The organism is Streptomyces sp. A1136, assembly GCF_004795055.1.
Lineage (GTDB): Bacteria > Actinomycetota > Actinomycetes > Streptomycetales > Streptomycetaceae > Streptomyces.
This window is the reverse complement of the sequence record NZ_SSBJ01000018.1, coordinates 1-57,671: the sequence shown is the minus strand read 5'-3', so window position 1 is coordinate 57,671 and position 57,671 is coordinate 1. Positions and strand designations below refer to the sequence as shown.

Genomic DNA, 57,671 nt, shown 5'->3' with positions numbered 1-57,671 from the left:
CCAACAAGGCGACCGGCCTTGCGCAGGAGGCTGCCCGGGCGGCCGGCCAGCAGCTCAACGTCCCGGCCGCCGTCCAGGGCACCGAGATCACCGTGGACCCGGATGCCGCCGTCGCCGCCGCCCAGGACTACCTGGCCACGCAGAACGTCTCGGGCACTGTGACCGTCACAGACGGCGGCCAGGTCGAAGTCACCGTCCACTCCACCTACAACACCTACTTCGCCCAGTTCGTGGGTAGGTCGACGATCAGCGTGTCCGGCACGGCACACGCCCGACTGCACACCCAAGCCGGAGGCTGAACCAGCCCATGAGCACCTTCGTACGCCTGCTCCGCGCCCTGCTCGGCCTCGCCGTCCTGGCCGCACTCATTGCCGGGATCCCCCTCGTCCTGCTGGCCGTCGGCCACCAGCCCACCGACCTCGTCGGCGGATGGGATCTGCTGACCGGGCAGGACGACGGCTCGCTGTTCTTCACGGTGCTCACGACCATCGGCTGGATCGGCTGGGCCGCCTTCACCTTCTCCGCCCTCGTCGAAATCGTCGCGCTGTTCCGAGGGCGGAAGGCGAAGCGGATCAAGGGCCTCGGTGGGCTGCAGGGCTTCGCCGGCCTCCTCATCGGCGGCCTCGTCCTGATCTCCCCCACAGCCGCCTCCGCCGCGACCACCGGTCCGGCCGTCGCGGCGACCGCCGTGCAGACCGCAGGCGCGAGCGCGGCTGCTGCCCCCACAGCGGCGGCCGCGTCGGAGCAGGACGCCTGGCCCACCCACACCGTCACCGGGGACTCCGAGCTCCCCTGGGACCTGGCGGAGCAGTACCTCGGCAGCGGGCCGCGATGGAAGGACATCGCAGCCCTCAACCCGAGCGTTCCCCAACTCGCGGCCGGTGACCAGTTCCTACCCAAGGGCGCAGTCGTCCGTCTCCCCGCCGACGCCAACATCGCCAAACCGGCCACGCAGACACCGGCACCCGCCCAGGCCACGCCCGAGACAGCGCCGCCCGCGCAGCAAACTCGCCCCGCGGACACCAAGCCCGCCCCCGCCCAGGCCGAGCACGTCACCGTCAAGGCGGGCGAGAGCCTGTGGACCATCGCCGACGACCACGGAGATCCCGAGGACTGGCCGGCCATCTTCGAAGCGAACAAGGGCAACCCACTGCCCGGCGGCGGGACCTTCGACGACCCCGATCTGATCGTTCCCGGCCAGGAACTCACCATCCCCGCCGCAGCCGCCCCGGCCCCCGCCCCGGACAGCCGGCCCGCCCCGGATACCAAGACGCCCCCGAAGCCAGACACCGCGAAGGACACCCCCACACCCGCGGCTCCCACACCCGCGAAGCCCGCCACCCCCGCCCCCGCCGCCTCAACCCCCAGCACCGCGCCCACTACTGCCGCTCCCGCCCCCTCGCAGGACGGCCAGAAAACGGACACCGCCCAGCAGGCACAGGACCCTGACGAGACCCTGGCCCCTGCTGCCGTCTGGATGGGCGCAGGGGCCCTGGCCGCCGCCCTCATCGGCACCCTCGCCACCCGCCGCATCCTCCAGCAGCGCCGACGCCGGCCCGGCCGCCGCATCCCCATGCCCACCGGCAGCGCCGCCGCCACCGAACAAGGCCTGCGCTCTGCCCAGCACCCCACCGGCTTCGACCTCCTCGACGCCGCCCTGCGCACCCTCGCACTCAACCTCGCCGCGGCCGAGCGTGACCTGCCGGTCGTCACCGCCGTCGTCCTGCACGAGCAGAAGGTCGAGCTCCACCTCGACCAGGACACCGCGCCGATGAAGCCCTTCTCCGGCACCGCGGGCCGCACGGACCTGTGGACGTGCCCGGCCTCCAGCCCCGACCTCGCCGACCGCGACGCCCTCCAGGGCGCCGACGCGCCCTACCCGGCTCTTGTGTCCCTGGGCTGGGACGGCGCAGGCCGCCTCGTCCTCGTCGACCTGGAGCACGTCGGCGTGCTCCACCTGGACGGTGACGCCGACCACGCCCGCCACGTCCTGCAAGCCATCGCGGTCGAACTCGCCAGCACCCCGCTGCCCGGACACCTGGAGATCACCGCCCTGGCCGATACGGCCTTCGGCCTCGACGAGGCAGCACCCGAACGCGTCGCACGCACCGACGACCTCGCCGACGCGGTCGCCGAACTGACCAGCCACACCGCCGACCAGCGCCGCGCCCTGGCGGCGCTCGGCGCACCCACCCTCCGCGCAGCTCGCCTCCAGGAAGACGCCGGCGGCTCCTGGACACCCCACATCCTCCTCGCCGCCGAACTCCCCGACGGAGACCAGACCGAGGCGCTGCTCGACCTGATTACCGCCCAGCCACGGGTCGCCGGCGCGGTCGTCGCGGCTGGCGAGAACGCCGACCTGGACCCGGAGGAAGGCTGGACACTGACCTGCGCGGGACCGGACGAGACCATCGTCCTGCCCGGCTCCGGTCTGCCAATCAAACTCCAGGGCCTGACGGACCAGCACTTCGCCGACGCGATCGAACTGCTCACCCTCTCGGCGGCTGACACCGACGTACCCGCCCGCGACGAGTGGCTCGACGGGCTCCTCGACAGCGACGAGCAGCCGGACGCGAAGGAGAACCAGGACCAGGAGGAGGCGGACGAGGAAGATCCGACGGACGAGACCGGCGAGGTCGAAGCACCCCGACCGGAGGCCGGTGCAGACGAGGACGGGATGCCGGACGAGTACGCCGACATCGAGCGCGAGGAGCTGGAGACCGAGCACCAGGCCGACACCGACACCGAAGCTGGCGAGACGGACGGGGGGCCCGCCGTCTTCCCGGTTGAGGCATCCGAGGACCAGACCGAGCACGGCACCAGCGGCCCGACCCTCGCTCACCTCTTCGACCCGCCTGCGGTTCCCGCCGCCGCCCCGGCAACTGCTGAGCAGGAACCGGCGCCTGAACCCGCACTCCTGCTGACGAAGCAAGGGGACCCGACCGAGATCCGCCCCGAGGTGGAGAAGCCGGTCCCGGGCCCTCTCCCGTCCGCGGACCCTGTCCCGGCCCACGTACCGGTGCCCGCCCCGACTCGCGCCGCGGACGATGCAGACGGCCCCGAGGGCGGGGCGCCGATGGTGCTCCTGCTCGGCCGGGTGGTCATCGAAGGCGCGGCCGGCCGGATCGATTCCAACCGCCAGAGCGCGGCCGTCGAGCTCATCTCCTACCTCGCGCTCAACCCCGGCGCCGACCACCACGCGATCGACGACGCCCTCTGGCCGGGACGCCTGGTCAACAAGCAGATGCGCAACGCCGTCATCTCCCGCACCCGCTCTTGGCTAGGCAAGGACGCTGAGGGCGAGGCGTACTTCCCGCGGGTCCAGGACACTGGCGACAGCCGCTACCGACTTGCCCAGGCCGTCACGTGTGACTGGAAGGCCTTCCAGAACTTCGCGCGTACCGGCCTGGCCCGCCACGACGAGGACGGCGAGCTCGCCCTGCGCCGGGCCCTGGCTCTTGTTCGCGGCCGTCCGTTCGCCGCAATTGACCCACAGCGCTACGCCTGGGCCGAGCCGGCCGTCCAGGAGATGGTCTCGGCCATCGCCGATGTCGCCTACGAGCTCTCCACCCGCCGCCGGGAAGCCGCCGACTATGCGGGCGCGCTCTGGGCTGCGCATCAGGGCCTCCTCGCGGCCGAGGAGAACGAGATGCTGCACCGGCAAGTCTTCCTGGCCCACCACGCCGCCGGAGACGTCGAAGCCCTCCGCGAAGCCGCCGCCCGACTCGCACGCATCAACGAGGGCCTCGGCGGGGGAGTCGATATGGAAGCGGAGACCGCCCAGCTGCTGCGCACACTGCTACCGCGAACGACGGCGGCCCGGTAAAGGACGCTCGGCGGGAGCTCGTTACGAGCGCCGAACGGCAGGACAGGAGAGTCGGGCCCAGCCCGGCTCTCCCAAGAGGGAGGGTTCACGATGAGGCAGGTCTACCGTGCAGAGCAGCTCCTGCCGGGCGATTACGTGCGAACCGGATTCGCGCGATTCGGCGCCGACGGCCCACGGAAGGGCGAGTACTACGCCCGCATCGAGCACGTCGAGCACATCGAGCGCCCCGGCTTCGTCAACTCCGGTGACGGCTTCGGCCTCGACCGCGCCGTGAAGCGGCTGGTGGGGCTCCGCATCCAGGGCATGCCCGGCCCAGTTCTCCTACGCGCGGGAGACCACCACGCTGCCGATGCCATCGACGAGGAACGGCAGAGGTGGGATCGGCTCAATCCGACATGGCCGAAGGCGCCCACCACCATGTTCGTCGGAGGAAAGGCGGCGACGGCGCCCGCGTGGGGCCGGGACGGATCTCCGGGACCGAAAGCGATCAGAGCGGACCGTGGCAGCGAGATCGGACGCAGGCCGATGTCCTTCGAGAAGCCAGCCAGTGCCCTGTGTGTCGGGGACTACCTGCAGACACAGGCCTGCAGGTTCCCCGCCGACGATATGGGCTTCGACGAGGGTTTCTGGCGGGTGGAGTGGATCGCCCACATCGAGGGCAACGCCCTGCATGCCCTTCTCGCTGACCCCCAGTGGGCTGGAGGCAGGGTCACGCTTGCCAACGTCTACGGGCTCTCCGGCGTACTGGTCATCCCGGAGACCACCGTCACGGTGCTGCTCGTTCCGAACCCCGAACGCCTGCGCAACGACCTCGACGGGCCCTGGCGCGAGAAGCCCTACTTCCAGTTCGACGGCGCTACCGTGCCCGACGAAGTGGACCAACTCCGCAAGGACGCCGCCCTGCGCCCCCCTGCTCCGGCGGACGAAGCCGACCTGTACCCGAGCAGCTTCTCCAGCACCTCGGACCGTGCCCTCTTCCTGGACGGTGTGACGGGGATACGCCCCGTGCCGGTCTCGCTCCTGCCGTGGCCCCACCGCCTGTCCAAGTGCCGCCACTTCCGGCGCGTGGAAGCGATCGAGAAGACCTACCCGGACGACTGGTACGCCGGACAAGTGGCCCATGCGGAACTCTTCGCCCGCCTCACGCCGCAGGACTTCGCCGCCTGCCCCTACCACCAAGCGAACTGGACCGCGATCGCCGAGGCCGCAACCGAACTCGCGGCTGCCGAGCTGGACGAAGACGCCGAGCGCGGCCGAGCGGCCTACGCCATGGAGCACCTCGAAGAAGCCGACCGCGAATGGGCTCGGGCTCTGGTACACGATCCCATCTGCTGGGACGACAACCACGACAGCCTCACGAACGGCCAACACCGAACCTGCGCCCTCCGAGCGGCCGGCGTTGCCTACCTGCCGGTCGAAGGAAGACACCTGCCCGACACCTCCCCGGCCGAAACCATGGACGTGGACGCGCGTACCCACGCACAGCAGACCGTCAGGGCGTTCTGGCGCGACATCCTCGCTGCCGTCCTCGGGCCCGCGCATCCGCTGGTAAACGCAGCGCCTCTACTCGTGCGATTTCCAGTCCTGAGGCGACTGCTGTCCTCGGCGAGAAGGTAGGTCAGGACGACTGCTCGGGTCCCCGGCTTGCGGGACGGGACGTCTGGATCTCGAACGTGAACGGATCGGGGAAGGGCTGTTTCCCCGGCGGCCGGAGCTGACGAGGCATCGGCACAGGCCGGGTCTTCGACGTTAGGTTGATCCCCGGGCGCTGGGGAGGGACGATGCGCTTCACCATCGTGGTGTGGAGTCGGGAGAGCGGATCCCCGGGCGCGCGGGGCAGACCTGTACAGAAGCGCCCTTACGGGCGTCGTAGGCGGGCCGATCCCCGGACGCGCGGGCAGACATGGCGGCTGGCGACCTCCTCGCCGACGGCAAGGGCTGATCCCCGGACGCGCGTGGCAGACTTGAAAATGTAGTAGCCGAGCACGTCACGGTCGGGCTGATCCCCGGGCGTGCGGGGCCGATGCGAGGGTTTCCATGTAAGCGTCACGGAGCCGGGGCTGATCCCCGGACGCGCGGTCATGCTTCATGAGCAGGTCGGCCACACTACTACCGGTAGATGAAAAACCAACTAGGGCTGATCCCCGAACGGGTGGGGCAGACTTCTGCGGGGGTTTGTGTACGCGCTCGATGACGGGCTGATCCCCGGACCCTCAGGGCAGACCACTACGTCCCGGAAGACCCGTTCGCCGTGCGGGGCTGATCCCTGACGGGCGGGGCAGACCTGTTGGGACTTCTCGGCCAGGGCCGCGCCGGTGGGCTGATCCCCGGCGCGCGCGGGGCGGACACATCGTCGTGCCGTGCAGCGCGCGTACGAGGAGGGCTGATCCCCGGCGTGCGAGGCAGACTGACCGGCACGCCGGCACCACGATGGTGGGGTGATCCCCGGACGCGCGGGGCAGCCTTCCACCAGTCCTGGGATGCGTCGCCGAATTCGGGCTGACCCCGGACGCGCGGGCGTACGCCGGTACCGGTGTCACCACCGATGTCCTGGTCGGCTGGCCCCGGGGGCCTGCGGGCAGGCGACGGCTCTCCCAGTGACGCGATGTGGAAGCTGGGCTGACCCCCGGGCGCGCGGGGCAGACGGAGCGGCGAGCATTACCTCAGGCAGCGTCCAGGGCTGATCCCCGGGCGCGCGGGGAAGAGGCGCGGGTCGCCTGCATCGGGGTGCCGGTGACAGGCTGATCCCCGGCGCGCGGGGGGACGTCGGATATCCGACCGGATCGACCCCCGGCGTCGGCTGATCCCCGGGGCGCGCGGGGCAGACGACATCCTGCGCGATATCTGCACGGCCGAGGCGGGCTGATTCCCGGGCGCGCGGGCCACACATCTTGCGCACGGTGACATTCCGCATAACGACGGGCTGATCCCCGGGCGCGCGGGGCAGACGCGGGTTCGACGCGGTGCCAGCAGTGGTGGGCGGGCTGATCCCCGGGCGCGCGGGGCAGACGTCGGCCGGGGCGGCGGGTCCCACGCGGTCCAGGGCTGATCCCCGGGCGCGCGGGGCAGACGCGGGTTCGACGCGGTGCCAGCAGTGGTGGGCGGCTGATCCCCGGGCGCGCGGGGCAGACAAGGGAGTGCAGCACATGTCCGACCCCATCGAGGGCTGATCCCCGGGCGCGCGGGGCAGACTTCTTCGGCGGAGCCTCGGGGATCGGCGGACGGGGCTGATCCCCGGGCGCGCGGGGCAGACCCTGGGCGACCTGCGATGTTGCACGGCGGCTACCTGCTTTTTGGACACTTGTGGGAGGGCCGGGACATTGCTATCCAGTGGTGCTCAGCTGGTTCAGCTTGTGAATGAGGGCTTCGCATTTTGATCTTGCTTCGTGGGGTCCGTCGAGGCGTTGGTTGCGGTAGGTGCCGTGTCGGGCTGACCAGAGGCCGGTCCAGTGGGCGACGACCGGCATGGCGTCTGCCCATTCGGCGGCGAACTGTCGGTGGCGGCTTAGGCGGGTGAGCTCATGGTGGAGCACGTGTCGGGTGAAGGGCAGGTTGTAGGTGACGCAGCGGCGTCCTTGGAGGGTGTCGGCGAGGAGGGGGCAAACGTCGCCGAAGACGGGGGCGTTGCGCAGGGTGTAACGGGTGTGGCGGTGAAGACGCGTTGCTGCCGGCTCGATCTGCTGGCGGGGGTTGATCAGGGTGTTGAGGAGGACGCTGTCTGGGGTGCAGACGGCGATGTGGATGGCTCGGGGGTGGTGCAGGCCGGTGGTCTGGATGTTGATGACGCACATGTCTGGGGTGTTGAGGGTGTCGTGTGCCCATTGGGCTGCTCGGGCACGAGCTTCTGGCCAGCTGGTGGGGCGGCGTAGGGCGCGGATGGCGTCGTCGAGGTTGTGGTGGTGTTCACGGGCGTGCTGGAGGTACCAGCCGGGGCCACGATGGTGGTGAAGGGTGCCGAGGTAGCGCCGCTGCTGGTAGATGGCCCAGGTGGGGCGAGAGGTGTCGGCGGGGCGGACGCAGTGGACGGGGACGGTGTCGACGGTGTGGGTGAAGTGGTGCGGGAGGTTTTCTGGGTGCTCTGCTCCGGGAGGGCGGAGTGCTGGGTGTGGCATGGCTCCTGTTCCGCGGGAGAGGCGTGCCGGGGGGCGGGTAGGGGCTGGACGAGGACGAGGCCGCAGCCGTAAGCGCGTTGGCGTCCGAGACCCTGGGTGAGGATGCGTGCGAACGCTGCTGGGTCGGTGACGGTGAGGCGGCCCTGGATCTCGGAGCGGGCGACGATGACGTGCTGGCCTGGCTTGTGTCCGGTGAGGGCGGGCAGCTGGCGCGCCTTGAGGTCTTCGGGGTGGGCGTCGGCGCCGATGAGGGGATGGCGGTCGTAATCGACGGCGGGGTTGGGCTGGAGCCGCTGGGTGAACCAGGTGAGGGCTGCTGTGCGAGAGGTGTCGGTGGGCCGGTCGCGGGTGCGGCGGCCGTTGTGGTGGCCGTAGACGGCAGGGGTGATGGTGGTACGGAACAGGTACTGCTGGCCGGCTCTGACCGTGAGGGTGACGATACGGCTCTGCGCGGGTGCGGCGAGCATGTGTCCGGGGATGGCGGTGGTGTCCGGGGGGACTTGGGACTGCACGATGAGGGTGAGGGTGCGCTGCGCCAGGTCGACGGCGCTGGTGTGGAGGACGCCCATGAGGGCGCGGGCGTTGGGCGTCCCGTCAGTGACCCAGTGGCGGAACATGCTCATGACCAGGCGGTGGAGCTCGTGGGCGTCGGCCAGGACGCGGGCGGTGCGGGGGTGGTTGAGGTCGAGCTCGACGAGGGTGTGGTGGACGACGACGCGGGCGGTGGCGGTCACCGGGGCTCCTGGGGAGGGATGAGGGAAAGGCGCTTCTCCCAGCGCAGTGCGCGGGTCCGGCTGTGGGTGGCGAAGCTGATGGGCTGGTCGTTGGTGGGTGATGCCCCGGGGGATGCGGCGTGGACCTCGATCCAGGCGCTGGTGGGGGCCGGGCGGGAGCGGGGGAGTAGCGGTGTGGTGGCGAGGACCTCATGTAGAGCGCCGGGGTGGATGCCGTGGGCGAGGGGCTGGGTGGGGGCGCAGTGCTTGCGGCCGAGCCACAGCAGCCGGCGGGGGGTGTGAAGGCGGTCGGCGAGGCGGCGCAGGAGTGCGGTGTCGGTGGATTCCACGGCGGCGAGGAAGGCTGCGTCGGCGAGATACCAGCGCCGGGAGACCTGCGGGTGGCGTTTGCTGCTGGTGGCGGTCAGGGTGTGGGTGTCGGGGTGGGGGGCGATGTTCTTGGGGGCGCTGTACCAGTCTGCGAGGGTGGGGCTGGTGATATGGCCGAAGGCGGGGCCGTGGTCGTCGGTGAGGGCTGCGGCGGCGCGGTCGGCCCGGAGGGGGTCGGTGATGATGTCTCGCGGGCGCAGGGGATAGTTTCCGCCGCCGCTGGTCTGGAAGTCGCAGGTGAGGCGGCCTGGTCGGTCGGCGCGGACGCCGAAGCGCAGAGCGGCGAGGTCGGCCAGGGGAAGGAAGTCGTCGCCGTCCTGGCGGATTTCGTCGCGGTCGTGGCCGTCGGCAGCAGCGAGGAGGCCGATGACGCCGCTCTTGGTGGGGCGGCTGAGGGTGTCGCGGTCGTTGTAGGGGGAGCGGATGCCCCAGGACTGCAGGACGGCTTCGAGCCGGATGAGCAGGGTGTGGGGTGCCGGCGTCATGCGGGCTGTCCGGCGGGGCAGTACGGGCTCAGCTCGGCCGGGTGGTCGACTTCGGTGGGCCCGAGGTTTCCGGCGTCGCGCAAGGTGTCGAGGTACTCGATGGTGGCGATGTCGTAGCTGAGGACGGCGCCGGGGTCGACGCGCTGCTTCTTGGTGATCATGGCGTGGTGCTTCAGGAGCCGTTTGGCGGCGATCAGGCTCGGGACGCCCTCGTGGCGGTGGATGGCCTTCTCGAACACCGCGGCGTAGTTGTACGGCCGGGGGCCGGCGTGGGCCAGGACCAGCTTGGGCAGTGTGCCGGGGGCGGCGGTCGTGTTCTTTTTCGCGCTGGGCACGGCGTTGACGAAGGCGTTGACGAAGGCCAGCTCGGCATCCCGTGCGGCGCGCTCGACCTTTTGGGGGTTCATGCCGCCGTTGGCGAGGTTGCGGCGCAGTTGGACGCGGTCGAGGACGCTGTGAGCGTAGAAGGTGCCGTTGAAGAAGTTCTGGTGCCCGGTCATACCCGCGCCGCGTTCATCGAGCGTGTATCCCTCTGGCTCCTTCGGGTCTGCCGCATCGAAGGGAGCTGCGGCGTTCAGGCGTGCGAGGGCGCCGGTGAAGTCGGTCCCCACTCGCTGGCGGGCAATCTTGAAGTCGTCCGCGGCGCTGAAGAAGTCCCGCACGATCGAGGCCGGTTCCACGCTGAATGACGTCGTGGTCTGGATTGCGCCGTCGACGTTGCCGGCACCGGCGACCTCGGCGAGGAACCGCCCATACAGGGCGATGTCGATGGCGTCCGCCGGAGCCAGCCCGGTGATCAGTCGCGCCTTGATCCGGGCCGGCATCGGCGGCGCCTTCTCCTCCAGTGCTGCGGCTTCGCCCCCGGTCTCCGCCCCGTAGGCTTCCGCGTCCTCGGTACCTGTGTCGGCCGCAGCTGTGCTCTCGACCTTGCCCTTTTTCTTGCCCTTGCCCTTGCTCTTGGCCTTCGCCGCCACTGCTGCGGCGTCGGCCACCATCGTGGCCCATGCCTCCAGCTCAGTCCGGTCCTCGTGGATGATCTGGGCCAGCGTCGAGCCGGTCTTCTCGGGGGCGAAGACCATCACCTTGGTTAGAAAGGCGGTGTTGGGGGTGGAACCGAAGTTCAGGCCGATGCCCCGAAGCGCGGCCCGAGCAGTCTCCAGCGCAGCTTGCGGCTCCCAGCCGTGCTCGTCGCGCAGCGCCTCGGCGACTCGCAGTGCCCATTCCCGTGTGCGGACGCCCCAGGCGTGTGTGGCCAGGGGGCCGGTGCCGAGGTTGGCCTCGTCGCGGCTGTGCATGCGCTTGGCGCGACGCTTGCTTTGGGGGCTGATAGTGGTGCGCAGGGCATCCCCGTGTTCGGATGTCTTTGGTTCTCCCGCGTCGTCTCGTACGAGCAGCACGTGGCTGAAGGTGGTGAGGGAGTGGAGGCTGAGGTACCGCGTGGCGGCGTCGATGGTCATAAGGCAGCTCCTTCACGTAGAGGGGTTACGAGTGCTTCGGCTCGTTGAGGGCGATCAGGGTTGGGGGTCAGCGGGCGGCGGCCCGGCGGATTCGGGCGCCGGGGGTGTAGAAGCTCTCCCCCCACCGCTCACGGACCCGGCCGCCGCTGGACCAGGTGGAAAGGTCGTCGGCGAGCGTTGCCCAGTGGGGCGGCACGGCGTTCACGGCGCGCAGCCGGTCCACCGTCCGGAACAGATGGGTCTCCTCGACCTTCTGGTTGGTCATCACGAGCAGCCGGAAGAGCCGCTCGACACCGGGGTCGCGGGCCCCCCGCTCACGGCCTGCGCCGATCCGCCGGCACGCTGCTCCCAGGTCGCCGGCGCCGAATACCCGCACCGGGTCCGTGGTGGGGACGGCTCGGTGGTAGCGGGCGAAGAGCCTGGCGGTGAGCAGATGCGCTGCCTTGATCTCGTCTGTCCCCGCGAAACGGCAGGCCAAGGACTGCGCCTCCGTCGCGTGGTGATGTTCAGGGACCGTCAGGGCCTTGAGCAGGGTGTGGTTGCGTGAGGTGACCAGCCCCGCCAGCCAGCCGGCCAGAGCACGGCTGTCCGTCGTGGCCTGGGCCGGTGACACGCTGATGGCGGTGGGCACGGTGGCCTCCAGGAACTCGGCTGGGAACGTACGGGGGTTGGACAGCGCGGCATCCAGCCGGGCGAGGGCCTGTAGTCGGGCCTGGAACCCGGCGCCTGATTCGGGCAGGCAGCTCAGGGATTCCCGCATCGAGGTGCGGGTCGTTGCGACCAGGTCGACCGCGAAGCGGGCCCGAGCCGTCTGCTCGCAGCCGCCGGAGGCTACGTCGTCCAAGAGGCGGTGGAAGTGCTCCTCGTAGCGGGCCCACAGCTGGGGAGCGGACAGCAGACGCGCCAAGAGCTGCTTGCGTTCATCGGGCCTTGCCCGGGGGAATGCCGCATCCCGGGCCACCGCTGCTGCGCTGGCAGCGGCACGCTCGGCCTTCTCACACCATTGCGCGCCCTCCGTAGCCGCCAGGTACAGCTCCTCGCGCAGTGCGCCGACGAAGGGGAATGTCTCACTCACCCAGCCGCGGAAGCTGCTCTTCTCGGTGAGCAGTCCGACCGACAAGATCTCCACCCGCCGGCCAAGACCCTCCAGCCGGGAGAACAGGTCGGAGCCCTTCGCGTTGTCCGGGTCGGCGCCTGCGTACAAGGCAGGTGACGTACGCCAAAGGGCCCGGTCTAGACGAGCCTGCTGCGGTCGGCCCGCCACCAGGACCGCGTCCTGTAGCAGTTGTGGTGGCAGAGGGGTCATCAGCTCGCCGCTGCCGACCAGGACCCGGTCGACGACGACCTCGCCATCGGGCCGCCGGGCCGGAGCCAGCGCCACCGAGCGGCCCAGCCAGCTGTGCAGGTCCGCCGGCCCGTCCACCGGCCGGGCCCGGCACGAAGCCGGGCCGGTGAACACCCGCCGGTCCGGTCGCGGGTCACTCCAGGAAAGGTTGATCCTTCCAGCGGCCGACCGGCCCACCGGCGTGATGTTCAACCGCAGGGTGTCCGCCAGACTGTGTCCCATGGCCAGGTTCCGCACCCGCATCGCGTTGCGGGCCACCGCCCCGTAGGTGAACGCCCTCCCCAGCCACTCGTTCTGCGCCATCATCCGGCCGCCGGTGTCGTACCCGTGCAGGACCAGCATCGCTGCGAACGCTTCGTGGACCGGGGGCCGGCGCTCGTGGTGCAGGTGGACGTGCTCGGCGAGCTGCGCGCTGTGCCCGGCCCGTTCGATGTCGAGCTGCGCGGGCCCATAGCCGTGCCGTGGCAGGAAGGGCAGCAGGTCAGCGTTCTGCCCGAGCGGACGCTCGGGATGGAACAGGTCGAGCCGGCCGTCGAACTCGCTTCCCGACAGCGCCTTGGCGACCTCGTCCAGCGGACGGCGGTCCTCCACCCACTCCCGCCACTCCCTCTCGGTACGGGGAAAAGCGCCGACCCCGTACATGAGAGCCAAGAGGAAGTCGTGGAAGGCGATCAGCGCTCCCGGACTGCGGTGCGCCAGCGCGATGTCCTCGGACTGCTCGAAGGCTTCCAACAACGTCAGCAATCGGAAGCGTTTGTCCTGGTCAGCGCGGATTGTCAGTGCCGGGATACACACTTTGTCCCGCAGGTCGTACGTAATGCGCTCAGACGGGACGCTTATGGCCAAAATTGACGTCACGGAGATTTGCACCCCTTCTCTGGGAGATGGGGCACAGCTTGGCGGGCTGGACACAGGGGAACTGGTGAGCGACGCGCGGCAATCCCCCGTTCAGCCGCTGCTCCCGATGTGGCTGTGGCTATGGGCCAAAACCGACCTCCACGGCCTCAGCCGGAAACGAGGCGGCCCCGCCTGGAACAGCCTCCTCGCCCACTGCCTCGACACCGCCGCTGTCTGCGGCGCGCTCATCGACCACCACCTCTCTGCCCCCGCACGAGCCCGCCTCGCCGACGCCTTCGGCGCCGGCAACCTGGCCACGGCACGCCGCGTCCTGATGCTCCTGGCCGCCCTGCACGACATGCCCGGCAAGGCCACTGCCGCCTTCCAGATGCTCTTCGCTGCCCTGCGAACCCGAGACACCGAACTCGCCGAAGCCGGACAGCACTGGGCCCAGGCCGCAGCCCGCGCCGGCCTGCCCCTCAGCGGACCTCGGCCCGACCCGCGCCCGCACGCCCACGTCACCGCCCGCTACCTGCCAGCCCTGCTCGGCTGCCCCTGCCCGCGCTGCCTAGGCACCGACGGCCGCATCCCGCACGAACTGCCGCTGCACGACATCGCAGCCCTACTCGGCGGACACCACGGCGACATCCCCAACAACTCGACGATCCGCGCAGCCAGCCTCCGGCTCGATCCGCTCTGGCACACCATGCACCGCGCACTCGCCGACGAACTCGCCCGCCTCCTGGACGTCGATCTGCAGCGCCTGCCCGGCCTGATCCGACTCGAACGCCCCTGCATCCCCGTGCTCTTCGCCGGCCTCGTCGTCCACAGCGACTGGATCGCCTCCAACGAGAACCTGTTCACCTACCGCACCCCCGACACCGCCGGAACCGACACCAGCGCCTGGTGGCAGGCCAGCCAGGACCAGGCCGAAGCCGCCATCACCACCCTGCGACTTCACCGATGGAACCCCCGCCCCATGACCTGGGCCGAACAGATGCCCAACACCCCCCGCCCCCGCCCCACCCAGCAGACGATCATCGACAACCCGCCCACCGGCCAGAGCCTCATCATCATCGAAGACACCACCGGCGGCGGGAAGACCGAAACCTCCCAATACCTCACCCACCACCTCGCCCTCACCTGCGGTTACCACGGCTCCTACACCGCCCTGCCCCTGCGCGCCGCCGGCGACCAGGTCGCCGACCGAACAGCTGCCTACCTCGCCACCGTCCTCGGAGACCGGGAACGCGCCCACCTCGCCCTCGTCCACGGCAACGCCTTCGCCCACGGCACCACCAGCCACCTCGCGCTCACCGACAGCGTGGTCACCATGGCGGCCAACATCACCTGCGACGACCTCGACACCCACCACAACGCCCCGGCTGTCATCCTCGACCACTGGTACCTCGCACGAACCCGCGGCCTGCTCTCCTGCTTCGGCGTCGGCACCATCGACCAGATCATCCTCGCCGCCCAGCACGGCAAACACTGGTTCCTGCGCCTGTACGCCCTCGCCGGGAAAACCGTCGTGATCGACGAAGCCCACGCCTACGACCTCTACCAGCAACGACTCCTGGCAGCCGCCATCGCCTGGCTCGCCGACGCCGGAGCCAGCATCGTCGTGCTCTCCGCCACCCTGCCCGCCACGATCCGAAGCGACCTCGTCAACGCCTGGCGCCGCGGCCACAACACCAACCCCGCCGACACCCCACCCACCGGCCCGATCACCATCGTCGACAGCAAGGGCCACCGCCGCACCCACACCCCAGCCCGCTCACGCCACACCCGCTACCGCACCCGCATCAAACTGCTGCCCGACCCCGGCCCGAACGAACTCGCCCACCACCTCCTCAGCCGCCACCCCCACGGCATCACCACCGTGATCCGCAACTCCGTCACCCGCGCCGAAGACCTCCACCGCGCCCTGCGCGACATCGCCGGCCACTACGGCTGGAAGCCCGAAGAAATCCAGCTCCTGCACGCCCGCTACCAAGAACGCCACCGCTCCCACCACCAGCACCACATCGAAACCCGGCTCGGACCCCACCCCGACCCCGAACTCCGCACCGAACAACCCAACCCCCACCGCCCGCACCGCCTCCTGCTCATCGGAACGCAAGTCCTGGAGCAGAGCCTCGACTACGACACCGACCACCTCTACACCGACCTCGCCCCCCTCGACCTCCTCCTGCAGCGACGAGGCCGCCAATGGCGCCACACGATCAACAGGCCCCACCTGCACCATGGCACCCCCCTCACCCATGTCCTGTGGACCCCCCGCCCCGACGGGCTGCCTCAACTCCCGCCACCCACACCCCACGCCGTCTACGACCCCTACATCCTGGCCGCCACCTGGCACGCCCTCACCGACCGCGCACCCACCCACGCGCCCCTCACCCTCCACCACCCCCACGAAACCCAGCCGCTCCTCGACACCGTCTACGCCGACCATCCTCCCGCCGGCGACCACCCCATCCACCAACTCCTCGCCGAACTCCACCCCCAATGGATCCGCCGCCTCCAGGAAGAAGCCACCCACGCAGGCCACCGCGCCCTGTGGCCCTACGACGAGGAAGGCAACCCCACCACCGTGGCGCAACTCGCCTCCGGCCCCCTCGACGAGACCTTCGCCCGCTCACGCCTCGGCACGCCGTCAACCGACCTCATCGCCCTCTACCAGCACGACGACACCGGCAACGTCGCCTGGCAGCCCACCGATCCGGAGCCAGCCGACCTCACCGCATATCACCCAATCCGCCACACCGAGCCCCACCGACGCCAGCGCCTGGAGATCCACCGCAACACCATCCCGGCCCCCACCCACTGGTTCACAGGACGCAACCCACTGCCCGACCCCACGACCTGGAGCATCCCCAACGCCGGCGCACTCGCGGGCCGCCCCATCCTGCTGATGCGCCCCGACGGCCAGCCGGTCGACCCGCGCCTCGAACGTCTGCGCTATCACCCGGACACGGGCCTGGTCCGGCGGCCATGACCCGGACGCAACGTACGCTCGTAGCCTCGGAAACGAGGATCAACCTGGGTGCAAATCACCGTGGCCCAGAAACTCCCTCACGCCAGGGAACACACAACAACCCAGCAATAGGTGAGTGAGAGCAAACCCGACCGTAGGGACAGTTCAGTTCGGAAAGGGTCCGCCCCGCGCGCCCGGGGATCAACCGCCTCCGTGGCCTGGCGCGTCGGCGACTGCGGGGTCCGCCCCGCGCGCCCGGGGATCACCCGTCGTCGTAGTCCGTGCAGCCAAGTTGCCTGAGATACGCCCTGCCCGCCCAGGGATCAGGCGTGGCTTGCATCTCAGGGTGGCTCAGGGCAAGCGCTCGCCCCGTGCGCCCCGGGGATCAACCGCGCGGCTGGATGCTCCCGGTGGACGCCTTGCTGTCCGCCCCGTGCGTCCGGGGATCAACCCCGCTATTTGGGCCGGCAGGACCGAGCCCAGCTGTCCGCCCTCGCGCGCCCGGGGATCAACCCCACTGTCCGATCGGCCGTCCCGTGGCCCCTGAGTCCGCCCCGCGCGCCCGGGGATCAGCCCGGGGAGTGGCTGCGCATCCATTCCGAGATCAAGTCCGGCCCGCTCATCCGGGGATCAGCCGGTCAAGATGAGCCGCACAAGCGAGCCCACCCGGTCCGCCCGCGCGCCCGGGGATCAGCCGCCCAACATCACCATGGCGGAGCTGGTCGAGCGGTTGTCCCCGCGCGTTTGGGGATCAGCCCCAGCTCAAGGCCAACAGTCGCCCCGTCGTCCTGTCCGCCTCGGGCGTCCGGGGATCAGGCGGATTTGATCGCGTCGTGCGAGACCCGTGTGCAGTCGCGGGAGATCCGGCGGGCGAAGGCGGCCGGGCGGTCCCGTTTAGGGATCACCCCGACCCGGCTTCCAGGCCGCCTGCCGATGACCGGGGACAGCCCCAGATTCGCGCACTCTCGCTAAGTCGAAGACATCGTCCCCGTGCGCCGGCGATCAGCCCAAGACCGCTGAGTCCGCGCCGCCAGCCCGGGGACCAGCCCTCTGGCGGCAATGAGTCTCGGCGTCTGGAGGAGTCGGGCCCGCGCGATCCGGGACTTCCAGACCGGAGCAACAGGTCGGCGTGGGACTACACGCCCGCCCCGTGTGCCAAGTGAATGAGAATCGACCCTGCTGCCAGAATTGGTGCAGGTCGGGAAGGGTCCGCCCCGCGCGCCCGGGGATCAACCCACCTTGATCCGGATCGCGGTGGACTATCTGCTGTCCGCCCCGCGCGCCCGGGGATCAACCGCCTGTTCGGGGTCCAGGCGATCACGTCCGTGGGTCCGCCCCGCGCGCCCGGGGATCAACCGGCGGGGATCTAGACCCGCCCGCCCCACGGGGGGTCCGCCCCGCGCGCCCGGGGATCAACCCAGTCGGAAACTCGCGTTGTCCGTGGACGCTTAGTCCGCCCCGCGCGCCCGGGGATCAACCGCCGAGAGCGACCGGGAGGTCTACGCGGATGACGTCCGCCCCGCGCGCCCGGGGATCAACCCCACCCCAAGGCGACGGACCTGCACGGTCTGGTGTCCGCCCCGCGCGCCCGGGGATCAACCCTCGCCGATTCGTTTTTTCCCATCACGATCGCCGTCCGCCCCGCGCGCCCGGGGATCAACCCGACAGCGGGTCGCGGCTGCGGAACGAACCGGGGTCCGCCCCGCGCGCCCGGGGGTCAACCCCAGATCACCTCGGAGCAGGCCGACCCCTTCTGGTCCGCCCCGCGCGCCCGGGGATCAACCCCAGATCACCTCGGAGCAGGCCGACCCCTTCTGGTCCGCCCCGCGCGCCCGGGGATCAACCCGCGGCGAGTCGCAGAACGCTGGTGCTGTCGGAGTCCGTCCCGCGCGCCCGGGGATCAACCGATGGAGAGCGAGAAGAAGCCGCTCGCCGACCAGTCCGCCCCGCGCGCCCGGGGATCAACCCGCCGAGATCGGCGCGGCGGTCGGACTCCACCCGTCCGCCCCGCGCGCCCGGGGATCAACCTGCGCATTTGGCTGCGCGAGGGAAAACCGGCGTGGTCCGCCCCGCGCGCCCGGGGATCAGCCGCCCAACATCACCATGGCGGAACTGGTCGCACCGCGCGTCCGGGGATCAGCCCTCTTGATCACCGGGTGCGCGACGGCAGGGTTGTCTACCTTGTATGTCCGGGGGATCAGCCAGACGGCCAGCGCTCCAACTGCCGTGACCTGACTATGCCCCCGCTAGCCCGGGGATCAGCCTTCGGGCGGCAATGAGTCTCGGCGTCTGGACCGCGCGACCGGGATTTCCGACCAGAGCCACAGGTCGGCGTGAGGCTGCACGCCCGCCCCGCGTGCCCGAGTGAATGAGAATGGACCCTTCTGCCAGAATTGGTGCAGGTCGGGAAGGGTCCGTCCCGCGCGCCCGGGGATCAGCCGGCGCAGGGAATCTTCAACTGGACCCGGCCCGCGTCCGTCCCGCCGCGCCCGGGGATCAGCCCATGATCGTGTTGGACTCCGTCACCTCCCTGTGGTCCGTCCCGCGCGCCCGGTGATCAGCCGTAGCCCGACGCGTACCGTCCGGCCATCTCCGGGTCCGTCCCGCGCGCCCGGGGATCAACCGGTCAAGATGAGCCGCACGAACGAGCCCACCCGGTCCGCCCGCGCGTTAGGGGATCAGCCCCAGCCCAAGGCCAACAGTCGCCCCGTCGTCCTGTCCGCCCCCGGCGTCCGGGGATCAGCCGGATCTGATCGCGTCGTGCGAGACCCGTGTGCAGTCGCGGGAGATCTGCCGGGCGAAGGCGGCCGGGCGGTCCGCCCCTGTGCGTTTGGGGATCAACCCACCTCGCCTAACCACTCCCGATCGCCGTGATCGTCCGCCCCGCGCGCCCGGGGATCAACCCTTGACTGCGTGCTCCTGGTCCTCGTGCACGATGTCCGCCCCGCGCGCCCGGGGATCAACCCTCGGCCAGACACCACGGGACGCCGACATAGACGTCCGCCCCGCGCGCCTGGGGATCAACTTCTAGGTTCACGGGCATCACCCGGCAGATGAGGGTCCGCCCGAGCGCCCGGCTCACCGTCAGCCCACGGAGCGAGCCGGCCTCGCAGCCCGCGGCAAGTCCGCCCCACGGGCTCGGGGATTAGCCAGACGCCTTGGGTGCGCAGCAGGCGAGGACGCGGTCCGCTTATCGCGTCCGGGGGCCGGCCCCAGCAACACCCGGTAGCTGGCCGTTCGGCTCTACGGCCTGGTCAGGCCATAGGCGTGGTGTTCACGTACTGGCGTTGCCGTGGTTGTCGATCAGGGGGACGAGGGCGCGGACACGTTCGTGAAGGTCTGCGACCCCGGTGGCCGGAACGTCGGCGAGGACCTTGTCGAGGCGGGCGAGGCGTGCGCGTGATGTCGACCGCAATCGGGCGGCGGGGACGCGGTCGAGGACGTCGAGGGCTCGCTGAGCGGCATCCGTGGGCTGGGTGGGTGCCTCGGCTTGCGCGAGGACGAGGGTGGCGGCAGCCCAGCCGGGGGTGGCGACTGCGGTAGACGTGATGGACGTTTCGGCAGTGCTGCGCGCGCGGTTGTGGTGGCCGAGTGCGATGGCGGACTCGGCCTGGTGGAGGGTGTACTCGGCGGCGTCGAAACCGAAGCGGCCGGGTGCGAACCCGACAGGATCGGCTTCGAGCTCGCGGGCGGCCGAGGCGAGTGCCGTGTTGGCTTCCTGCTCGCGGCCGAGACAGGCGAGGGAGGTCAGCTGCGCCCAGGCGTGTGCCTGGGCTTTCGGCAGCCCGGCGGGGGCGTGGGCGACGGCCCGCTCGGCGTAAGCCAGGGCGGTCTCGTAACGGTTCTCGGCACGGGCGACCATGCTCTGCGCACCCAAGGCCCAGGCGGTGAGGCGCGCGTCGTCGGTGCGGCTGCCATAGGCGGCGGCAGTGGCCAGGTGTGCGCGGGCGCCGGTGTGATCGTCGAGGTGGAAGGCGAGGTTGCCCATCAAGGCGGAGAGCCAGCCGACGTTGCGGTGGAGCCCGTCGGCGACCTGCTCGGGGACGTGGCCGGTGACCAGACAGTCGGTGAGCATGCCGCGGGCGGCTCGTACTTCCTCGAAGAGCAGGTACGCGGGGTGCTTGGGGTAGGTGAGGGCGTAGTGCTCGACGGCCGCGTCCGCGAGCTCGGCGACCTCAGTGCTGCCGTGGGGGCCGGCGAGGAGGGCGAGCTGGAGGGATTCGCGGACGGCCGGAAGGCCGGCGGCTGTGGTCATGTGCACCACCATTTCCCGTGCGCCAGCGCTGCACGTGTCGGTCTCGGGCCGACCGTACCGGATCACGGTGGACAACTCGCGTTCCGGAAAGACTTGTTCGGTCAAGCCCAGGCCGAGCTGGGCGGGGGTGGCGCCGTAGGCGCGGCAGAGCATGACGGTGTACTCGCGGTCGGGGCGCTCTCCAGGGCGATGTTCCCACCGGCACAGCATCGGGTCGGACAGGTTTCGCGGTAACAGGCCGTCGGCGACGTACTGGGCCTTGACCTGGGTGATGGTCTCCGAGCGGGACCAGCCCAGGGCGAGTCTCCAGGCCTCCAGCTGCTGCACCTCGGGCAGGGCGCGGCGGATCTCGGCGGCGGTCTGTTCGGTGTCGAGGCGTTCGCGCTGGCAGCGCATCCGGATGCCGGCTGCCTCTTTCTTGATGACGGCGCGGCGTGAGCGGGCGATGGCGGCGGCCATGGGCACCCCCGGAGGGAGCGGGATATCGGGAATGGCAACCGTAGCCCACCCCTGTGACACGGCGACACCACTCGGTCACTGCCTGTCCGGCGTATTGCGGGAGCCCCGCAATGTCCGCTCGCTCCGGTGGCAATGACGCCGGGTCAGGTGCAGGCCGACTCTGGTGGGGCGAGCCCGACCGGGCAGCGAATCCCGAGGACGAAGGGGGGTGACCCCGCCATGTCCTACGACCACTGATCACCTGCTGTGCCCCCGTGACCAGGGGCCCGGGTCCGGCCTCAGCGTCTGGCCCGGGCCCCTGTGACGCCCACCCCTGAGAACACCTGGAGACGCTCGTGCTGCCGGTGCTGACCTACGAACCCCTCGACCCCGCCACCGTCAACAACCCCTACCCTGCGCTGGCCGCCCTGCGCGAGCAGGCCCCGGTGTCCTGGCACGACGGCATGTCCTCGTGGCTGGTCACCCGGTACGCCGACTGCACGGCCGTCCTGCGCGACCACACCGTCTTCGCCCGCGACCGGCGCCGCACCGGCCAGGCCGTGCCCGCGGCGAGCCTGAGCGTGCAGTCCCTGGACCCGCCCGACCAGGCCGGCGTGCGCTCGCTCTTCATGAACGCCCTGCGCGCCCAAGACCTGCCCGGCCTGGAGGCCCGCGCCCGTACCCGCGCCACCGGTCTGCTGCGCGAGGCGGCCGAGCACCCGTCGTTCGAAGCGATGGCAGAGCTGGCCGCCCCGCTGTCCCTGTCGGTGGTCTGCGACCTGCTCGGCGTGGACGAGCCGCCACTCGCCGAGTTCGCCGCCGCCTCCGACGCGATCATGCGCAGCATGGACGGCGGCCTCGACCCCGCCCTGGTCGAGCCCGGCCGCAAGGCGCGCGAGGAGCTCACCACCCTCGTGGACTCCTGGTTCACCGACACCGGCCGCCCGAGCGGTCTCCTGGCCCACGTCCGCGCCCACACCCCGCCCGGAGCCGGACAGGCCGAGGAGCTGTTCGTCCGCAACACCGCGCGGGTCATGTTCCAAGGCGGATACAGCACCACGACCGCCGCCATCGGCAACGCCCTGCACACCCTCACCACCCACCCGCAGGCACAGGAACAGCTGCGTACGGACCCGCGGGCGGTGCCGGCGGCGGCCGAAGAGCTGGTCCGCTTCGACGGGCCCGTCCAGGGCACCAGCCGCACCGCCACCCAGGCGTCCACGATCGCCGGCATCCCGATCCCGGCCGGCGACCCGGTAGTGCTGCTCTTCGCCGCCGCCAACCGCGACCCCGCCCGCTTCCCCCACCCCGACCAGCTGCTGCTGGACCGCCGCGATAACCGGCACCTCGGCTACGGCTGGGGCACCCACTCCTGCATCGGCACCCGTGCCGCCCAAGCGGCCCTGCGCGCCACCCTCGACGCCCTGCGCACCCACCCCACCCCGATCCTGCCGGCTGGCACGGCCCGTCGGCAGCCCTCGGCCACGATGCGCACCTTCGCCGCCCTGCCCGCCACCCTCCACCCCTGACAACGGCGCCCTCGCCGCCCAGCCTCTGCTCGGAGACCCCCTTGCGCATCCTGATCGGCAACCACATCGACCCCGCGATCCGCGCTCGTACGGACATGCGGGCCTGGACCCAGCGCCTGGCCTGGTTCGCCCGCCCCGGCGACGTCCTGATCCTGTGCACCGAACCCGATCCCGCCTTCCTCGACTACGCCCTCACCCTCACCGGCATCGGCCCCGGCGAGGTCACCGTCCTGACCACCCCGCCCGGTCGGCACGGCGGGATGCTCCTGGACCCCGAATCCCTCACCGACCCCGCCTTCCTCGACCAGGTCCGCGCCGCCCTGCGCCCCGCAGGCGGCCCGCAGGCCGTCGGGGAGATCTTCGCCCTGTGGCCCTCGGCCTCCGTCGCCCGCTTCGCCAGCGCCCTGGGGCTGGCCGGCCGGATGCCCGGCGGGGCGTACTTCGGGCAGGGCGGCGCCGAGATCGGCAACAACAAGGCCAACTTCCGGGCCATCGCCGCCGCAGCGGGCGTCCCCACCGTTCCCGGCGAGGTCTGCCGCTCCCGCGCGGAGGCCGTCGCCGCCACCTGCCGGCTCCTGGACCAGGCGGAGGCGGTGGTGGTCCAGCAGGCCCACAACGGCGCCGGCGTCGGCAACCAGATTCTTCTCGCCCCCGACAGCCGGCTGGCCACCGACCACGTCGGCGCCCGGCACCTGCACCACCTCGCACCGGGCCCGGCCGGAGTCGCGGCGTACTGGCAGGAGCGCTGGGACTGGGCGTCGGCCGACGGCCGCCACCCCGTGGTTGTCGCCGCGTTCGCCCCGAACGCCGAGGCGATCTACTCCGAGCACTACGCGGACGACTCCGGGACCTGCCCGACCGAGCAGGGCCGCCTGCACTATGTCGGCCGCCGTCTGTCCCATCAGACCGTCCCGCTCCAGGGCCTGGACCCGCTGCTGCACGCCCGCCTGGTCGACGGCGGCACCCGGCTCGCCGAGGCCTACCGGGCGCTCGGCTACCGCGGCCACCTGTCCGCCGACGCCATCACCACCCCTGACGGCCGCATCTACTTCACCGAGGTCAACGCCCAGGTCTCCGGGAGCCTGCACATCTACCAGGTCATCGCGCACCGGATCGTCGACACCTCCGCCCGCCCGGCCCGCGCGGTCGTCGAGTACCACGTCCCCCCGACCTGGCACGTCCCCGACGGCGCCGCCTTCCACCGGGCCCTCGCCGACCTCGACCTGGCCTGGAATCCCGCCACCCGCACCGGGGTGATCGTCTCCATGCCCATCGCCCTGGGCACGGACGGCGCGCAGTTCGTCTTCTGCCTCGCCTACGACCCCGCCACCGGCCACGAGGAGCCGTTCGCCCGCCTCGACGCCCGCTTCGCCACCCGCCCGCAGGACGCCTTCGACCCCGCCCAGCACGTCGGCCTCGTCACTGCTTTCTCCTCCTGAACGGAGCCCGCCCCGATGACCACCACACCCCTGCTGCCCGCCGCCGCGCGCCTGAACCAGACCCTGGACGCCGCCCGCCTGGCCGCCGACCTCAACCACGTCACCAGCCACACCTGGGACCTCCAGCAGGGCCGCGCCCCGGGCGGACTGCTCGGCGCCGTCACGGACATCGACTGGCGGGTCCTGCCGCTGATCGCACCGAACGGCGACCCCGCCCGCACCGACCCCGGCGGCCCGGGCCCCGACACCTACGCCCCCACCGGGTGGCTGGACCGCATGCCCTACCTCGCCCAGGTCCTCGCCGGCATCCCGGCCCCGCTGAACGCGGCCCGCCTCATGGCCCTGGGCCCGAACGCGGTCGTCGAGCGGCACTGCGACCCCAAGTACAGCCTGGCCCGCGGCTGCGCCCGCCTCCACATCCCCCTGACCACCAATCCCGACGCCGTCCTCTACCTCGATGGCACCGAGCACACCTGGCAGCCCGGAGAGTTCTGGTACGGGGACTTCTCCCGCGAGCACGCCGTCCGCAACCTCGGCACCACCACCCGCGTCCACGCCGTCATCGACGTCCTGTTCACCAGCGAGCTCGCCGCGCTGTTTCCGCCGGCCTGGCAGGAGCAGCTGGCCGAAGCCGACGCCCTGATCAACCACCTCACCCCCCTGGACAGGGACCTCCCCGAGGGCCTCCCCCGCGCTCTTCATCTGCCCGCCGGGTTCGCCGACTTCGGGCACGATGCGCCGCTGGAGGGCGACCTCGTGCCCGCCCGCCTCGACCACACCGATGGCCACCTCACGCTTGCGACCTCCGAGCGGACCTTCGCGCTGCTGCCCGCCGGGCGGGGGAGTGGCGGTTCAACGCCTGGAGCGAGGCCCGCACCTTGGCCCCCACCCCGGACGGCGGGACCGTCCTGCACGCCCGTCACGGCCGCGCGCACACCCACCGCACGCTCACCGCCGCCTGACCTGCGAGACGAAGGAACACCCACCATGCACCTGAACAGCCACGACGACTTCACCCGCCTGCGCGAGATCATCGTCGGGTCAGCCGTCAACTACACCGGCCACGACCGCGACGTGTCCTTCGAGCTGTTCCACCACGAGAACCTCACCGGCTTCCGCTCAGACTGGGCCTACCCCCGCCTCGTCGACCGCGCCTCCGCAGGCAGCGGTGCAGCATCGGAGCAGTGGGCGATCAACCGCCGCTACGCCGCCGAGCTCGCCGAGGACGTCGAAGACCTCGCGCAGGTCCTGGCCGACCTCGGCATCACCGTGCACCGGCCGATCCCGCTGCCCGCCGATCCGACCCCGATCGCCGGCCTGGGCTGGAGTGCCCCGCCGGTCCCCGCCCTGAACATCCGCGACAACACCCTGATCCTCGGCGACGAGATCATCGAGACCCCGCCCGCCATCCGCGCCCGCTACCTGGAAACCCGCCTCCTGGCGGGTGTCTTCTCCGGCTACTGGCAGGCCGGCGCGCGCTGGACCACGATGCCGCGGCCCGTTCTGACCGACGCCAGCTTCGACCTCTCCTACGCCCGCGACGCCACCACCACCCTCGGCGGCCCCACCGAACCCATCAACGACCCGCAGCCGGGCCCCTACGACGTCGGCTTCGAGATGATGCTCGACGGCGCCCAGGTCCTGCGCCTCGGCCGCGACCTGGTGGTGAACATCGCCCAGTCCAACCACGCCAGCGGCGTCGACTGGCTGGAGCGCCACCTGGCCGGCCGCTACCGGATCCACCGCGTGTACCGCATGGCTGACAACCACATCGACTCCATGCTCCTCGCCCTGCGCCCCGGGGTGTTCCTCGCCCGGCACGACGGCATCCGGGACATGCTCCCCGAACCGCTGCAGCGATGGAAGTTCATCGTCCCGCCCCAGCCGGACACCGGTGCGTTCCCCGCGTACGGGGACGCCGACCTCGTCCTGACCAGCCCCTACATCGACCTCAACGTCCTCTCCGTCGACCCCGACACCGTCCTGGTCAACCAGGACTGCACCGGCCTGATCAAGACCCTCGAAGCCGAGCACTTCACCGTCGTCCCCGTCCGGCACCGCCACAGAAGGCTGTTCGGCGGCGGCTTCCACTGCTTCACCCTCGACACCCGCCGAGACGGCGCCTGCGAGGACTACCTCACGTGAGCCGTCCCGTCCTGCTCCTGGAGGCGGCCGGCCCCGAGTCCGGGCACCTGGCCCGCACCGCGGCCGCCTCCGGCCACCCCGTCCACGCCGTCACCACCACCGAGGACCTCACCGGCTACAGCCCGGCGCTCCACAACCTGCTGGCAGGCACCCTCACCACCGACCTGGCCAACCCGCAACAGGCCCTCGCCGACACCGTCGCCTACGCCCGCCGCATCAACGCCGCTGCCGTCCTCACCACCAACGAGTACCTCACCCCGCTGGCCGCCCACACCTGCGCCCTCCTGGACCTTCCCGGCAACGACCCCACTACCGCGCACGCGGCCCACGACAAGGACGCCATGACCACCGCCTTTCGGGCTGCCGGCGTCACAGCGCCCCGCACCCACACCCTCGCCACCCCGGCCGCCCTGCGCACCCGCTTCCTCCGGCCCGGCATGCGGCTCCCCGTCGTCATCAAGCCGGCCGACGCCGCCGGATCCCAGGGCGTCACCGTCCTGGCCAGCCTCCAGGACGCGGACACCGCCTGGCAGCACGCACACACCGCACCCGGCATGTACGCGGCCACAGGGGGCCGTACGGTGCTGCTCCAGCAATACATCCCGGGGCGCGAGTACAGCGTGGAGTCGTTCACCCAGCACAGCCGGACCACCCACCTGGCCATCACCACCAAGACCACCACCCGCGGCACCCACCGGGCCGAACTCGCCCACACCCTGCCGACCCAGCTCCCGCCCGCGTTGGAACAGGCCATCCACCAGGAGACGGCGAAGGCTGTGCGCGCCGTCGGCATCCGCAACGGTGCGTCCCACACCGAGGTCATCGTCACCCCCACCGGCCGCCCGTACGTCATCGAGACCGCGGCCCGCATCGGCGCCGGCCACATCGGTGAACTCCTCCACCACGCCCTCGGTATCAACCCCTGGATTGCCCTCCTGGACATCGCCCTCGGCCGCCCCGCCCGTCTCACCCCCGCCCGACACCACCACGCCACCGTCCGCTTCCTCACCAGCCCGGCGGCCGGCCGGCTCACCTCCGTCACCGGTCTGCCCCGACCCGGCCCAGACACCCCCCTCGTCCGGCTCCGCGCCCGCCTCGGCGACCCGGTCGGCCCCGCCCACACCAACGCCGGACGGCTCGGCAGCCTCATCGTCGTCAGCCCCGACGCCCGCACTACGGCGGCCCGCGCCGCCCAACTCCTCGACGACATCCGCATCGAGGTCGAACCCCACCCCGCCTGAGCACACCGCAGGGGCGCCACCCAGGTCCATGGGTGGCGCCCCTGCGATATGCCCGAGGTCAGATCAGCGCGGCGAGCTCCTCGGCCACCGCCCCGTAGGAGTCCGCGACGCCGGCCTCGTTACCGAGCCGGTGCCGCTCCAGGCGCAGCGCGCCGAGGTGGCGCACCTCGTACAGACGCCGCCGCCACACGCTGTTCTCGGTCTCCTCCGAGCGGCCGTAGGAGTCGAAGAACGCTGTGCGGGCGTCCTGCTTCGCGCGGGCCATCCGCATCGTCCAGTCCGCCTCCGGGTCTCCCCACCAGGTGCGGTCCATGTCCAGGACACCGCAGATCGTCGGGACGGGGGCGGGTGCGAGCATCGTGTTCACCGTCCACAGGTCCCCGGTCAGCAGCCGCGGCACCGTCACCTCGTCGAGGATCTGCGCGTCGGCCTGGGCGGCGTCGGCGGCCTTGCGTAGGTCGGCCGCGTCCAGGCCGCAGCTCTCGACGTCCTCGGCGATCAGGTGCAGGGATGCGACGACAGCCTCGCTCCACCGCGTGTGCCCGGGGCCGCCCACCGGGCCGAACCATGGCCCGGCAACCGCGTGCACGGCCGCTGTGATCTCCCCCATCTGCCGGAAGAACGCCGTGTGGGTCTCCTTCGGATACGAGCCGAGGAGCTCCGGCGCCGGGGTTCCAGGCAGGAAGGACTGGATCATCCAGTCCCGCCCGATGACGGACTGGGTGAAGTCCGATGCCAGGACGTGCGGCATCAGGTCGGCGATCGGCGCGAGCCACGGCACCGACGCGTACTCCGCGCGCATCAGCTCCCGCTCCGAGCGGAACTGGCGGCCCGGTTCGGGCGCCACCCGCAGGACGACCGGCTCCGCGCGGCCGGCCAGGTCGATGCGGTAGGTGGTGTTGTACATCCCGCCGCCCAGCTCCGTCGCGGAACGGACCTCGGTGCCGGGCCCGAAGGCGCGCTGGGCGACCGCCTGGATCTGGAGGCCGGTGAGGCCCTGCTGAAAGGCATTGGCGGGCCGCTCGATGACGTGGAGTTCCACGGGACTTCCTTCCGGGCTGTGAGGACTTCGAGAGGGCGGGGCGGGAGTCTGCTGGTCAGGCCTTGCGGTTGCGGGGGCGGCCGTTGCGCTCCAGCACGACACCGAGCTGCGAGGGCTGCATCGCGGCGGCGATGCCGATGGCCCGGCGGTTGGCGTGCGGGCTGGTGGCGTCGGCCGCCGCGACGTGACGCTCGCGGGACAGCGTCAGGTGGGCGATGAGTCGACTCAGCAGGCTAGTGGAGACGATCAGCTCGTCGAAGCCCTCGGCCTTGGGGTCGATGACCTTCCCGCTGTTCGTCAACCCGTCGTACAGGGCGAGGGCGACGTCCTCGGGCAGGGTTACGGTCCGGGACCCGCCAGAGGAGCCGGGCAGCTCGAAGGTGATGAGGGTGGTCATGAATCCTCCAAGAGGCGAGGTGTATGAAAGCTACATCCGTAGGAATTCCTACACAAGGGCTGGGGGAACCACCGCCAGCCCTCGTTCCGGTTGCCTATCCGGCACCCGCGGCATCAGTCCGGCGATCGGCGCCAGCCACGGCATGGAGGCGTACTTGTTGCAGATCAGGTACGCCTCGGAGAGGAACGGCCGCTCGGCGGGCGGCGCCACGCGCAGCACGACCGGCTCGGCCGTGTCGCACAGGCGAGACCGCCGATTCCACCACCGCCCGGCGGCCGAACGCGGCCCCGACACCGGAGTCATCACCTGCCACACCACCGCACACGACCAGGACGACACCGCGGTCCTGGCCTTCGCCCGGACCTTCCTGGTCCCCCTGGACGCCGATGCCGCCCGCGACGCCACCAACTACTAGAAGGCGGGGCCCATGAACGCCAGCAACTGACCTTCGCCCCGCCGATGACGGCTTGTGGGAGCAGTACGACCAATTCGCCACCCGCCCCTACGGCCACCGATCGCCGACATCACCCACCTGCGCGAGCACGCCCTCCAGGTCGCCGTCCGCGGCGGCCGCGTCGTCGTCGGCGGCCTCGGCCTCCTCATCGATCAATTCTTCGGCGGCGCCCCGGTCCCCAGCGCCTGCCTCGGCGACGGCTGCACGCCAAATCGGATAAGGCTCTCGCGGCCCTTGTCCACAGCGCCGCCCTCTTCGAGCCTTGGCTGCCCGACCACTTCTAGCAGCCGGATGTCGCGGCGCTTCACGCGCAAGGCCGGCCGCTGACCTCCACGCCTGGGGTCCCGTACCTGCTTCTGCGGATTCAGGTACGGGGACCCCTTCAAGTTGCGGGTGGTGGATCAGTCGGTACTGCCTTGCCCGCCGGGCAGTCGGTCACCCGGTGATCGAGAAGAAGATCGAGCCGTCCTCGGCCCACCACCAGGCGCCCCGTCCCTTCACCCACTCGGAGGACCAGCTATCGAGAACCTTGATCAGCTCCTCCAGGTCGTACCGCAGACCGGGCTCGATCCGGTCCACCACCGCCCGGTAGGCATCCGCCGCAGGCCCCGCCTTCGCCAGCGGCCAGCACCCGATTTCCGGCGAACCCTCCAGAGGTCGGGGAATGTAGAACCCGATCTCCGATGGCGGGCCGCTATAGATGTACTGATTGGGCAGCAGGTCTGCCGGAACGCCCGCAGCCCTCAAAGCGTCGTCCAGAGCCGAGAAAAGGGTGGAAGGGCTCCGGTAACTTCCCAGGGTCTCGTCATCGCTTGCATTGTGGTCGATGACGATCTGGAGGGCCGCATAGTAGGCGCTGCCAGCGTGATCGGCGGCGGAGTCGGCTCGACCGGCGATCAGCTCTTCCAGCGCGTCCTGCACCGACAGTCCCCAGTCCACGCCCTGGGCATCGAGATCGTTCTGGCGTGCCCGTGCCTTCTCCCGCATACCGCCCAGGCGCCGTGATTCGTCGGCGCTCAGGTCCCTGGCGGGCAGGAAACGGACGACCTGACTGCGGTTCGCCATGCTGAAGTTCACTACCTTGCTCATGTGGATCATGGTGTCAAAGAGCACTGACACTCACGATGTCCGGGAGCCTCTGGCAGCTGGATGCAGGGCGAATGTCTCGATGGATCGGATAGACCGCTGAGGCTCCGAGGAGCAGGCCATGGGCGAGATCAGTGTCGAGCGGCAGCACCTGACCGGCTGCTGGCCGACAGCGCGAGCAGGTACGGAGCCCACTGGATCGACCTACGTCTGACCTGATCCGCCGGACAGGCCCTAGCAGATCGGCTCAGCAGGCGTCGGCACGGGCACTACTGTCTCGGCACCGGGAGGCGCTCAGGTCCGGATCGGCGAATCACGACTCGTGCGGGTGGAGTCGGTGAACAGCCCGTGCCAGCGGGTGCCTCGGAAGGTTGATCAGGCATGCGAACCTCTCAGCCAGGTCCGGCCCCCGTGCCCCCGATGCCCCCGTATCCCCCGGCTGTGTCGGCCGCTTCCACTGCCCCACCGGCGACGTTGGTCCCGGAGCCGTTCCGGGACCAGTGGGCGGAGATGTGGGCAGCGCACGGACGGGGGGACCTACCGACGGCCGTCGCGCTGGCCAGCCAGATGGAGGTCCTCCTGGAGGACCTCCACGGGCCCCGCCACCCCTACACGATCACGATGCTCACTGCTCGCGCCTGGCTCACCCTGTGCCGGCGAACCGACTGGCCAGCCACAGTCGAGCTGCTCATCAAGACCGCTCTACGCCGCCAGGCTGCCCGTGCCCAGCCCGAAGCGGACACCCTGCGCGCGGCCCGAAACGCGCACGCCTGTTGGCACGTCGTTGCCAAGCGGGACACGGCAGCGGCCCAGTCCCTTGCCGGGCCGCTGGCTGACATGCTCACTGCTCTCGGACTGAACGAGCTCCGCGCCAACGTCCAGGGCTTGGTCCAGGCGCAGGCGTCAAGGACGGTCTCCTAGCAAGAGATACGGGGCGTTCACAGGCCGATGCTGAGGTGAGTGCCGAGGCGCTGTCAGTAGTGGGGGCCACCATGGACGTCATGGAGGACATCACCGTCCGACCGGCGTCCGCCGACGCGGTCGGCGCACTGTGCGAGACCATCCGCGCCCAGCTCGCCGCCTGGGTGCCGGGCACACTAGGCGTGTACGTACGCCGCCACCCGTACGCTCCGGACACGATCGCGCTGCTCCTGGACACGGTTGAGGGCGCAGCCACCTGCACGGGCGTGCCAGGGGAAGCGGACCTTGCCCGCTGTGAACTGCGCGAGGCGGCCGTCCGCGCGGCGGCCGCTGCTTACGAGCCGGGGACAGATGTACGCGTCGAACTCGCCGCGGCATTGGCTGGGTGCCGCCGGGCGGCGGTCGCCCTCGGCCTGCTCGTTCCCCTCCGGTAAGCCACCCCGTTGATCTGAAGGGTGATGGCTCACGCCCGGGGAGGCCACGATGCAGCCCTGCCTGCTGCGGTCCGCCCGGTCGACGTGCGAAGGGCTCCCGGGCGGACTCCCTTCACCACGTTGCCCCCTCGACCGCCGCATGGTGCACACCACCACTGCGCATGACCTGTATGGAGCATCCTGCGGTGACCGAGGGGGCAGCCGGCGCTCTAGGCGTCGCGGCCGCACGGGGCCGCCATGGCCTGCGGCTGCTGCGGCGAGGCGAGAGTGGACGACCCGCACCGTCACACGGGCCTGCAGGCCGGTTCAGCGTGCCGAGCCGGGGATCGAAGGGGAAGGGGCGAAGTGGAGCTTCTGCGGTCCTTTCCCGTCGCCTTTCCAGTCGACGAACAAGATCACGTCGGTGAGGAGACGGTGGCGGTTGGACCAGCGCGAGGAGTAGGACGCCGGGGTGGTGGACCCGTCCCTGGCCTTGTTCAGGCGCGAGGCCATGTCGGTACGCTTTGTGACGGCAAGACCACCCCCGGCCACCATGGCCGTGACCTCGACGTAGGTACCGGTGGTGTTGAAGATGGAGCCCGGGTGCGTGGAGGACTCCGGCAGGTCCCATGAGAGCGTCGCCCAGTGCCGGATGGTCGAGCCGGTCTCGGTCACGCAGGCTTTGACGGTGAAGTCCCAGTTGTCGGGCCAGGGCCCGCTGTAGGCCGGGTTGTCGATGGTCTGGGACGACACCTTGCACCGCTCCACCGCGTACGCCGGGCTGACACCTGCGACTACAGCCGCGGTGACGGTGGCTGCCAGCAACACTGCCGAGAACCGCCCGGCGAGGGTTGTCCTGCGCATGGGGGCGCCTCCCTTTGATCGAGTGACCAGGACAACGAGGACGCGCCGGGATGGAAGCGCGCGAACGAGGGTGACGCGCGAGCAGGCCAGATGACGGCTTGAAGCACCGCCCCCGTCCCGGCCGGACAGAGCCGGCACGATCCCGCCCAGCCGAGCGTCGCGGTCACTTCTCGCTCGACTGAGATGTTCGACTCCCGGCGAGGCGCCTCGCGTGACCTGGCCCCGCGGGCCGGGAATGCCGGGGCGGAAAAACGGTTCATTACAGTGCCGCCCCGAAGAGAGGTCCTGCTCATGAGCACCCCCACCCCCACCCCGCGCCCTGTTCCCGTCACCTGGTCGCGTGATCAGGCGGGTCCGTGCCGGCGGTGCCAGACGACCACCCATAGGTACGGGGTGGGTGGGAACCCGTTGTGTAAGGCGTGCAGAGAGCAGTTGCGGGAGGCGCAGCACCGCCTTGCGTGAGGCATCACCGGCCTGCCGGGCCGCTTCGCGGTGTGGCGGCCTGGCGTCGGCTGCGGGGATCGGGCGCGTGGGAAGGAGGACCGTCGGGTGGTGTTGCGGCCGCCGGTGGAGCCGATGCTGGCGCAGGCTGTGGAGTCGGTGCCGGGCCCCGGCGTGCTGGGTGAGCTGGCGTATGAGCAGAAGTTCGACGGTTACCGGGCGCTCCTCTTCACCCCGACCGGCGCCGCCGGCCAGCTGCTGGTGCAGACCCGGCGCGGAACGCTGATCCAAAACAGCTTCCCCGACCTCGTCGCCGCCGCGCAGCTGCCGGACGGCCTGGTCCTCGACGGCGAGCTGGTGGTCTGGGACACGGCAGCGGGCCGGCTCTCCTTCGAGGGACTGCAGCGCCGCACCGCCGCCCGCGGCCGCGCCGCGCGCGAGCTCGCCGCGTCCCTGCCCGCGTTCTTCATTGCCTTCGACGTCCTCCAGGAGGACGGTGTCGAGGTGCTACGCCATCCGTATCGGCAGCGCCGCCTGCGACTCGAAACACTGTTCTCCACCCACCGGCTCAAGACACCGTGGACGTTGTGCCCCATGACCACGGACCTGATCACAGCCCAGAAGTGGCTGGAGACCTGGACCGATGTTCCCGGCCTTGAGGGCGTCGTGGTCAAAGCCATGAACCAGCCCTACCGGCCGGGATACAGGGGGTGGTACAAACTGAGGCGGCGGGACACCGTCGAGGCGATCATCGGCGCGATCACCGGAACGCTGCTTCGACCGCAGCTCCTCCTCCTGGGTCGCCACGACAGCCACGACCACCTACGCCCTATCGGCCGCACGGTTCCCCTGCGCGCGGAAGCGGCCCGCCTCGTCGCCGCAAGCATCACCGCGGCCGACGAGGACCATCCCTGGACCGGCATGCGGTTCGCTACGACGTGGGGCAGCCGCGATGCCTTGGACGTGACCCTGGTCCGCCCTGAGCTGGTCGCCGAGATCAGCGCCGACACCTCCGTCGACCACGGCGGCATCTACCGCCACCCCGTCCGCTTCAAACGCCTGCGCCTCGACCTCACCGCGCGCGACGTACCCCGGTTCGAGGCGGACACAGCCTGATCCGAGGGCTGAGGCAGCACACCTCCCCACGGGGCAAGGTCCGGCGTCTGTCGTCAGGACGGCATCGGGCCGTAGCAGTCCGTCGGGGTTCCCAGACGTGATCCGAGACGGAAGCGCATCTCGCCCGCGGCCCGGCGAACCTCCTCCGAGCGGGTCTCACCTTCAAGGGCACCGAGGAGCATCATGATCGCTCTGGCCTCGTCCTCGGTCAGCAGCTTGAGCCGGGTCTCGCCCGCGGCATCGAGGAGCGCGTCGAGGAAGTCTTCGTCCATGCCACCACAACGCCCCACGGCATTCGTCGTCACAGGCATGCGGGGCCGACCGACTGCGGGGGCGGGCTGCCGGCCGTCGGGCGTTCGCCCGGCCGGCCCCCTGTGGCGGTGGAGGTACCGGTGATGGTGCGAGGCTGGATTGAGAGCTTTCGCGAGGAGATAAGTAGATGCGCCCTATTTGGTCCGGTGCGATCAGTTTTGGTCTAGTGACGATTCCGATCAAAGTATTTCCGGCTACCGAGTCGCATGCGATCTCGCTGCACCAGTTCCACGTCGCGGATGGCGGCCGGATCCGCTACCGGAAGGTGTGCGAGGCCGACGGGAAGGAGCTGACCCAGTCGGAGATCACACGCGGATACGAGACGGCCACCGGCACCCTGATCCCCGTCACGGATGAGGACCTCGACGCCCTTCCCCTGCCAACGGCGAAGGCGATCGAGATCGTGGCTTTCGTGCCCACCGAGAGCATCGACCCGATCCGCATCGGCGCCTCCTACTACCTGGCCGCGGAAGGCGTCGCCGCCAAGCCGTACGAACTGCTGCGCCAGGCGCTGAAGCGCAGCAGCAAGGTCGCGGTGGCCAAGTTCGCTATGCGCGACCGGGAGCGGCTCGGGCTGCTGAGGGTCCTGGACGATGTGATCGTTTTGCATGGGATGCGGTGGCCGGACGAGATCCGGGACCCCGGCCAGGTAGAGGTCCCGGATGTGGAGGTCTCCGACGAGGAGATCGACGCGGCGATCGCTCTCGCGGACACCCTCTCCGGCCGGGACATCAGCGAGATGCACGACGAATACCGCCAGGCGCTGGAGAAGCTGATCGAGGCCAAGGCCGCCGGCACCCGGCCCGAGCCGGGCGAGGCCCCCCAGCCGGCCTCGGCGGAGGTCGTGGACCTGATGGCCATGCTGGAGAAGTCCGTGAACGAAGCCAAAGCCTCCCGCAGCGACGGGCCTGATGCCACCGTCCACGACCTGCCCGCCGCGAAGAAGACCACCAAAAAGACTGCCGCGAAGAAGGCGGCCGCCAAGCAGGCTCCGGCGAAGAAGAGCGCCGGCCGCAAACCCCGCAGCGCCTGAGCCAGGCAGGCCCCATCGGGTAGAGCAGGCCGCCACTGCCGAGCAAAAGCCCGGGACGCTGAGTTGCACAGGCACTGAGGCCGTAGCTCCGTTCGGTGAGCCGTCACTACGGGCCGCTCAGTGGCGTGATGTCATCTAGACCTGGCTTGTTCTGTGCGGACTATGTGACGATCAATCTATGAGCAGGGGATCAGGCAAAGCGACCGGTGAGCTCGCCCGGGTTGGTCGTCCGCGTACAAGCCAGTTCCAGCCGTACGGCGACCGACCGCCTCGCGATGCACTCCTGAAAGTAGCGACCGAGCTGTTCACCCGGCAGGGGTACGGCGTCACCACCACACGTTCCATTGCGGAACGGGCCGGCATGCGCCAAGCCACCATGTACTACTACTTCTCAGGCAAGGAAGAGATCCTCGCGGAGCTGCTGGAGTCCACGGTGACGGCCTCTCTCACGCGGGCTCGCCGGTTGCTTTCCGAGGCGGCCCGGCCCGCCTCGGAAAGACTGTGGGAGCTTTGCCATATGGAGGTGCTGGCGCTATGTGTCGACCCATGCCCGGGCGCCCTCTACCTTCTGCCCGAAGCGGGTTCCGAACGCTTTGCTCGGTTCCACGACATGCGGGAGCAACTGCGCGACGCCTACCTGGAGTTGCTGGAGAGCATCGCTTCTGACAGCGGGCTGGGGGTGGACGGGGCTGCTCTCAGTCTTCGCAACGATCTGGTCTTCACCCTCGTCGAGGGCGCGGTCCTCGCTCGCCGCTGTGATTCGGCGAGGTCGACTGGGGATCTTGCACAGGCGACCGCCGACGCGGCCTTGCGGATTGTGGGTCTCAAAACCGGAGGCTAGAGCTGTGCTGACCCGCCGCCCACTGTGGAGAGGCCTCACGAACGAGGACGGGTCTCCTCACCGTGATCCTTCGTCCACCTCCTCACCACGATGAGCTGTCCGTCAGCGGTCTCCTCCAGCAGCTCGATGCGCACGTCGGCCCGGCTGCCGTAGCGGCCGATGAAACCCCGGAACTTCCGCTCGGCGGTCGCCTCGCTGTCCCAGGTGCCGGTGATGGCGGGGGAGGGCGGCGGGCCGAAGCGAAGCCTGACGTGAAACGGCACATGCGGATCATGAGCGGTGCGCCTCCCCGCTGCAAGCCGCGCGAGGCCGAGGACGGCCTTCGTCGTCTGCCCCCTCACCACCCGCTGCGACATCGGCACGCGCTGTTATCGAAAAGATGTTCCGTCCCGGGTGGTATGCGGGTTACTGTCCCTGCACGCAAGATCCCTTCAGGGGGGAGCACCACATGCACGTCATCGAATCCGGAGCCCGCCCTGGGCGCCCGCCCGGTGTCACCCGCCCGGGCCCGGACGGACTCACCACCCGCCAGGCCGCCATCGTCGCCTTCATCGAGCAAACCGTCGCCCGCAAGGGCTACCCGCCCTCGATGCGGGAGATCGGCGAAGGCGTCCACCTGCGCAGTACCTCCTCCGTCGCGCACCAGCTGATGGCCCTGGAGCGCAAGGGCTTCCTCTACCGGGACCCGCACCGGCCCCGCGCCTACCGCGTCCGCAGCGATCAGCACGCCGACCTCTCAGACCCCCCAGCCGGCACGGCGCCAGAGGCCGTCCAGGTCCCGCTCGTCGGCCGCATCGCCGCCGGCTCGCCGATCCTCGCCGAGGAGGTCGTCGAAGACGTCCTTCCGATGCCGCGGCACCTGGTCGGCGAAGGCCAGCTGTTCGCGTTGACGGTGGTCGGCGACAGCATGATCGAGGCCGCCATCTGCGACGGCGACATCGTCACCGTGAGAAAGACCGACAGCGCAGACCACGGTGACATCGTCGCCGCCATGCTGGACGGCGAGGCCACCGTCAAACGGCTGCGCCGCGAGAACGGCCAGGTCTGGCTTATGCCGCACAACGCGGCGTACGAGCCGATCCCCGGCGACGACGCAGTTATCCTCGGCAAGGTAGTCGCCGTCCTGCGCGCGCTCTGAGCAAGAGCGCCCCGCGCCGCCCATGGGACGCGCCTCGGCCGCGGCGTACGCACGCGGCCCCCTGCACGAGCCCGGCAGAACGCCGGCACGTACCAGCACAACGACGGGACCCCGACTTGACCCTGATGCCCGGAGCACGCGTGCCGGGACGGACCTGGACGGTCCGCCTCACCGGCCACCCCGATCACACCGTGTCCGTCACCTGCAGCACCGCCGCATGCCGGATGCCGCCACGCTCAAAGGACGCAGCGAGCATGCGCCGCTTCGCCGCCGAGCACATCAAGGCCCACGGACGCCTCGCCGGCGCCCGCCCCAACGCCGCCTGCAGCTGCGGCAGCGCGCACTGCGCCCTCCACGAATCCCCCGTCCAGTGCGCCGGCAGCAGCCTGCTGGTCCTCGTCCACAACCCGGCCGTCGGCCAGGTCTGGACCCTGGCAGAGGTCTGCCAGACCTGCGCCCGCCACATCCCGCACATCACCATCCTGGCTGGGGCCAAGCCCGCCGTCCCCACCCCGGCGGCCCCTTCCGTGGAGCAGCCGGCGCAGCGCACCGCAGTACCGGGCGGGTTCTCCTCACCGGACGCCGCTCCCGACCCCTCACCGGGCCGGCGCCGGCCCCACCGTCCGAACCGGTCGCGGGGCTGAGACGGGCGCGGCCCCACCGCCGAGCCCTCGCAGAGTTGCCCGCTCGCCGCTGGATGAGCACGGCCTGGGTCAGCGGCGGGTGACGCCGTAGCCGGTGTCGTTGAGGGCGGACGTCCAGACCTCCCGGTTGAACCACTTCGTGATGTCGGGCTGCATGGCGGTGATGGTGTCCATCCGGGCCTGCCAGTCGGTGCCAGTGGGCCGCTTGTCCTGACAGCCGGTGCAGCCGTCCTCGCCGTGGATGTGGCCGGCCATCCAGGCGTTGACGGCTACGTTGACGATGACGCTGTAGAGGTCGCCGCCGCTCTCCTCCAGGGCGTCGGGGACACCCCCGAGGATGAGCGCCAGCTCCGGGTTGTCGACTGGCGGCATCGGCGCGCGCCCTACCTGGCCGGGCGTGCTGCTGGTCTCGGCCGCCTGCCGTTGCTGGGCGATGCTGGCCGCGAGGCCGGCCGGGTCGAAGTACCGCCAGGCGGAGCGCTCCTGGATCCCGAGCCGCTCGGCTACGGCGCGGATGTTCTGGTGTCGGCGACCGTACCCGGCCGGACGGTCACCCCCCGGTGGGCCAGCTCGGCCAGCGTGTCGGCGACTGCTTCCTTGAACGCCTTCGTATTCCTCATGGTCGTCATTCTTCAGGAAGGCCCACAGCCCTGGCTCCCGATCCCTCCTGCTTCATGCTGGCGGAGGGCGAGTTGCCACCGAGGCGCCGCGCGAAGCGTCCGCCTGTCAGCCACCGCGTGGGCGCCCGGCAGGCCACCCCTCAGTGAGCGCTTGAAGACGATCCCGCTGGAGTTCCTCCTCCGCAAGGCGGGCGTCGAGCAGGGCCTGATCTACGTGGGGAGCACAGCGGCGAGGACCAGGCGCTGGAGCTTGGCGGGGCCCCCACGGCCGCGGGCAGCTCGTACGCGCGGACCTGGTCGTGCTTAACCCGGCACGCCTCCATTGACTCCCTGGGGCGAGCGGAGTCACTGCTTCGCCCGGCCCGGCGGCCGTCGAGCGGCCGGCCGGGGTCTCGTTTAGCTGGAGGAGCGATCGGGGCGGTTGAGCTGGGCCATGAGCTCCCGGTTGGTGGCGTTGAGCTCGTCGCCCTGGTCCTGGAGCCTGTGTCTCCGGGGCAGATTGGGGGCGAATACGGGGCGCGACCAGCCCCGATTATGATGAATGGATGGTATAGTTGTGTGGTTGGTCGGCGGTGGCAGTCGGCCAACACACCGAATCCGTATCTCACTCCCCAGAGAGAGCCATGACGACGCGTAAGACGCAGGTTGGCGCCTCCGACACCACGAAGAAGGAGGAAGGGCGCCCCGTACAGCCGATCGCCGGTTTCGCCAGCATTCACGTGGATGTCATCGACGCTCTCAAATCCGCCGAACTCGGAGCTACTCCGAAGGCTCAGTCGCCCGCGCAGCGCGGGGTGCTGATCGAGACCGTGCGCAACCGGCCCGTCCTCAGCGCCCACGCCTTCGAGCAGGACTTGTCTCGGCCCGCCACGGCATGGCGCCCAGACCCAGACGTCTCTCCAACCCGCATACTGCCTCCCGGTCCGAGGCCCACGACGGGCGCCGCACGCCAGCCCCGCCCCGTCGTCGTTGTCGTCGCCGGGCAGCCAGGCGCGGGAAAGACACAGATTGCCGACCTCGTTCAGGCCGCGCTGGACCAGCGGGGTGGCGCGGTACGGATCTGCAGCGACCTCTTCAAGCCGGTTCACCCCCACTACGCCGAGTATCTGGCGGCTGATGTCCGCACCGCCGGCGTGAAGGTGCGCCCGGATACGCGCCGCTGGCAGGCCACGCTTGAAGAGCATGTCCGTGCGCACGCGTTCGACGCGGTCGTCGAGTCCGCCCTTGCCGACCCGGCGGAGTTCCGAACGTCGGCGACTGCGTACCGGCAGGCAGGGCACCGGATCGAGGTGGTGGGAGTGGCGACAGCGGAAGCCTGGAGCCAGCTCGGCCTCGTGGACCGTTTCCTGTCCGAGGCGGTGACCGGCGGCGGCCGGTACGTGTCGTGGGAGAACCACGACACCTGCGCCCGGCAGATGCTCGTGACGCTGGCGGTGATCGAGGCCGAGCAGCTGGCCGACCGCATCACCGTGATGCGGCGCGACGGCACCGTCCTCTACGACAACGAGCTCACCGGCGAGGTATGGCGGCGGCGGCCTGCGGCGGACCGGGCGGTGGCGTGCGAGCGCTCCCGGCCCTGGAGCGCCCAGGAGACTGCAGTCTTCCGACGTACCCTCGCGCGGACCGATCAGCGGCTGCACCGCGAACTGCACTGCGAGGACCGGCGTCTGGCCGTCCAGCGGGATACCGAGCGGGCGGCCGCGCTCGCCGAACCGGTCCGGCGCATCGCCCAGCCGCGCAAGGGCGCTCCCGGCGTGGACTACCACCGGCTGTCGGCCGAGGAGCACCGGTGGATCTTCGACGAGCTGATCGCCCCGTCGTACCTGACCGGCATCCTGCCGCGCGAGAACCCGCGTGCGGTGTACGTGCTGGGCCAGCCGGGCGCAGGCAAGTCAGCCACGGCCAGGATGGTCCGCCGGGCCATGCGCCCGGGCACGACCCACCTGGTGGGTGACGACTTCAAGGTGTCCCACCCGGACTACCTGCGCCTGCTGCAAGAGGACCCGCGCAACGCCGGAGCCGCGGTCCGCGCCGACTACCGGGCCTGGTTCGCCGAAGCCGAGGAGTACGTACGGCGGCAGCGCGGGGACGCCCTGGTCGAAGGCGCCCCCGGCAGCATCCCCGAGTTCCTCGCCAGCGCAGAGCCGTTCCACCGCGCCGGGTATCCGGTCGAACTCGTGGTGCTGGCCGTCCGGGAAGCCGACAGCCGCCTCGCCACCGCCCTGCGTTACGCCCGCGCTCAGAAGCTCGGTATCAACGGGCGCTTCACCTCCCGCGCCGGGCACGACCAGTGCTTCCACGCGCTCACCGACATCGCCGCTCTTGCTGCCGGGCATCCGGCGATCTCGGCCGTGACCCTGGTCCGCCGTGACGGCCAGGCCCTGCTGCGCTCCGAGTGCGGCAGCACCCAGCTGGCCCGGGCGCTCGCCGCGGAGCGCGCCCGCCCCTACACCGAGGCGGAGGCGGCCGCGTTCCTGGCGCTGCACCGGGCGCTGCGCGAGGCACTGCCGCGGCACCGGCGGGAGCTGGACGAGATCGTGGGGCTGGCCCGGCCGTTGATGCCGGCCCGGATGCAGCCGCCGCGGATCGGTCGCCCCCGGCCGGAGGTGTGGCCGCTGGTTCTGCCAGGCCGCTACGACTGGTCGGTGAGCTCCTTGAGGCGGGCCGCGTAGTCGGCTGCGATACGGGCGGCATCCCCGGGGCCAGCGGTTTCCAAGCGCGTCTGGTCGTCGATCGCGGCCTGCCGGGCGGCTTTCAGCTGCTCGATGTGTTCGTCGTCAGGGACGGATGCTCGGCGCTCGGCGGCGATACGGGTGTTGTAGAAGGCGATGACCTCCCGCACGGCGTCACGTGCGAGCTGGTCCTCGTCGCCGTCCAGGGGCTCGAAGGCGGCGGTGTTCGGGTCTGACATGGGGACCACCCTTTCCTGAATGATCTTGATGGTAAAGGGATCATTCTCCTCCATTTCGTCCCGGGCTCGCGCTCAGCCGTCGGCTGCCGGAGCTCCTGCGGTAGCCGGCGGAAAGTCCCATGGCCTGCAGATCCAGTCCCTGGGCCCGCAGGCACACCGAAGTCGTCGCTGAGCACCCGGGTGCCCTCCTATCCCGGAATCCTCCCAGCGCGGGCCCCTCCCCGACGAGACGCTTTGGGCAGCCTGCTGGCGCTCTCCGGCCTGGCCGGATTCCGGACGTGCTTCCCCCACGGCCCATGGTGACGGCGTAACTTGGACGCGGTTGATCAATGACTTCGGGGGTGGGCGTGGCAGGCAGGGATCTCAGGGCGCTGTTCAGCACGAACGACCGCACGGTGGCGGCGGCCGAGGCGTTCACGAACCGTCAGGCGCAGTGGGACCTGGTCGCGGCTGCCCTGGCCGAGCACCTGCGGCATGTCGCGGATCCGGGCTTCGATGTCGAGGACCTGGAGCGGCCGCGGAACAACGTGATCGTGTTCCACGGTGTCGGCGGCATCGGCAAGACGACCCTGTCGAGGAAGCTGGAGGCGGCGCTTGCCAGCGCCGACCAGCGCCCGTCGCAGTGGGGCGAGCCCGCCTGGTCCATGGAACGCATCCTGCCCGTCCGCATCGACCTCTCCCGCTCTGCCGGCACCTCCTTCGAGGACCTGGTCCTCACCATCCGTGCCGCGCTGACCGAACTGGGCCAGCCCCTGCCGGCCTTCGACATCGCGCTGCGCCGCTACTGGGAGCAGCAGCACCCCGGCGAGAGCCTGGAGGAGTACCTGAGCAGCAGGGGCCTGGCGGCACGGTTTGGCAAAGCGATGCCGCAACAGATGCAGTCGGCGCTCTCCGACGTCGCCCAGGCGCTGCTCCTGCCCGGCACCGTCGGAACCGCCGTGGGCGCCCTCACCGGATCCCTGGTCAAGGCGCTGCGCGAACGCCGCCAGACCGTCCGGGCGCTGGCCGGCTGCACGCGGCTGGAGGCCCTGCTGGAGGCCGAGCCGGACCTGGACGCCCTGTCCTTCTACCCGCACCTCCTGGCCTGGGAGCTCGCCCAGCTACCCGCGAACAAGAAGTCAATACCGGTCGTGCTGCTCGACACCTTCGAGGACGTCGGGGACCGTACGCACCGCGATCTGGAACGTCTCATCCAGCGGGTGGTGTGGCTCATGCCGAACGTGTTCTTCGTCGTCACCGGCCGCTCACGCCTGCAGTGGGCCGACCCGGGTCTCCAAGGACAGCTCGACTACACCGGCCCAACCGCATGGCCGGGCCTGGTCTCCCCCGCCAGCGGTATTCCGGCCGCCCGTGCCGCCCGGCCGGCTGCGGGCCACGGTCAGCAGGTCCTCGTCGGCGACTTCTCCCCCGAAGACTGCGACGACCACCTCGCCCGCCGCCTCACCCACGACGGCCAGCCCCTCATCGGCGCCGAGATCCGCCAGGTCATCACCGAACGCTCCCACGGCCTGCCCCTCTACCTCGACCTGTCTGTGCTCCGCTTCCTGGAGATCCGCCGCACCCGCCGACCGGCCCCGGCCGACTTCGACCACGACTTCGGCGCCCTCATCGCCCGCACCCTCTCCGACCTCACCCCCGACGAACGCCACGTCCTGCGCTCCATCAGCCTGCTGGACGCCTTCGACCTTCCCCTGGCCACCGCGGCCGCCGGCCTGCCGCACGAAGCCCCGGCAATGCGGCTCATCGAGCGGCCATTCATCCGCGAGAACCCCTTCGGGCTGTGGCCCTACCACCTGCACGGCCTGATCCGCTCCACCATCCGCAGCGCCGACGACGCCACCGACGACCGCTGGTCGGAGCGCGACTGGGAACAGGCCGCAGGCCGAGCCCTCACCGCCCTTGGAGCCCAATGGGCAGCGCACACCGGTCGGGACCGGATGCTCCTGGTCGGCTGCCTGCGCCAAAGCCTCCCCCTCGCCCGGGACTTCCGTCTCGACCTCGGCTGGCTCGCCGACGCGGCCTGGGCCTACGTCAGCGACTCCGTCTGGGAACCCATCGCCCCGCCCGCCGGCCCCCACGGCACTAGCGGCCTGGAGACGGCCGCCGACGCCCTCGCCGAGCTCCTTGCCGCACTCGCCCGCCGCCAGCACGAGCACCGCTCAGTCACCGCCTCCCGCCTCACCACCATCACCAACAGCGAACTGCTCCCGGCCGACCTGCACGAGATGGCCGTGTACTACCTCGCCAAGGCCCAGCGCGACCTCGGCGACTCCGCCAGCTCACGTGCCGGCATGCAGCTCGTCGCCGACGGCGGCGGCCGCCTCGCCCCCGCCGCCCGCCGCGGCCTGGCCCACCTCGCCCGCCTCGCCGGCGACTTCCCCACCGCGTACGACACCGCACGTACCCTCGGCTGGGCAGGCCGCCAGCACCGCATCGAAGGCGACATCCTGTGGCCTCACGGCGACATGGACCGCGCGGCCGCCGCCTACACCGCCGCACGCGACCAGGCCGAGCAGCACGGGGTCGCCGGAGAACGTGCCATCAGCCAGGCCCAGCGCGCCCTCGTGCTCGCCTTCACCGACCCCGACACCGCGGATGACGAACTCCACCTCGCAGAACAACTCCTCACCGGACTCGACCTCCGCGCCACGAGCCTCACCGTGAGGATCGCCTCGCTCGTCCGCGATGCGGGTGCCCTCCCCGGTCTTGAGGCAGCCCGAGCGCTGCGCGCTGAGATCCGCGACACAGGCGTCACCGCCGCTGAAGCCGTCCTCGAACTCGCCCTCGCCTTCCACCACGCCATCCAGGGCGAGGAGGACAAGGTCCGCGTCGTCATCAGCCGGCTGCGCGAACTCGCCAGGACCGGCGATTACACCTACTACGCCGACATCGCCCACTTCATGGCCGGCCTCCCCCTGCCCAGCCCGTCCCCCGCCACCTGGCTCGACGGCCCGAACGCCGTGCGCGCCCACTGGCAGCAGCTCGTCCAGGACCGCCGATCCCGTCTCGGCACCGTTGAGCAGTCCGTCCGCTGACGCAAGCGCGAAAACAGAAAGGTCCGCTCAGCGGATCGTGTGCAGACCAAAGAAGGAGTGGCAGTGGCCAGTGATGGCGAGTGCCCCTTCAAGTCTGTCGACCGTGGCCCAGGCACGGGTACGCGTGATCGCACTGGTGTGTGTGATGAGCGCCCGCCAACCCATCGCCTATCAGCCCGACGAACCGACCCTGGCTGAGTGGCACCAGTCACCGAGCACGATCGTTTCCCCGGTGAACCCGCCCACCCGGCTAGGTGACACAGCTGATCTTGGACTGTCCTGCGCGCTCGCGGGCCGCTAGAACCCGAGCATGATCACAAACCTGATGCGCAGCGGGCTGCCTGCACTCGCCCTCATCGCTCTCCCCCTCCTCACCGCCGGCGCCCCCACCGCCCAGGCAACACCTCCCGGCCAGCCGCCCTTCCGGCGGCAGCCGCGGGCGCCCCAAAGATGTCCTTTTCGTAGGCGACGTAGAGGGCGGTCGCTTGGCCGACGGTGCGGTCCAGAGCGAACCAGTCGGGGGCGGCCCGGAGGAGTGCTCCGGCGTTCGGCCACGCCGACGGTACGTGAACCTCGCGGAGTGAGGCGATGAGGTCGAGGAACCACCCCTCGCGGGCAGCGCATCATCGTTAGGATCACTCGATGGAGAACGACCTTGCCTCATCCGTCCCGGATGCTCCCGTCACTAGCCGGGAACAGGACGCGGTGCGCCTCCTTCTGCTGATTCGCGGCGCCGGCCAGAAGCCCACACACCTCGACCTCGCCGACCCCGGTCTCGGCAAAGCAGTCGGGGTGGTCCGTACCCAGGTGCGCCTGCAGAAGTTGGACTTCTGGCTGAGGAACCCCGACTACCTGGCCGATGAGCTGCTCACTGACTACGAGACGAGCAAGGAGCCGGCCCTGCTGGAGCTCGCGGGTCAGATCCTCGACTCCGAGGAGCCCGAGGTCCGCCGGTATCCCATGCTGCGCCACCATTTCGGCGCCTACGAGCCTCTCGACGACGCGCTCGCGGTGCTGCGCAGCAGCGGCCTGGTCGTGCGACGCCGGCGGGGGACCGTCAACCACGTGCGCCAGCACGACTACTACCTGACCCAGCACGGCGACCAGGTCGCCCAGCGCGTGGTGAGTGAGGCACCGGTGTTCTCCTACTACGTCGAGCGGGTCGCCCTGGTGGTCGCTTTGGCTGACGGACTGGGCGGCACCGCACTGAAGAAGCGGCAGTATCTGCAGCGCGAGTACGCCGAAGCGGCACGCGGCACGCGCATCGGATCGGTGAGCATCCGGGCCAGGGCCCGGCTTGAGGCACTGCGCGCGCAGAGCGCCACCAACGGCAACGAGGGGGAGTCGTGACGGAAGCCGAGGAGCCTCTTGCGACCCGGATCGCCCGGCAGGCCAAGAGCAGCGAGGTCGACGTCCGCGACGTCTTCGCCACCTACGGGCTGCCTCTCACCCTGACTCCCGCCCGCCCGCGGTCACTGCGCCTGTACCGGATGCGCGTGGCCGGCCTGCGCACCGGGTCCCTTGAGCCGGGCCCGTTCGACACCACGTTCCGCTTCGGCGCGGGCCTGACGGCACTGGTCGCTTCCAATCTGCGGGGCAAGACCAGCGTCCTGGAACTGATCACCTGGTGCCTGCGCGGCACCCCGCGTGACCTCCAGTCGGGGGTCCGGAACTGGATTCGCCACCTGGACCTCGACATCGTCGTGGCTGGCCAGCCCCTCGGCTTCCGCCTGGACTGCATCGACGGCGAGATCGTCCGCGCACAGGTACTGACCGGCCCCGACATAGGCTCGCTCGAAACGGCTCGCACGCCCGACGACGCGGGCCAGATCACCGCTCTCATCACCGCTGGCAGCGCCGAGAGCTATGCCCAGCACATCCAGGCCTTCATGCTCGACCGCCTCGACCTGCAGCCCCTGCTCAACACACTCAATGAGACCGGCACACAGGCTCATGGGTGGCCCGTCTATTACGGAGCGATCTACCTGCCCGCCGGCGGCGACAAGGTGCTGCTCGGCGACCAGATGATGGGCGGCCTTCCCGGCCGCCTTCTCCAGGTCTTCCTCGACCTCCCGGCCGCCGCGACCCTGACCCGCGTGCGCGCCGCCCATGACGTCAGGAGCTCCACCGCCAAGCGCCGCAAAGCCGACGCCCACGGCGCTTTCCAGCAGCGCCGCGAGGAACGCGAACGCAAGGAGAGCGAGCTGCGCGAGGCCCGCGCCCGACTGGCCGCGCTGCCGGGCCCCGGCGAGGACGAATCCCTGACATCCCTGGCCGCCGAAGCGGCAGGACTCGCACGCGAGGTGGCCGACGCCCAGGAGACTTGGGAAGGCCTGATGCGCGTGCACCGGCGCGCGGTGGAGCACCGGCGCCGCGAGGAACGCCTGCTGAACGATGTGAGTGAGAGTCTCACCGCCCGGCTCCTTTTCCACGGCCTGGACCCGCAGGCCTGCCCCCGCTGCGACCAGGAGATTGCCGAAGACCGGCGTCTGCAGGAACGCGACCACCACGCCTGCGCCGTCTGCGCCCGGCCGGTCACCGGCGAGGACGACAACCCGCAGGAGGTACAGGACGAGGCACGACTGCGCCTGGAACAGGCGAAGGAAGCCGAGTCCACCTCCCGCCAGGCGCTGGAAGCCGCCGAGGCCGAACTCACCCGGCTCACCGACCTGCTTGCAGCCGCCCAAACACGCCTGCGCGAGGCCCAGTCCGTCCTTCTGCTCCCCCAGCGAGTCGAGGCACAGGAAGCGATCCTGCGTCTGGAAGGAGCGCTGTCCGTTCTCCCCGATCTGCCAGGCAGTAACGGCGACCCCTACGAGAGCACGATCGTCAATGTCCTCAAGGCCGGCGTCACCGTCCTGGACAGCGACAGCAAGTCCGCTGCCGAGCGACTGTTCGAGGACGTCAACAAGGAGATCGCCGACCTCGGTCGCCGCTTCGGCATCACCTCCCTGGAGAAAGTAGAGATCAACCGCGCCGCCCAGCTGAAGGTCATCAAGGACGGGGGAGTCGCCGACTACTTCAGCAAGCTGTCCGCTGGCGAGCGGCTGCGTCTGCGTATCGCCGTGGTCATCGCGCTGCTGCGGGTCGGAGCGGCACATGGCCTGTCCACCCACCCGGGCCTGCTGCTGATCGACAGCCCCAAGGCCGAGGAAATCCAGGACCTCGACGCCCACAGTCTGGTCACGGAACTGGCGAAACTGGCTGACGAGAACAGCTTGCAGGTGCTGATCACCACCGCCGACTTCACCCTTGCCAACGGCGTACTGCCCAAGGACCGTATCGTCGAGGTACCCGAGGGCCGCCCCATGTGGTGAACACAGCCCTTCCCCCACAAAACGCACGACCAGGACAGGAGAGGGCGGCATGGGTCTGGCCGAGCAGCTCAGCGCCCTGGCCGAACAAGGCCGGGAGATCACGTTCGCTGGACTCGGTATGCCCGCCGATGCCGTCCGTGCCGAGATGGGCACGGTCGCGGCAGGTCCCTACGCCCCCCTGCTGGCCGAAGCGGTCACCCACGCATTCGACCACGCTGAAACCGACTGGCACGACATCGCAGGCACATTCCCCGGCGGATTCGCCCACCAGTCCAGCTTCCTGCACACCACCGCGACCCTCGAAACGCTCCTCACCAGCGCCTCGGCCACACAGCACCTCGCCAAAGCCCTCAATACAGCACTCCTCAACGACTTCAACACAGTGACAGGCACCCAGCCGCTGCTCGCCGCAGCCCGCCTCGAAGGCGCGGTCCGCCTCGCGGTAGCCAAATCGGTCAACCCCTACCAGGTCTGGGGAATCCTGGAGGAACTCGAACAGAGCGACACTCCAGAAGACCTCACCGAGCGCCTGCCTCGCATCATCGGCCTGGGATTGGACAGCTGGTCCAGCCACGAGCAAGCCATCACCGCCACCCTGCGCTCCCACCTCGAACGCCTCTCCAACGACGAAGCCAGCGACATCGACGCTTTCGTCGAACTGGGATACGACCGGCTGCGCACCGCGCTCACCTCCCGCACCGTGGCCGACGTCATCGACCACCTCCAGGCCGCCCACACCTGCTTCACCACAGCAGACGCCGCCGAGGAAGCCCGCCACGACGCCCGCGCCTACGCCGCCGTGTGCGACGCCCTGCTCGCCTTCACCGCCGGCCAGAGCGCCAGACTCAACGAAGCCGCCGACCGGCTCGCGGCCACCCTCAACCAGCGGCACGCCTGGAGCTGGGGCATGCACCAACCCGCCTGGCTGCAACCGCAGAAGGCGGCCGAAGTCGCGTGGGAACACCTCGTACTACAGCTGAAACATGCTGCCGAACACCTGCAGGACGCCGTCTGGATGGAACCCTGGGGAGCACTCGACCACGTCCTGACCGCCTATCAGGCAGCCCGCACCGTCTGCCCTGTCGGCTCAGCGCAACACGGCATGTCCCTCCTCGTCGAACCCGCCATCGAAGACACCTTCCTGCGCCAGCAGTCCCTCCTCGCCCAGCTCCGCCGCGCTGTCACCGAACCGGACACCCACCCCACCACGGGCTTCGACCAGGAGACAGCGTCCAAACTCCTGACCCGCGTGGAACAGCAACTGACGGCACGGCCCTCGGGCCGGCGGGAGCACGGAAGCACCGCGGGCGCTGACCCTGAGGAACCGCCCGGTGAAGCGGAGACCGAACGCGCCCACCGACTGGCCCCCGCGGCAGTAAAAGCACTCGGACGTGACTTCACCGCCCGACTCGCCCGCAGAAGCACCGACGACGACCTGAAGGTGATCGACGACCTGGCCTATCGCGCAGACCTCACCCGGCTACACAACTCCGACCCCGTCGTTGTGCCGCTGCTCAACCGTCTCCTGCACGGCCTGGAAACCTTCCCCGACTTCGTCGGAGAGACCCGCCGGACCTTCACCGTCCTGGTCGGCCAGACCGTCCACTTCCTCAGGGCCGCAGCCGACCTGGACACCGCCACTGCCTTCGGCGAGGGGCGGACCGGCCCGGACGGTAAACGCATCAAGTTCCGTGACTACCGGCGGCGCTTCGACAAGGCCGACGGCGACCTGGTTCCCGTCGAAGGAGACCTGCAGCAGCACTTTTACACCTGGCTCCTCAGCGGCCAGATTGGCCACCTGGTGCAGGTCGAAGCCGTCAACCGGGCCCTTGGACGGGCGGACATCCTCGTCCACTTCGGATCCCGCCAGTACCTGACCGAGATCAAAAAGAACCACACCAGCAACGACCGGGCCTACCTGGAAAAGCGATACCTGGCTCAAGCCGCGGAATACACCAACACCACCGCTCCTTTCGGCCAGCTGCTCGTACTGGACCTCACCGAGAAAAGGAAGGTCGGCACCCTCCGCGTCGACGAGCTGACCTGGCTGGCCAAGCATCGTCCACCGAACGCCCTGATCGACCGCGCGGTCGTGGCGGCCGTCGTCACCGGCAACCGTTACACCCCCAGCGATTTCTCGGCGTAGCAACCGGACCCGATTCGGTCCAGTGCCGCATGGTGCCCTGTGGTCCGTACGCGCGCACACAGCGGGCGACGGCAGACAGAGCGAAGACGGTGGCCAGCTGCGCATCGGTCAGAGCGAGGCGCGGTGCTGCACCGTCGCGTGCGAGTGCCAGGACCGCCTCGGCGACGGCCGTCTCCATGGGCACGCTCTCCAGCCATTCGATGCCCGCGGGCCCCATCACCGCGCGGCGGTACGGGGAGAAGCCGGGGTCGGCGAGGACGGCTTCGGTCAGCAGCCCTGAGGTCTGCTGGCGCATGGAGGCGGCCGTGATCGGGCACACGGCGCCCGTCGCCGCGGCGGCCGCGATGGCTTCCGGGTCTGCGGCGAGGTACCCGCGCATCAGGTCCAGGGCGGCCGTTTCGCCGGTGATCTGCTCCGTGCTGGTGGTCATATCCGCCCGACGACGCAACGGCGCCGTAGGCGCGGCCACGGGGCGCCGGCTCCTCGCGTGCGGGGACGGACCGGAGGCTGCTCACCTCCCCGATTTCGCTGCAGATTGGGCCGATTGGAGCGTCTGACTAGCCCTGATCGTGAGTGATGCATGGTATAGTTGTCTTGTTGGTCGGCGGTGGCAGCCGGTCAACATGCCGAATCCACACCTCACTCTCCAGGGAGAGCCATGACCACGTCCGAAACGCAGGTCGCTACCACCACGGCGGCAAAGAAGGAGGAAACGGAGGCCGTAAAGCCGACCGCGAACTTCACGGGAATCCACGCGGAGATCATCGACGCACTGAATTTCGCTGAATTCGGAATTGCCCCGAAGGTGCAGCCACCCGCTCAGCGCGGTGTGCTGATCGAGACCGGCGGCAACCGCATCGTCTTCAGCGCCTACGACTTCGACACCGCGGTGTCGGTCATGGTCCCGGCCGCCACGCCCGCCGGGAAGGGCTCCTCGCTCCTCGACTTCCCGGAGCTGAAGAAGACGCTCGCGGCCATGGTCGCCGGGGAGCCCAAGGCCGTCGCGGCCCAGACCCGCGTCTCGCTCGCCGGAGACCTGCTGGCCACCGAACACCTTACGGTGCCCATCACCACGCACGACATCCACGAGTACACCCAGCCGCTGGAGGCCGTGCCCGCCATGGCCACCATGGACGCGCAGACCTTCCTCGCCCAGCTCAACCGCGTACTGCCCACGGCGGGCACCGACGACACGCTGCCCGTACTCACCGGCATCCAGGTCACGCTGGACGGCGAGACTCTCACCATGGCCGCCACGGACCGCTACCGCTTCGCCGTCGCGGAAGTCCCGGTCACCCACACCGTGCAGCCGCCGGAGCAGTCTTTGGCCGCGCTCATCCCGGCCGTCACCCTCTCCGCCCTGGCCAAGCGGCTGAAGAGCCACGACGGGCCCGTGGGCATCGGCATCCTCGAAGACGACCATGCCGAAGGGGAGCCCGTGGTCATCTTGCCCACTCCCCGCGCCACGCTGTCGCTGGGCGCCATCACCATCACGATGCGCTCACTGGACGGCAGCCTCCCCAAGTACGGGAAGCTGTTCCCCGAGACGTGCGAGACGTCGGTCCGGCTCGACCGCGCCACGACCGTTCGGGCCGTCAAGAAGTGCCAGGCCGTCCTGAACGCCAAGGGGCTCAAGAACATCCCCGTGATGTTGGCCTGGGACACCGAAGGCAACCTCACGCTCGCCCCCCGTCTGGGCACGGCCGAAGGCGAGGCCCGAACCAAGGGCATGTCCATCCCGACGACCATCACCCACGGCACCGGTGAAGGCCTGCGTGGCGGCCTCGCCGCCTTCAACCCGGGCTTCCTGCTGGACGCGCTCGGCACGTTTACCGGCGACACCATCACCCTGCACCTGGGTGAGATGAAGAACGGACAGATGACCAAGCCTGGACTCTTCACCGAGGGCCCCGAAATGGCTGGCCAGGGCTACAAGCACCTGTTGATGAGCGTCCGCCTCTCCTGAGCGAACAACCGCCCGCGGGGTGGGGCGCGCCGCCCCACCCCCGCCCCGGCGGGGAGTGGCACCCCGCCCGCCCGAACACACCCACACAGGAGGTACTCCCATGTCCTTGATGCTCGACTGGCGAGGAACCCCGATCACGCACCACGCCCACGTCCTCTTCCCTCGGAAGTGGGGCCGCAGCGCCCACTCGACCGAGATGGTGGAAGGCGTCGTCCACGGCTTCCACCCCACCGGACGGATCACCGTCGATGTCCTTCGAAGCTCCCGTCCGCGCGAGACCGGAGGAACCGGCCGCACCCGCTACGCGGTTCCGGCCCACAGCGTGACGGTCGTGCCCGCTCCAGCCGGCCTGCCCGCCGGAAACCCGGGTGACGCCGCACCGAGCCCAACCCCACAGGCGCCCTCCCCAGCAGCGCCCCTTGAGCTCTTGACGGTCGACGGGACGCAGTACGGGCCCTACCCCGGGCAGCCCACCACAGCTACGCGATGCCCCTACGACACCTACCTGTTCACCCGCGGGACTGCGCAGCGCATCGTCGAAGACCTGCACCGGGACAACTGCGGTCTCACAGCAGCGTTCGAGTACGACGGCACGCTCAGGTTCACCTGGGACGCGACCTACCGGGACGAGTCCGGCACCGAGCGCGTCACCCCGGACGCCCATGGCCGCTACGCGATCGGCGGACTCTGGCCCTGGGACTTCTGGCCCGAGACCGGCGGGGCGACGCCCCAGCCCTGACGCTCAACCCGACGCGGACCAGGCCCCTGTCCGTGGAAGGACTCGTCTCGGTCCGCCACGGGAAGGGCCGGGACCGGGGCGCGTCCAGCACGTGCCGGCAGCCTGCGGGCGGCCGGGACGGCGCCCCAGTCCGCGACGGCCGGGGGCGCTTCCATCGTGCGCCGTACGCCAGGACCGGGCCTGCGGTCGGGCCGGCAGCCAGGGGCGGCTCCGGCCCGGCCCGTGCCGCGACCGTGCCTTCGCTCACCGGCCTGCCAGACCGGCTCCGGCCTTCACCCGCAGGAGTGAATTCACCCCTCGCGTACGCGGGCGGGGATCTGGCGGTGCGCCCCCAACTGCCGTTGAAACATGGGCCATTGACAGCAAATTGGATCTTTCGCAATCTTTCGGGCGTGGCTCCAGACGGGGCCCGGAGAGGAGTTCGTGATGGGCAAGCAGCGGGAGTTCTACGACGAGCAGGGCGCGGCCGGGAGGCTCGGAGTCCCGGTAGCCGCCTGGCGGTGGGCGGCAGGGTCCGGACTGGTCCCGCCGGCGGACGCGGGGCCGGGGCAGTGGTCGCGGTCCGCGGTCGACGCGACGGACGCGGAAGGCGTCCGCGCCGCCCTGCGCGGGCCGATGGCCGCGGGGCAGGCGGCGGACCGGCTGACCGAGGCCCTGGGCCAGCCGCTGCCGCGGTGCCGCCCGCGGGTAACGGCTGCAGCGGTCGGCCACCTGGTGAAGGCCGGCCTGCTGGTTTGGCTCGGCGGGGAAGCGGCGTGCCCCGACGTCCACCCGGACCAGCTGGCCGCCCTCGCCCGCCGCCGAGACCTGCCGGCGCTGCTCGACCGCCACGTCCCCTTCGGCCCGGACCAGGCCGCGGTCCGCCTGGGCGTGCGCAGGGTCGACTACGACCAGGTCGTCAGGCTCGGATGGATCTCCCCGGCGGGCTCAGTGATGATCGACTACAAGTCCCACGGCGGCTGGACCAAGGTCCCCCTCTACTCGGGGGTCGATCTTGCCCTGCTCCCGGTCCTGCGGCCCGGAGTGGACTGGGAAGCGCTGCGCACGGTGCCCGCCGGCCGCCGCTCGCCGCTCGCGGGCCTCGCCCCGGTCGCACCCGGGCGCGACGTGGTGCTGCTGGCCGAGGTGGCCACGATCGCCGGAGTCGGCCGCGCCGCGGTGGTGAACTGGCGCAGACGGCATGCCGACTTCCCGGCCCCGGTCGGCGGGTCGGACATCCACCCGGAATTCGACCGCAGCGCGGTGGCCAGCTGGCTCCTCGACCACGACAAGATCAAGATCCCGTCCCAGATCCCGCCGGCCATGCTGCTCCTCGACGGCCCCGAAGGCCCGACAAGGCTCCGCCTCGACGGCCCGCGGCTGCTCCTGGCGGACGACGCCGAGGATGAGGACCAGCTGTCCGCCTGGACGACCGAGGACGACGCCGACACGCTGGCGAAGCTCACGGCCGGGGAGTTCGGAGCGTCGCTGCGCAGGCTGACCGTGCCGGGAGCCGCCCCGCTGGCGGTGCCCGGCGAGGTACGGCTGATCGACCTGTTCAGGAACGGATCGGGGGGACTGAAGGTGACCCTGGCGTGGCCGGCCGCCCTCCGGGGCGCCGCCTCGGACAGGCAGGCTGGCGGAGTGGTGCGACACGGCCTGGCGTACGCGGGCCGGGGCAAGGCCTGCGGGTGCAAGGGCCAGGCCTGCGGCGGCGTCATCCCCGTCCCTTGGTGCGAAGAGCACGGCGCGTCTGCCGAGCCGGCCGTGGAATGGCACCCGGGCGGAGGAATCCGCTGCGCAGACCTGGCCCGTAACCGGAGCGCTGCCGCCGCCGGCGCTCCGTCCGAGGTGTGATCAGACGGTAGTCGGAGGCCCGGCGGACGAACCCGGCCCCGGCCCCGGCCCCGGCCCCGGCCCCGGGGCCGGGGCGAACGCCAACGGATTCAGCCCACCCGGGAGGTGTGCATCAACTCCAAAATGTGATGCATGCATGGTATAGTTGTCTCATTGGTTGGTGGTGGCAGCCGACCAGACCCGAAGACACGATCGAGAGGTTCTCAGATGACCACTGTTTGGGCGGTTCCGTACGACCCGGAGCCCGGCAGCGAGTACAAGTTCTCCATCTCCGACATCGCACGCCAGGCGGTCAAGTTCCTCGGCGACGGCTGGCATGCCGAGTCCGGCTACTGGGGCGTGACCGGCGAGATCACCACCCTGGACGGCGTCCGGTTCATCGTGGGCGTGGACCACGAGGGAGACCTCTACGTCCACGCGGACAAGAACGCCGAGCCGACCTTCCTCATGGAGTACTTCGACTGCATCAGCGCCTCGGACGGCCTGGAGGAGGTCACCAAACGCGTCGTCGCGGTGCTCCTTGACCTCGCCTGATTGGCGTTCTGAGACGCACCCTGGGGCGCCAGGGCGCGCCCCAGGGCTGGCTCTTCGAAGGAGCCCCTGATGCGATTCCGATCACGACGACGACGGGGCCGTCCCCGCTACGGTCCAGGTGCCCCTGGAGGGTGGCCGTCGCCGTCGAGAAGGCCTCGATCGCCCGGAGCTGGGGCGGGGCGGCGAGCATCTGCACGTTCGCTGAGAGACCGTTTACAGCCCGTCGGTGTTCAGCTGGTCCAGATACTTCCTTAGGAACCGGTGCACTTGCTCGTCAGTGGCGACGTCCTCGCTGTCGAAGCGGCTGTCTGCCCACGAGGTGTTCCCGCTGGAACGGATGCGCAACTCCCCGCCCGTGATCCGATAGTGCCGGTATTCAGAGATGTTGCGCGCCTCATAGCTGGTTTTGCGCTCGAAGCCCTCGTTCATCTCCAGCAGCTGCTGGCGTACTTCCCTCGTCAGGCGCACGGATCCCTCCACCTCTCATAGCAGTGGAGGGATCCTGTCACGGCTCAGGCGCAGCGCCGGCCCTGATGGGCGATTTTGCGGAGACGATGGACCGGAGACGCGCCCCCGCGCGTACACATGCGGATCAGCTGGTTCCTCAGCCGTGCCGATGCCCGTCCACCCGTGCCCAAGGCCACGGCGTTGCGGCGGAGACGGTGTGGCAGCGCGGGCCGCCGCCAGTTCTGGATGGACTTGTCCGCCAGGTCAGCCCTTCTGGGCGGCGAGTCGGCGTACGGCGCGCTTGATCGAGCCGAGCTCTTTCAACACCTGGTCCATCGCGGAGTCCAGCAGCATGACCGGGTCGTCAGCGGACCAGAAGCGCACTGCCTGCGCTACCTGATGCTCCCAGAACCCGGCATCCTCGGCGGCTTCGTAGCCGAGCTGTGACGCAAGTTCGGCAAAGCCGTCCCCGGGTCGGCCGGTTGCCTTGGCAACGACAAGCGCCGACAACAGTGGCCGGCCGTGCTGGTGCTCGTAGACGCTGATGTGGCCGAGCTTTGGGTAGAGCCCGTGCATCTGGTGCCGCGACGTGTAGGGGTCCTTGCCGTGCGGGTCGACGCGTTGCGCGAATTCCTTGTAGCCGATGCAAGCGGAGAGCGGATCTGCTGGGTCGCCAGCCTGGGCAAGGGAGCGCAGAAGGCGGTGCATGTCGCGTTCGATGGGAGTGAGAGTAAGCACGCGAGCTCCTCGTAGGGAGGGGACCCGGAGGTCCGAATGTCCGTGGACGTAGCGCCCGTAGGCGCGCTTTGACGGTAGCTCACGCGATACCGACCGCGCTACGTCCCTTGCCCCTGATCGGAGCTCGGCCGCTGCCAGGGCGCCGCTGGGAGGCGCGAGGGGCGCCAAGTGATGCATGCATGGTATAGTTTTCTTGTTGGTCGGCGGTGGCAGTCGGCGGACACCGGACACGCATACGAGGAGAGTTTCATGGCGCATCTGATTGAGCAGTTCAGTGACGGTACGGCGGCGTTCGTGAGCGCGCAGCAGAGTGCCTGGCACCGGCTGGGCACCGTGACGACGCAGGCGTTGACGGCGGAGGATGCGATGCGGCTGGCTGCGCTGGACGGCTGGAACGTCCGCCTTGTCGGTCTGCAAGCGACCGAGCTGACGGCCGAGGGCGCGACGCTGCTGGACGTGCCGAACCACCGCGCGAGCGTCCGTACCCACCCGAAGACCGGGCGCCCGGAGACACTCGGTGTTGTGGGTCCGGACTACACGCCGGTCCAGAACGAGGAGCACGCGGAGTTCTTGAACTACCTGGTTGACGAGTCCGGGGCGCACTTCGAGACGGCGGGCTCGCTGCGGGGAGGCCGTCAGGTGTTCCTGACGATGAAGCTGCCCCAGTCGATGACGATCGGCCAGAGCGACAAGGTCGACCTGTACATCGCCGCGTTCAACTCCCACGACGGCTCCAGCGCCTTCCGGATCGTCGTTACCCCGGTCCGGGTGGTGTGCGCCAACACGTTGCGGGCTGGGCTCCGCAACGCGAAGAGCAGCTACACGGTCCGTCACACCTCGGGCGCGCGGGGCCGGATCGCCGAGGCCCGGCAGGCGCTGGGGCTCACGTTCAAGTACGCCGAGGAGTTCGAGAGGGCCGCTCAGCGCATGTTGGACGCGGAGATGACCACCCCCATGCTGCGGTCGGTTGTGGAGCAGTTGTGGCCTGTCGCCAACGGCGACAGCACCCGGAAGAAGAACAACCAGCTCACCCGCTGGAACACCATCCGGATGCTGTTCGAGCACGCTGACACCCAGGCCGGGATCCGGGGAACAGCGTGGGCGGGTTACAACGCGATCACCGAGTACGCCAACCACGTCGCCCCGGCCCGCGGCGCCACCTCGGAACTGAAGAGCGCCGCGCGCGCGGAGCGGGTGATCACCGGCACCGCCGATGAGGTGATGGAGCGCGCCTTCCGCCTCGTGACCGTTTAGCCCGACTCGGGGAGCAGCCGGAAGGCTGCTCCCCCCTTCCCGGCCGGGAGCGCGCTGGTGCCGCTTTCCGCCCCCGGGGCGGCCGGCGGAAGTGGCTGGGTGGTGGGGTGTTTTGACGGTGTGATAGCTGTGTGGGGGAGGCCCGGAAGGGCCTCTTTCTCTTTTCCGGGGTGGCTCCCTATTCGTTTCCCGGGCGGGCTGAATTCCCATCCTAATTCCCTGATGTGTCATCAGTTT

The 57,671-nt window shown here is 70.3% G+C and carries 43 protein-coding genes and 1 CRISPR repeat array (1 of these 44 running past the window's edge); of the genes, 26 read left to right on the top strand and 17 right to left on the bottom strand.

Features of this window, described 5'->3' with window-relative positions; all coding sequences use genetic code 11:
• From E6R62_RS18885 to E6R62_RS18875, 3 genes are all read left to right on the top strand, one after another.
• On the top strand, positions 1-299 hold the 3' portion of the coding sequence (locus E6R62_RS18885; protein WP_240801754.1) for a TadE/TadG family type IV pilus assembly protein. The gene continues 160 nt to the left of window position 1, outside the view; 299 of the gene's 459 nt are visible here — the last part of the coding sequence; its start codon lies off the left edge, out of view; it ends in the stop codon at positions 297-299.
• 8 nt (positions 300-307) lie between these two features.
• The gene (locus tag E6R62_RS18880) at positions 308-3,826 is read left to right on the top strand and encodes a LysM peptidoglycan-binding domain-containing protein (RefSeq protein ID WP_136214643.1); all 3,519 of its coding nucleotides are present in this window, start codon (positions 308-310) and stop codon (positions 3,824-3,826) included.
• A gap of 90 nt (positions 3,827-3,916) precedes the next feature.
• The gene (locus E6R62_RS18875) at positions 3,917-5,443 is read left to right on the top strand and encodes a hypothetical protein (protein WP_136214642.1); all 1,527 of its coding nucleotides are present in this window, start codon (positions 3,917-3,919) and stop codon (positions 5,441-5,443) included.
• Between the two features lie 1,706 nt (positions 5,444-7,149).
• On the opposite strand, the gene E6R62_RS18870 is transcribed toward E6R62_RS18875, so the two are convergent.
• The 5 genes from E6R62_RS18870 to casB form a co-directional block, all read right to left on the bottom strand.
• Entirely contained in the window at positions 7,150-7,617 is a 468-nt protein-coding gene (locus E6R62_RS18870; RefSeq protein WP_136214641.1) for a hypothetical protein, read from the bottom strand.
• The gene (gene cas6e, locus E6R62_RS18865) at positions 7,521-8,672 is read right to left on the bottom strand and encodes a type I-E CRISPR-associated protein Cas6/Cse3/CasE (RefSeq protein ID WP_168714097.1); all 1,152 of its coding nucleotides are present in this window, start codon (positions 8,670-8,672) and stop codon (positions 7,521-7,523) included. Before cas6e ends, E6R62_RS18870 begins: the two co-directional genes overlap by 97 nt.
• Positions 8,669-9,526 (bottom strand): CRISPR-associated protein Cas5, encoded by an 858-nt coding sequence (gene cas5 / locus E6R62_RS18860; RefSeq protein WP_136214639.1) that lies wholly within the window; start codon positions 9,524-9,526, stop codon positions 8,669-8,671. The genes cas6e and cas5 overlap by 4 nt, the downstream gene beginning before the upstream one ends.
• On the bottom strand, positions 9,523-10,983 hold the full coding sequence (locus tag E6R62_RS18855; RefSeq protein WP_136214638.1) for a type I-E CRISPR-associated protein Cas7/Cse4/CasC: 1,461 nt from the start codon (positions 10,981-10,983) through the stop codon (positions 9,523-9,525). The genes cas5 and E6R62_RS18855 overlap by 4 nt, the downstream gene beginning before the upstream one ends.
• 67 nt (positions 10,984-11,050) lie before the next feature.
• Positions 11,051-13,123: a type I-E CRISPR-associated protein Cse2/CasB gene (gene casB, locus E6R62_RS18850; RefSeq protein ID WP_276615617.1), complete on the bottom strand. Its 2,073-nt coding sequence runs from the start codon at positions 13,121-13,123 to the stop codon at positions 11,051-11,053.
• A 127-nt stretch (positions 13,124-13,250) separates the two neighbouring features.
• Between casB and cas3 the strand changes: the two genes are divergently transcribed.
• Entirely contained in the window at positions 13,251-16,163 is a 2,913-nt protein-coding gene (gene cas3, locus E6R62_RS18845; protein WP_168714095.1) for a CRISPR-associated helicase Cas3', read from the top strand.
• A gap of 1,186 nt (positions 16,164-17,349) precedes the next feature.
• Positions 17,350-18,342: a CRISPR direct-repeat array (repeat unit 25 nt; unit sequence GTCCGCCCCGCGCGCCCGGGGATCA).
• A 1,074-nt stretch (positions 18,343-19,416) separates the two neighbouring features.
• Here cas3 and E6R62_RS18840 read toward each other — a convergent pair.
• Complete coding sequence (locus tag E6R62_RS18840) at positions 19,417-20,856, bottom strand: tetratricopeptide repeat protein (protein WP_136214635.1); 1,440 nt, start codon at positions 20,854-20,856, stop codon at positions 19,417-19,419.
• A gap of 335 nt (positions 20,857-21,191) precedes the next feature.
• Between E6R62_RS18840 and E6R62_RS18835 the strand changes: the two genes are divergently transcribed.
• Genes E6R62_RS18835 through E6R62_RS18820 form a run of 4 tightly spaced genes read left to right on the top strand, consistent with a single transcriptional unit; the run spans position 21,192 to position 27,189 of the window.
• Complete coding sequence (locus tag E6R62_RS18835; protein ID WP_136214634.1) at positions 21,192-22,364, top strand: cytochrome P450; 1,173 nt, start codon at positions 21,192-21,194, stop codon at positions 22,362-22,364.
• Between the two features lie 41 nt (positions 22,365-22,405).
• A complete protein-coding gene (locus E6R62_RS18830; protein WP_136214633.1) occupies positions 22,406-23,803 on the top strand; it encodes a hypothetical protein in 1,398 nt (465 codons plus the stop codon).
• A gap of 15 nt (positions 23,804-23,818) precedes the next feature.
• Positions 23,819-25,948, top strand: coding sequence for an aspartyl/asparaginyl beta-hydroxylase domain-containing protein (locus tag E6R62_RS18825; protein WP_136214632.1), 2,130 nt, complete (start codon positions 23,819-23,821; stop codon positions 25,946-25,948).
• Positions 25,945-27,189, top strand: coding sequence for an ATP-grasp domain-containing protein (locus tag E6R62_RS18820; RefSeq protein WP_136214631.1), 1,245 nt, complete (start codon positions 25,945-25,947; stop codon positions 27,187-27,189). Before E6R62_RS18825 ends, E6R62_RS18820 begins: the two co-directional genes overlap by 4 nt.
• Before the next feature lie 58 nt (positions 27,190-27,247).
• Here E6R62_RS18820 and E6R62_RS18815 read toward each other — a convergent pair whose 3' ends face one another.
• Complete coding sequence (locus E6R62_RS18815) at positions 27,248-28,231, bottom strand: phosphotransferase family protein (protein ID WP_136214630.1); 984 nt, start codon at positions 28,229-28,231, stop codon at positions 27,248-27,250.
• Between the two features lie 55 nt (positions 28,232-28,286).
• Positions 28,287-28,628 (bottom strand): hypothetical protein, encoded by a 342-nt coding sequence (locus E6R62_RS18810; protein ID WP_136214629.1) that lies wholly within the window; start codon positions 28,626-28,628, stop codon positions 28,287-28,289.
• A 154-nt stretch (positions 28,629-28,782) separates the two neighbouring features.
• Between E6R62_RS18810 and E6R62_RS18805 the strand changes: the two genes are divergently transcribed.
• The gene (locus E6R62_RS18805; RefSeq protein WP_136214628.1) at positions 28,783-29,043 is read left to right on the top strand and encodes a hypothetical protein; all 261 of its coding nucleotides are present in this window, start codon (positions 28,783-28,785) and stop codon (positions 29,041-29,043) included.
• Between the two features lie 474 nt (positions 29,044-29,517).
• Here the strand turns inward: E6R62_RS18805 and E6R62_RS18800 are convergent, their stop codons facing one another.
• Positions 29,518-30,171 carry a hypothetical protein gene (locus tag E6R62_RS18800; protein WP_136214627.1) on the bottom strand — a complete coding sequence of 218 codons (654 nt, stop codon included), beginning with the start codon at positions 30,169-30,171 and terminating at the stop codon, positions 29,518-29,520.
• 438 nt (positions 30,172-30,609) lie between these two features.
• On the opposite strand from E6R62_RS18800, the gene E6R62_RS18795 reads away from it, so the two are divergent.
• Together E6R62_RS18795 and E6R62_RS18790 are read left to right on the top strand one after the other, a co-directional pair.
• Positions 30,610-31,089 carry a hypothetical protein gene (locus E6R62_RS18795; RefSeq protein ID WP_136214626.1) on the top strand — a complete coding sequence of 160 codons (480 nt, stop codon included), beginning with the start codon at positions 30,610-30,612 and terminating at the stop codon, positions 31,087-31,089.
• 80 nt (positions 31,090-31,169) lie between these two features.
• A complete protein-coding gene (locus E6R62_RS18790; protein ID WP_136214625.1) occupies positions 31,170-31,523 on the top strand; it encodes a hypothetical protein in 354 nt (117 codons plus the stop codon).
• A gap of 306 nt (positions 31,524-31,829) precedes the next feature.
• On the opposite strand, the gene E6R62_RS18785 is transcribed toward E6R62_RS18790, so the two are convergent.
• The gene (locus E6R62_RS18785; protein ID WP_136214624.1) at positions 31,830-32,366 is read right to left on the bottom strand and encodes a hypothetical protein; all 537 of its coding nucleotides are present in this window, start codon (positions 32,364-32,366) and stop codon (positions 31,830-31,832) included.
• Between the two features lie 549 nt (positions 32,367-32,915).
• Here E6R62_RS18785 and E6R62_RS18780 point away from each other — a divergent pair.
• On the top strand, positions 32,916-33,923 hold the full coding sequence (locus E6R62_RS18780) for an ATP-dependent DNA ligase (RefSeq protein WP_240801753.1): 1,008 nt from the start codon (positions 32,916-32,918) through the stop codon (positions 33,921-33,923).
• 53 nt (positions 33,924-33,976) lie between these two features.
• Here the strand turns inward: E6R62_RS18780 and E6R62_RS18775 are convergent, their stop codons facing one another.
• Positions 33,977-34,195, bottom strand: coding sequence for a hypothetical protein (locus tag E6R62_RS18775; protein ID WP_136214623.1), 219 nt, complete (start codon positions 34,193-34,195; stop codon positions 33,977-33,979).
• A 167-nt stretch (positions 34,196-34,362) separates the two neighbouring features.
• Between E6R62_RS18775 and E6R62_RS18770 the strand changes: the two genes are divergently transcribed.
• A complete protein-coding gene (locus E6R62_RS18770) occupies positions 34,363-35,268 on the top strand; it encodes a Ku protein (RefSeq protein ID WP_136214622.1) in 906 nt (301 codons plus the stop codon).
• Positions 35,269-35,446: 178 nt separating this feature from the next.
• Complete coding sequence (locus tag E6R62_RS18765) at positions 35,447-36,109, top strand: TetR/AcrR family transcriptional regulator (RefSeq protein ID WP_136214621.1); 663 nt, start codon at positions 35,447-35,449, stop codon at positions 36,107-36,109.
• A gap of 35 nt (positions 36,110-36,144) precedes the next feature.
• Here E6R62_RS18765 and E6R62_RS18760 read toward each other — a convergent pair whose 3' ends face one another.
• Positions 36,145-36,372: a hypothetical protein gene (locus tag E6R62_RS18760; RefSeq protein ID WP_136214620.1), complete on the bottom strand. Its 228-nt coding sequence runs from the start codon at positions 36,370-36,372 to the stop codon at positions 36,145-36,147.
• A gap of 185 nt (positions 36,373-36,557) precedes the next feature.
• On the opposite strand from E6R62_RS18760, the gene lexA reads away from it, so the two are divergent.
• Both lexA and E6R62_RS18750 read left to right on the top strand, forming a co-directional pair.
• Entirely contained in the window at positions 36,558-37,247 is a 690-nt protein-coding gene (gene lexA / locus E6R62_RS18755; protein WP_136214619.1) for a transcriptional repressor LexA, read from the top strand.
• A gap of 254 nt (positions 37,248-37,501) precedes the next feature.
• Complete coding sequence (locus E6R62_RS18750; protein ID WP_240801752.1) at positions 37,502-37,891, top strand: hypothetical protein; 390 nt, start codon at positions 37,502-37,504, stop codon at positions 37,889-37,891.
• Between the two features lie 69 nt (positions 37,892-37,960).
• Here the strand turns inward: E6R62_RS18750 and E6R62_RS40925 are convergent, their stop codons facing one another.
• On the bottom strand, positions 37,961-38,263 hold the full coding sequence (locus tag E6R62_RS40925) for a hypothetical protein (RefSeq protein WP_240801751.1): 303 nt from the start codon (positions 38,261-38,263) through the stop codon (positions 37,961-37,963).
• An 871-nt stretch (positions 38,264-39,134) separates the two neighbouring features.
• Between E6R62_RS40925 and E6R62_RS18740 the strand changes: the two genes are divergently transcribed.
• Positions 39,135-41,183, top strand: coding sequence for a zeta toxin family protein (locus E6R62_RS18740; RefSeq protein WP_136214618.1), 2,049 nt, complete (start codon positions 39,135-39,137; stop codon positions 41,181-41,183).
• On the opposite strand, the gene E6R62_RS18735 is transcribed toward E6R62_RS18740, so the two are convergent.
• Positions 41,144-41,422 carry a hypothetical protein gene (locus tag E6R62_RS18735; RefSeq protein ID WP_136214617.1) on the bottom strand — a complete coding sequence of 93 codons (279 nt, stop codon included), beginning with the start codon at positions 41,420-41,422 and terminating at the stop codon, positions 41,144-41,146. The genes E6R62_RS18740 and E6R62_RS18735 overlap by 40 nt on opposite strands.
• Before the next feature lie 347 nt (positions 41,423-41,769).
• Here E6R62_RS18735 and E6R62_RS18730 point away from each other — a divergent pair, with 347 nt between their 5' ends.
• The 4 genes from E6R62_RS18730 to E6R62_RS18715 all read left to right on the top strand — a co-directional run bounded on the left by E6R62_RS18730 (position 41,770) and on the right by E6R62_RS18715 (position 49,920).
• On the top strand, positions 41,770-44,457 hold the full coding sequence (locus tag E6R62_RS18730; protein ID WP_136214616.1) for an ATP/GTP-binding protein: 2,688 nt from the start codon (positions 41,770-41,772) through the stop codon (positions 44,455-44,457).
• Between the two features lie 642 nt (positions 44,458-45,099).
• Entirely contained in the window at positions 45,100-45,807 is a 708-nt protein-coding gene (locus E6R62_RS18725) for a hypothetical protein (protein ID WP_136214615.1), read from the top strand.
• Complete coding sequence (locus E6R62_RS18720; RefSeq protein ID WP_136214614.1) at positions 45,804-47,774, top strand: ATP-binding protein; 1,971 nt, start codon at positions 45,804-45,806, stop codon at positions 47,772-47,774. The genes E6R62_RS18725 and E6R62_RS18720 overlap by 4 nt, the downstream gene beginning before the upstream one ends.
• Before the next feature lie 49 nt (positions 47,775-47,823).
• A complete protein-coding gene (locus E6R62_RS18715; protein ID WP_136214613.1) occupies positions 47,824-49,920 on the top strand; it encodes a hypothetical protein in 2,097 nt (698 codons plus the stop codon).
• On the opposite strand, the gene E6R62_RS18710 is transcribed toward E6R62_RS18715, so the two are convergent.
• Complete coding sequence (locus E6R62_RS18710) at positions 49,880-50,350, bottom strand: hypothetical protein (protein ID WP_136214612.1); 471 nt, start codon at positions 50,348-50,350, stop codon at positions 49,880-49,882. The genes E6R62_RS18715 and E6R62_RS18710 overlap by 41 nt on opposite strands.
• A 228-nt stretch (positions 50,351-50,578) precedes the next feature.
• Here E6R62_RS18710 and E6R62_RS18705 point away from each other — a divergent pair, with 228 nt between their 5' ends.
• The 4 genes from E6R62_RS18705 to E6R62_RS18690 all read left to right on the top strand — a co-directional run bounded on the left by E6R62_RS18705 (position 50,579) and on the right by E6R62_RS18690 (position 54,995).
• Entirely contained in the window at positions 50,579-51,886 is a 1,308-nt protein-coding gene (locus E6R62_RS18705) for a DNA polymerase III subunit beta (RefSeq protein ID WP_136214611.1), read from the top strand.
• 100 nt (positions 51,887-51,986) lie between these two features.
• Positions 51,987-52,625, top strand: coding sequence for a hypothetical protein (locus E6R62_RS18700; protein ID WP_136214610.1), 639 nt, complete (start codon positions 51,987-51,989; stop codon positions 52,623-52,625).
• Positions 52,626-53,051: 426 nt separating this feature from the next.
• Positions 53,052-54,461 carry a hypothetical protein gene (locus E6R62_RS18695; protein WP_136214609.1) on the top strand — a complete coding sequence of 470 codons (1,410 nt, stop codon included), beginning with the start codon at positions 53,052-53,054 and terminating at the stop codon, positions 54,459-54,461.
• A gap of 207 nt (positions 54,462-54,668) precedes the next feature.
• A complete protein-coding gene (locus E6R62_RS18690; protein ID WP_136214608.1) occupies positions 54,669-54,995 on the top strand; it encodes a hypothetical protein in 327 nt (108 codons plus the stop codon).
• Between the two features lie 213 nt (positions 54,996-55,208).
• On the opposite strand, the gene E6R62_RS18685 is transcribed toward E6R62_RS18690, so the two are convergent.
• Together E6R62_RS18685 and E6R62_RS18680 are read right to left on the bottom strand one after the other, a co-directional pair.
• Entirely contained in the window at positions 55,209-55,463 is a 255-nt protein-coding gene (locus E6R62_RS18685) for a hypothetical protein (protein WP_136214607.1), read from the bottom strand.
• Positions 55,464-55,706: 243 nt separating this feature from the next.
• Positions 55,707-56,180 carry a hypothetical protein gene (locus tag E6R62_RS18680; protein ID WP_136214606.1) on the bottom strand — a complete coding sequence of 158 codons (474 nt, stop codon included), beginning with the start codon at positions 56,178-56,180 and terminating at the stop codon, positions 55,707-55,709.
• A 249-nt stretch (positions 56,181-56,429) separates the two neighbouring features.
• Here E6R62_RS18680 and E6R62_RS18675 point away from each other — a divergent pair, with 249 nt between their 5' ends.
• Complete coding sequence (locus E6R62_RS18675) at positions 56,430-57,434, top strand: DUF932 domain-containing protein (protein WP_136214605.1); 1,005 nt, start codon at positions 56,430-56,432, stop codon at positions 57,432-57,434.
• The last annotated feature ends 237 nt before the right edge of the window (positions 57,435-57,671 follow it).

What these genes read in the sequence shown, in the direction of transcription:
- E6R62_RS18765 (WP_136214621.1), top strand. Translation starts at nt 35,447, where the DNA reads ATGAGCAGGGGATCAGGCAAAGCGACCGGTGAGCTCGCCCGGGTTGGT.
- E6R62_RS18810 (WP_136214629.1), bottom strand. Translation starts at nt 28,628, where the DNA reads ATGACCACCCTCATCACCTTCGAGCTGCCCGGCTCCTCTGGCGGGTCC.
- E6R62_RS40925 (WP_240801751.1), bottom strand. Translation starts at nt 38,263, where the DNA reads ATGCCGCCAGTCGACAACCCGGAGCTGGCGCTCATCCTCGGGGGTGTC.
- E6R62_RS18735 (WP_136214617.1), bottom strand. Translation starts at nt 41,422, where the DNA reads ATGTCAGACCCGAACACCGCCGCCTTCGAGCCCCTGGACGGCGACGAG.
- E6R62_RS18870 (WP_136214641.1), bottom strand. Translation starts at nt 7,617, where the DNA reads ATGTGCGTCATCAACATCCAGACCACCGGCCTGCACCACCCCCGAGCC.
- E6R62_RS18775 (WP_136214623.1), bottom strand. Translation starts at nt 34,195, where the DNA reads ATGGACGAAGACTTCCTCGACGCGCTCCTCGATGCCGCGGGCGAGACC.
- E6R62_RS18840 (WP_136214635.1), bottom strand. Translation starts at nt 20,856, where the DNA reads ATGGCCGCCGCCATCGCCCGCTCACGCCGCGCCGTCATCAAGAAAGAG.
- cas5 (WP_136214639.1), bottom strand. Translation starts at nt 9,526, where the DNA reads ATGACGCCGGCACCCCACACCCTGCTCATCCGGCTCGAAGCCGTCCTG.
- E6R62_RS18880 (WP_136214643.1), top strand. Translation starts at nt 308, where the DNA reads ATGAGCACCTTCGTACGCCTGCTCCGCGCCCTGCTCGGCCTCGCCGTC.
- E6R62_RS18785 (WP_136214624.1), bottom strand. Translation starts at nt 32,366, where the DNA reads ATGCGCAGGACAACCCTCGCCGGGCGGTTCTCGGCAGTGTTGCTGGCA.
- E6R62_RS18825 (WP_136214632.1), top strand. Translation starts at nt 23,819, where the DNA reads ATGACCACCACACCCCTGCTGCCCGCCGCCGCGCGCCTGAACCAGACC.
- E6R62_RS18790 (WP_136214625.1), top strand. Translation starts at nt 31,170, where the DNA reads ATGGAGGACATCACCGTCCGACCGGCGTCCGCCGACGCGGTCGGCGCA.
- lexA (WP_136214619.1), top strand. Translation starts at nt 36,558, where the DNA reads ATGCACGTCATCGAATCCGGAGCCCGCCCTGGGCGCCCGCCCGGTGTC.
- E6R62_RS18740 (WP_136214618.1), top strand. Translation starts at nt 39,135, where the DNA reads ATGACGACGCGTAAGACGCAGGTTGGCGCCTCCGACACCACGAAGAAG.
- E6R62_RS18710 (WP_136214612.1), bottom strand. Translation starts at nt 50,350, where the DNA reads ATGACCACCAGCACGGAGCAGATCACCGGCGAAACGGCCGCCCTGGAC.
- E6R62_RS18800 (WP_136214627.1), bottom strand. Translation starts at nt 30,171, where the DNA reads ATGAGCAAGGTAGTGAACTTCAGCATGGCGAACCGCAGTCAGGTCGTC.
- E6R62_RS18875 (WP_136214642.1), top strand. Translation starts at nt 3,917, where the DNA reads ATGAGGCAGGTCTACCGTGCAGAGCAGCTCCTGCCGGGCGATTACGTG.
- E6R62_RS18725 (WP_136214615.1), top strand. Translation starts at nt 45,100, where the DNA reads ATGGAGAACGACCTTGCCTCATCCGTCCCGGATGCTCCCGTCACTAGC.
- E6R62_RS18695 (WP_136214609.1), top strand. Translation starts at nt 53,052, where the DNA reads ATGGGCAAGCAGCGGGAGTTCTACGACGAGCAGGGCGCGGCCGGGAGG.
- E6R62_RS18855 (WP_136214638.1), bottom strand. Translation starts at nt 10,983, where the DNA reads ATGACCATCGACGCCGCCACGCGGTACCTCAGCCTCCACTCCCTCACC.
- E6R62_RS18700 (WP_136214610.1), top strand. Translation starts at nt 51,987, where the DNA reads ATGTCCTTGATGCTCGACTGGCGAGGAACCCCGATCACGCACCACGCC.
- E6R62_RS18715 (WP_136214613.1), top strand. Translation starts at nt 47,824, where the DNA reads ATGGGTCTGGCCGAGCAGCTCAGCGCCCTGGCCGAACAAGGCCGGGAG.
- E6R62_RS18690 (WP_136214608.1), top strand. Translation starts at nt 54,669, where the DNA reads ATGACCACTGTTTGGGCGGTTCCGTACGACCCGGAGCCCGGCAGCGAG.
- E6R62_RS18770 (WP_136214622.1), top strand. Translation starts at nt 34,363, where the DNA reads ATGCGCCCTATTTGGTCCGGTGCGATCAGTTTTGGTCTAGTGACGATT.
- E6R62_RS18705 (WP_136214611.1), top strand. Translation starts at nt 50,579, where the DNA reads ATGACCACGTCCGAAACGCAGGTCGCTACCACCACGGCGGCAAAGAAG.
- E6R62_RS18750 (WP_240801752.1), top strand. Translation starts at nt 37,502, where the DNA reads ATGCGCCGCTTCGCCGCCGAGCACATCAAGGCCCACGGACGCCTCGCC.
- E6R62_RS18675 (WP_136214605.1), top strand. Translation starts at nt 56,430, where the DNA reads ATGGCGCATCTGATTGAGCAGTTCAGTGACGGTACGGCGGCGTTCGTG.